We start from the raw sequence: 57,671 nt of genomic DNA, 5'->3' as shown, positions 1-57,671 counted from the left end.
GGCATACAGCCTTCAAAGTATTTTTCTTTTTCAAAGGAATTAAGCGGTGCTTCCTCCGCATTGACCAAAGCTTCATGGAAATCCATAAATTCTTGCTTGGTCATCGGCGCGTTGAGATAGGCCGCTTCGCCTTTGTCATAACGAGATTTGAGATAAACCTTGGTCATATCAATGGTATTGACATCGATGATTGGCGCTGCTGCGTCGTAGAAATAAAAACCGTCGCCTCCATTGAGCGCGTGGATTTTTTCGGCCAAAGTATCGCTAGTCAGCGGTCCTGTCGCAATGACTGTGATGGCATCCTCTGGAATTTCGGTGATTTCCTCGCGCATGACTTCAATCAGTGGATGATTGGATACTAGCTCAGTAACCATCTGCGAAAACCCTTCTCTATCAACCGCTAGAGCACCACCAGCCGGCACCCGAGTCGCCTCTGCTGACTTTAAAATAACCGAGTCCAGCCGTCGCATTTCTTCCTTGAGGAGGCCAACTGCATTGGTCAGCGCATCTCCTCTTAGAGAGTTAGAGCAGACCAATTCTGCAAAGTCCGCAGTTTTATGTTGAGGCGTTGATTTGACACCTCGCATTTCATAAAGTTTAACTGGAATTCCACGCTTGGCAATCTGGTAAGCTGCTTCGCTGCCAGCAAGACCAGCACCGATAACATTGATATAGGATGATGACATGATACTCTCCCTTGGATATTTCTAGATTTTCACTCTGACCATTATAACAAAAAGAAAGTAAAAAAGACAGACAGGAGGATTCCTGAAAGTCTCTCATTCTATCATTTTTTCCAAATAAGCAATCTTAGCAAAATCTTTACAATTGTTATTATCATTTCGGTAAGAATCTTGGGAAGAGGCACGGTAGATTGCTAAAAATTGCTCCGCAGTCGGCAGTAAAAACTCAATACCTTCAATTTCTTTTCGAGACAGCTCCGCTATTGACACACCTGAAAAGGACTCCAAGGTTTCCATGACCCCGAATTCAATAGACAAGCCTTCTTTTTGAAATTCGTGCTCGTGCAGATCGACTAAACGATAACCTAGACGCCCCATCATGGGCTCGATCTTGTCCATATCGTAAATACGACCTTCATCTAGCGCTTCCCAGCCACGTTCATCACCGTGAACGTGAATGTCGATATCACGCGCTTGCCAGTCCTGACCAGTAACCTGTTCCAGCCCCAAGGAGCCCATCAGCAATGGAATAATTCCTATCTTGTTCAGTTGAGACGCGATTTTAAGAAACTCTGCAAATTTATCTGTCATAGCCTGTTCCTTATTTTTTTAAATAGATTGAACAATACAACTTATTTCACTTTTTCTTCTTGATAGTCGCCATTACTGCAGACTACTTGCTTGCCGCCACCACGGACTTTCTTTTCAACTAGATAATGGTCACATTTTGGACAGTTACGCCCAACAGGCTTGTCCCAAGATGTGAAATCACAGTCTGGATAATGATCACAGCCATAAAAAATGCGATTTCGCTTAGTCTTACGCTCGATAACTTGCCCTTTCTGACACTGTGGGCAGGTCACGCCAATTTCCTTGACAATGGCCTGAGTGTGACGACAGTCTGGGAAATTGCTGCAGGCATAGAACTTGCCAAATCTTCCCAACTTGATGACCATGGGACTGCCACAGACCTCACAATCAAAGCCAGCCGGTTCATCCTTGATTTGGATTTTTTCCATTTCAGACTCAGCTTTAGCTACTTCCTTTTCAAAAGGCTTGTAAAACTCATCAATAACCTTCTGCCACTGTTCTTTTCCAACTTCTACATCATCCAGTTTTGCTTCCATTTCGGCTGTAAATTTCACATTTACGATGCCTGGGAAGAATTCGACAATCAATGAATTGACAATCTCACCTAATTCCGTCGGCTCAAAGCGCTTGGAAACCAGTTTAACATAGTAGCGTTTCTGAATGGTTTCAATAGTCGGTGCATAGGTAGACGGACGACCAACGCCATTTTCTTCCAAAGTTTTGATGAGAGTCGCTTCAGAATAACGAGCTGGCGGCTGCGTAAAGTGTTGTTCTGGATTGGTATTGACACGTTTGACGGTATCACCTTTTTCCATGTCCGGCAGCATTTTATTCTTGTCAGAGTCATTATAGATAGCCAGATAGCCATCAAACTTGACCTGACTGCCGTTAGCTGTAAATTGGACACCGTTTTGCTCTAATTTGACATTCATGGTGTCAAAGACCGCTGCTGTCATTTGGCTGGCTACAAAACGGTTCCAAATCAGCGTATAGAGCTTGAGCTGATCCTTGTCCAGATACTTTGCGATGCTTTCTGGTGTATTGAAGACGCTGGAAGGGCGAATGGCCTCATGGGCATCTTGGGCACCCGAAGCATTTTTCACCTTACTGCCATGTTTAGAATATTTAGCACCAAATTTATCCGTAATAAAGCTAGCCGCTTCATTCTGCGCTACTGGGCTGATCCGAGTCGAGTCGGTACGCATATACGTAATCAGACCTTGCACGCCAGAGCCGATATTAATACCTTCATAAAGCTGCTGAGCTACCATCATGGTCTTACGAGTCCTGAAATTAATCTTATTAGCGGCATCCTGCTGCATAGAGGAAGTCGTGTAGGGCAGCGGAGCATTGCGTCGACGCTCTTTCTTTTCAACACTGTCGACTGTAAAGTCATCTCCCTTAAGATGAGACAAGACTTCTTTGACATCCTCGTTGTTGGTCAGCTTCATCTTCTTACCATTCATGCCATAGAAGCTTGCCTGGAACTGACGAGTCCCTTTCTTGAAGGTTCCATCAATTGTCCAGTATTCTTCTGGTTTGAAGGCGTTGATTTCATTTTCACGGTCGATAATCAGCTTGAGAGCAACGGACTGCACCCGACCAGCTGATAGGCCTTTTTTGACTTTCTTCCAAAGAATAGGAGAAATAGAATAACCAACCAAGCGGTCCAGAACCCGACGAGCTTGCTGGGCATTTACCAAATCCATATCAATCTGACGCGGCTCTTTAAAAGCGTTCTTGACTGCATCTTTGGTGATTTCATTAAAGACGACGCGGTTTTTCTCTTTCTCATCCAGATTAAGAATGTGGGCCAAATGCCAAGAAATAGCTTCTCCTTCACGGTCCGGGTCACTTGCAAGAAAGACTTGCTTAGCTTTCTTAGCTTCTTTTTTCAAGTCATTAATCAACGGACCTTTACCACGAATATTAATATATTGCGGCTCGTAGTTGTTCTCAAAATCAATGGACATAGTGGACTTTTTCAGGTCACGAATATGCCCGACACTGGCCAGAACCTTATAATTTCTTCCCAGATATTTTTCTATTGTTTTTGCCTTGGCAGGCGACTCTACGATGACAAGATTTTTCTTGGTCGTAGACTTTTTCTTTGTTTTTGTTACCAAATTAGACACCTTCTATAAGAAATAAATCTCATAGAGTGTAAACTATTTTTTGATAGATGTCAACTCACAACATTCTCTATAGGAAAACTTGTTTTAGAATTGGAACTCAGATAGAACGTCAGAGCCTGATGTGATGCACTTTGCGCCCTCTTGAATCAAATGATGACAACCGTCAGATTTTCCATCTAAAATTGACCCCGGAATACCAAAGACATCCCGCCCCTCTTCCATTGCCCGCTCACAAGTAATCAGGCTGCCTGAGCGCATCTTGGCTTCTGCCACGATGACGCCTCGACAAAGACCTGCGATGATGCGATTTCGCTCTGGAAAATGGAATTTCAATGGCTGTTCACTCGGACCATACTCCGTCAGCAATAGATGATTTTTGCCAATATAAGCCTGCAGTTTTTGATTGGCCTTGGGATAGAAGACATCTAGTCCCGTCCCAATGACAGCAATAGTTTGGCCACCATTTTGCAGGGCAGCCATGTGGGCCACGGTATCAATCCCACGAGCCAAACCGCTGACGATAACCAGCTCATTATTCAACTCCTTGATGATTTTCTGCACAGCAGCATTGCCCTGCTTACTGCTGTCTCGACTACCGACAATGGCTATCTTGGGCATTTCTAGCAAGTTTAGATTTCCTTGATAAAATAGCAAAGTCGGTGCATCGTAAATCTCGCATAGATCCCAAGGATACACATCATCCAAGATTGAAAAGGACGGAAAACGTTCAAATTCTTCTTTCAAGGCTGGTAAATCAAGTCGCTTGTATTTTTCCATAAAGAGTGCGGGATTGCGACACTCAGAGACGACGGCCTTGTCTCGCAAAGATAGCTCTCCCTCTTTATTTTCTGCATATCTCAAGATATTTAAGACCTGTTGATTGCTTAAGCCAGCTTTTTTCATTTTATAAATTTCAAAATTATTCATTTTTATCACCTCACTTTCTTATTCGTAAAAAAGTTCAAAAAAAGAACTGCAATACAGTTCCTTGTTTCTTATTCGATTAATGCTTGAGAAAATGGTTGAGTTCTTCTATTCTTCATGAACAGGAATTTCCTTAATAATCTTAGCAGGATTGCCGGCTAGGACTACATTATCGCCGAATGATTTAGTCACCACTGAACCAGCTCCAACTACGACATTATCTCCCAGCGTCACGCCTGGCAGAATGGTTACACCACCACCAGCCCAGAAATTGTCACCAATCTTAATCGGCGCCCCGTATTCAATACCGGAATTTCGTTCCACTGGATCAAGCGGATGCAGCGGTGTCAAAAACTGGCAATTGGGCCCCAGCATGGCATTCTTTCCAATGGTAATAGGACAGACATCCAGCATGGTCAAATTCCAGTTGGAATAAAAATTCTCCCCCAAGTGAATGTTAACTCCATAATCACAGACCAAATCTGGATGCAACCACAGATTCTCCCCTGTACTGCCAAACCACTCCTTGGCGATAGCGCTACGTTTTTCAACATCTCGTTCTTGGTTAAAACGATACTGAAACTCTCGCGAGCGAGCAGCCAACGCTCTCAATTCAGGATCTTGAGGGCTGTAGTTCTCTCCTGCAATCATTTTTTGGTATTCGCTAGTCATACTTGTCTCCTCGTAACGATTAGGATTTCTTATGAATTTGTCATGGATTTGATCGGTTCAAAGCTTCTGCGGTGAATCGGTGTGACACCGCATTTTTCCAGTCCTTCCAGATGTAGCTTGGTGCCATAGCCGGCATTTTGGGCAAAGTCATAGCCTGGATAAACCTGATCAAAATCTGCCATCATCTTGTCCCTCGTCACCTTGGCTACGATAGAAGCCGCAGCGATGGACAGAGAATTAGCATCACCCTTAATAATGGACTGCTGGGGCAAGGGTAAGTCTAACTTCATCGCGTCAATCAAAAGGTAATCCGGATTTATCTTGAGCTGAGCTACCGCTTCTGTCATAGCTAGCTTGGTCGCTTCATAGATATTGATTCGGTCAATCGTTTGATTGTCCATAATGCCCAAGCCAACGGACAAAGCCTGATCTAGCACTGCTTGATAAATTTCCTCATGTTTTTTCTTCGGAATCTTTTTACTGTCATTCAGCCCTTTTATTTTGCAGTTAGGAGGCAGAATGACTGCTGCTGCAACCACTGGACCAGCTAAGGGACCTCGTCCAACTTCATCAATGCCAGCAATCGCCTGAAATCCTTGACTATAGAGTTCTTTTTCATAGCGCAGCATGTACTCTAGGCGTAAGTCTTCATCTAGCTCTGCTTGGATTTCTTTTTGGCGCTTGAGTAAGAGTTTTTGAACACCGCTTCGCTCATCCTGCTTCAATTCTTGAAAAAGCGGATCCTGCAAGTCAGAAACTTGAGCCAGTTGCTCTTGGATTTCCTTAATCGTGGCCATCCAATTCCTCCAATGTATCCAGTGTATAGCGACCTAAGCGCCCATCACGCACTTCCTTGACAAAGAGACTGTAAAAACGATCGTAGTCCTCTCTGAAGCCCAATTTCTGGGTCATATCCATAATCATATCTGGCGCTTCCAGCTCTAAATCCAGCTGCTTAAAGCGCTCCTGCAGTGCCTTGGGACAATGCTCTTTGAAATAATTGAGTCCGAAAATCGTGACCTCATCCATGGGCAGCAAATTGTCCTTGATAGCTCCCGTCAAAGCGAGTTTCAAAGCCACCATATCATCTTCAAATTTTGGCCAAAGAATACCCGGTGTATCTAGAATTTCCAAATCCTTATTGGACTTGAGCCACTGCTGACCTTTGGTGACCCCTGGTTTATTGCCGACTATCGCGATTTTCTTACCAGCCAGTCGGTTCATAAGCGTTGACTTTCCAGCATTGGGAATCCCGATAATCATGGTCCGCAGAGTCTCGATTTGAATTCCTCTTTCTCGCTGGCGAGCGAGCTTATCAGCCATCAATTTCTTAGCTGCTTCGGTCACTTTTTTGACTGCAGATTGCTCCTTAGAGTTAATGGCCAAGGTTTTGATTCCCTGACTTTCAAAATAGGCCTGCCATTCCTTGGTTAAGTTTGGATCCGCTAAGTCGGCCTTATTTAAAATCAATAATTTGGGCTTATCCCCAACAATTTTGGTCAACATAGGATTTTGACTGGACAAGGGCAACCTCGCATCCACCAAAATCGTCACAAAATCTACAAATTTAATACTTTCTTGAACCTGTCTCCGAGCCTTGGACATGTGCCCAGGAAACCATTGAATCGTTGCCATTAAAAACCTCTTTCTTACAATCTTCTAGTATCTCATTATACCAAAAAAATAGAGAATAAAATAGTAAAATCGCTCCCTCAAACTGACAGAAGCGATTCTCTATTCTTATAAAAATGACGGTTTGCGATCCTGTTTATCGGTGAATGGAACTCGCGGTTCACGAATCCTAGTCACATAATCAACAAATTCCTCGCCAGTCTGATCAAACTCAGCAACTGCGAAAAATTGATCGTGGTAAAAGAAAAATTTATAGTGGTTTTCAAAAGCTTCTTTGAGCCATTTGTCTTTGGCAACAATTGAGCGCATCGGATAATCATCTACTGCAGCAACCCACAGAGGTTTCCGATGAGCATGAGTCAGCACCAAATCAGCCATATGAATCATGGTTTCCTCGCCCTGTTTCAGTAAGATGATGCTGTGACCGTTACTGTGACCGCCTGTATGAACCATTTGAATTTCTGGAATGACGTTCAGATATTCAGTAAAAGTTTCAACCTGATCTTGGATTGGCTCCCAATTTTCCTTCAGATAAGTTCCCCTTGTCCGACTATTAGGATTTCGCATTTCGTACCATTCTATCTCATTTACAAAAATCTTTGCATTTGGGAATTTTGAAACAAGCTGATTGTTTTCATCTAGTCTAGTCAAACCGCCAGAGTGATCATGGTGCATGTGCGTCATTAAAATATGGGAAATATCTTCTGTTTTTAATCCCAAGAGAGCCAAGCTTTCTTCAACACGGCTCTCAGAAAGAATACCGAGATTGCGACGTTGTTTATCAGAAAGCTTAGCCGTATCAAAACTCGCATCAATTAAATAATTCTGCCCCTTGTATTGAATCAAAATCGGATCTGTTAGTTCAGCCATCATATTTTCTTCTGTTGTTGGATAATAACGTGACCAAACAACCTTTGGTACCGGGCCAAACAAGGTGCCTGCATCTGTGAGCTTATCCGCTCCACGCAACCAAGTCAGCTTCATTTCCCCAAACTGATACTCTTGTAATTTGAGTTCTGTCATCTTTTACTCCTTTAACCATCTTTCTGCGATTTCTTTTCTGATCGAATTTCCTGACCGTCCATAATTCTCAATAATTTCAGCATCTTTAAAATAGCGTTTGATATTCACATGATCAAATTTTTGTAAAGGCCCGATAAGACGGAGAATTTCATCTGTAACCTCTAGCGCTACCTTAGTCATATATAGCTTTATCCGTGCAACAAACTTGGAATCTTCTTCTATTTGATTAGGATAGGATGAGAAATAAGCATCTGCAGCACAAATTTTATTGTACAGATCTGCAAACTTGTACTGATGCAACTCAACATCCATCAGTCGCTTGCCGAATCCTCTTTTTACACGTGCAAACTCAAGACCCTTATGAAAAGCACCTTCGGCAACTCCTAAAGCAACCGCACTCAAGCCAAGTTGCATATTCTTTATGATATCATTAAATTGCTCATTTCCAGCCAAGACTCCGCCTAATAAAGCAGTTTCCGGCAGGTGTACATTATCTAAGGTAACAGAACTTAGTGGAAGTCCTAGTAAACCTTGCTTTTCTATCTGCTCACCAATGAGCACACCCGAAGCACTCGTCTCCACAATGAAGAAGCCGTAAGAATCAGGCTTTCCATCCTCCCTTACTTTGGCTAAGACCAAGAGAATGTCCGCAATGCTGCTATTTGACACTTTGGCTTTTTCTCCCGAAAGCTGCCAACCTGTCTCTGTCTTGATCGCATAGGTCTCCAAATCTGCCAAACTATTTAGATGTTTAGACTCAGAAAATCCAAGACCTGCTTTACAAGTTCCCTTTACCAACTTGTCCAGATAACGCTCTTTCTGTTGCCCCGTACCAAACTTCAAAATCGGATAAACACCATAACAACCTTGGGTCAGCAATATAGTTGAAAGAGCTGGAAACTCATTCGAAATGATTCGAATAGAGCTGATAAAATCAGAAGACAAAGCCTGATCGTCTTCTGACAAAATCGGTGAAAAAATAGCCAAATCCGTCGTCATTACTTCCCAAATCTCCTGAGGAAAGTCGACTGACTCATCATGATTTTTCATGTAGTCTCTAATAGCTGTATTTACATATGAACTCAATGCTGCTGTTTTAATACTGGACTTCATCATCAATTCTCCCTCTATGGATGTGGCTCAGAAAGAGGCTGATAATAACCTTTTAAAAGCTCTTCATATACGTATGCTTCTACCTCATTATAGTTTGCTTTATAAGGCCGACAGAACCAAATATTGAAAGGCACCGGATCCTTAAAGCGCACAACCCTGAATTTATTCTTATCGACAAAATACTCCAAAGGACGAGGTAAAAGTGCAATCATATCGTTTTGATAAGTTGACTCTATCAAGAAATCCCATGTCGATGATAAATAGGCAAAATTTGCTTTTATCTTTTTACTCTTTAATTTTTCAGTGATTAAATCGTAGGTTGTAAATGATTTATTAAAGGTTGCTAAACCGTACTGAGCGATATCTTTCCATTTCAACAATTCTTTGTTTGCCAAGGGATGATTCTTATCCATATAGGCCACGTATTCATCAACTTGAATGATATACTGTTCATATTTTTTGGATCCAGATTGGTAGGTTCGATTAATACTGCAAAATTCAGATCCCCTGCAACCAGCTTTTGACGTAATTCATTACTTCCATCCTCAGTAACTTGAATGTTGACTTGCGGATTGTCCTGTAAAAACTTTGGTAAAATACTAGAAAAATATACACGTAAAATCAATGACGGAATGCCCAAGTTAAAGGTACCTTTTTGTTTAAGAGCTTCCATATGAATCATTGATTGCATCTCTTCATGCCGGTTGACAATCTCTGTGGCAAAACGATAAATCTTACCACCAGCTTCCGTCAGACTCTCTAATCTTCCATTTCTGCGATTGAAGAGCTGGACTCCTTCCGTTGATTCAAAATTTGTGACAAACTGACTCAAGGCTGACTGGCTGATATGAATTTTTTTAGCTGCGATAGAAAGATTGCATCCACATTCGACGATATTGATAAAGTAAGTCATTTGAATTATATCCACTTTTCGTCTCCCATCTTTCAAATTTCACGAGGTAATTTGCCATAAATAAAACAACAACTGGCCCTCGAAACCATGATGACCAGTTGCTAGTATTCTGATTAAAAACTAATCATCGCTCAAGTTGTTATAAACACATAGTAACACACTTTCAGAGAAAGAGGAGATTAATTGCTTACTAACCTTATTAGATTGACATCGTTTTCAAGTCTTCTGAAACAATTACTTCTCCTGCTGTCTTTTCAAGAACTTCCTCTAGGGTAACGCCGGGAGCAAGCTCTTTCAAGAGGAACTTACCATCTTGGAAACCAAAGACAGCCAACTCTGTAATGACTAAATCAAGAACTCCTTTGGCAGAAAGTGGCAAAGTACACTCTGGCAGAAGTTTAGATTGGCCATCAGCAGTAGTATGCTGGATTGCACCGATAACACGTTTTGCTCCAACCAACAAGTCCATCGCTCCACCCATTCCTGGGGCAAACTTACCTGGAATAATCCAGTTGGCGATACTACCATCTTGACTTACTTCCAAAGCTCCTAGCACGGTCGCATCAACGTGTCCACCACGGATGATCGCGAAGGAAGTCTGCAAGTCAAACAATGCTGCTCCAGGTAAGAGAGTGATTGGCGCTCCACCAGAGTTTGCTAGGTTTGGATTGTAAGTATCTTTCGTTGGTGTTTCACCAAAGCGAAGCGCTCCATTTTCGGCCTGAAGAATAACGTTTACTCCCTCAGGAATATAGTCAGCAGATGCGTTTGGAATACCAAATCCTAGATTGACAACATCTCCATCTTTAAATTCTTGTGCAACACGTCTTGCAATAATTTCTTTTGCTTTCATATTAGTTCACCCCCGCCAATTTTTTAGTCTCTGTCCAAAGATCACCCATCATCTTATGGTGTTCTTCTGGAGTCAAGCTTTGGACGACATAGTCAACAAGGATGCCCGGAATATAAATATCGTTCGGATGAATTTCGCCAGCTTCAACAATTTCATTCGCTTCAACAATGACAATATCTGCTGCGAGTGCTAATTGCAAGGAAATGTTTTTCGTAGTGCCATCGATATACAAGTTGCCGTATTTGTCAGCTTTAGTCGCTTTGATTAAGGCAACATCAATTTTAAGTGGATCATAGACCAAGTATTCACGGCCATTACGCTCTACTTTTTCATAATCTTTTTCTAAGATTGTTCCGACTCCTGTCGGGGTCAAGACAGCTCCTAAGCCAGCTCCAGCTGCATGGAGACGCTCGACAACAGTTCCCATCGGTGTAAATTCGACTTCCATCTTCTTTTCAAAATACTCACGTTGAGCTGCTGCAGATGTTCCTACGTGGGCTGCAATATATTTTTTCACTTGGTGATTTTCACAAAGTCGTCCAACCCCAACTTCTTTACCAGGATGAGATGTTACCACCGATACCAAAGTCAAGTCTTGCTGGTTTTGTTTTACTAATTCTTCAATCAATTCAAAAGGTTCACCGACTCCGAGGAATCCAGAAATTCCAACAATATCACCAGATTTGACTTTAGAAATAGCTTCTGATAATGATACAACTGATTTCATGCTGATACCTCCTCTTTTACTTACGATTGAAAACAGCTTTGCGTTTTTCAACAAAAGCACGCATTCCTTCTAGTTTGTCTTCTGTAGAGAAAAGCAAGGCTTCTGCTTCTGTTTCCAGACGGATTGCATTTTTAAGAGGAAGTTCCGCACCAACTTGAATGACATGTTTTGCTTTTTCAACAGCTAACGGTGCATTCTTCATGATGGCTGCGGCTAATTCTTCAGCTGAAGACAACAATTCTTCAGCAGGAACCAGTTTGTTAAGAATACCTAAGTCATAGGCTTCTTGACCTTTCACTGTACGAGCAGTGAAGATAAGTTCTTTGGCACGGCTAGTTCCAATCAAGCGAGACATCCGTTGAGTACCAGCAAATCCTGGAATAATACCCAAGCCAACTTCTGGGAAGCCAACCACTGTTTTTTCAAATCCAATACGGATATCTGTTGAAAGTGCTAGCTCCATACCACCACCGAGTGCATAACCATTGATGACTGCAATCGTTGGTTGGCGTAAATCTGAAAGGCGAGTAAATGTATCATTTGCAAATGTCATGTATTCAAAGGCTTGAATAGGTGACATCAAATCCATTTCCTTGATGTCTGCTCCGGCGACGAATGCTTTTTCTCCTGCTCCAGTTACGATGACAACGCGAATTTCTTCGCTTTTCTCAACTTGATCAAGAACTTCATTCAAATCAGCCAAAACTTGAGAACTCAAGGCGTTCAAAGCTTCAGGACGGTTGATAGTGATATATCCAATCCCATTTTTAACTTCTAATAAAACAGTTTTACTCATTTTTATGCTCCTACTTATAAAATTGAATGACTAAGTATGGTGTCAACAAATACTTAAACCACAAATGTAAGAGCTTACATTCTTATGATATACCATTTCTCACACTTCGTCTACTTAATCATCATTTATGAATCAATAAGCTAGGCTTATAGTTTTGATATTCAAATTAATTTTTTGAAAAATAAAACAAGCCCTATCAAGGCTTGCTTGCAAAAAAACAGCTCATCGATAGGACTTGTTTATATAGTAGAAGCAAATGGAAAACTTCAAAAATGAACTAGATTCTAGCGTTCTACGATGACCGCTGTACCCATACCGCCACCGATACAAAGGGTAGCAAGACCACGTTTAACATCACGTTTTTGCATTTCGTGCAAAAGTGTTACCAAAATACGGCAGCCTGAAGCACCGATTGGGTGACCAAGAGCAATCGCACCACCATTTACATTGACTTTTTCAGGATCAAGATTCAGTTCTTTACCAACGGCACATGCTTGCGCTGCAAATGCTTCATTGGATTCAACCAAATCTAAATCTTCCACTGTAAATCCGCCTTTTTCAAGGGCTTTGCGAGATGCGTAAATCGGGCCACAACCCATAATTTTTGGATCTAGTCCAGCGCTTGCGTAAGATTTGATCGTTGCCAAAACTGGAACGCCCAATTCTTTAGCCTTATCAGCACTCATAACAACCACTGCTGCTGCACCGTCGTTGATACCTGAAGCATTACCAGCAGTTACGGTACCATCCTTCTTGAACACTGGACGCAATTTTCCCAATCCTTCAAGAGAAGCATCTTTTCTTGGGAATTCATCTGTATCAAATACGATAGGATCGCCTTTACGTTGCGGAATTTCAACAGGAACAATTTCTTCTTTGAAACGACCAGCTTCGATCGCTGCAACTGCACGTTTTTGAGATTGCACAGCAAAGTTATCTTGGTCTTCACGTGTAATGCCATATTGTTCAGCAACGTTTTCAGCTGTAATTCCCATATGGAAGGATTCAAAGGCATCTGTCAAGCCATCACGAAGCATAGTGTCTACTACTTGGGAGTCTCCCATACGGGCGCCCCAACGTTGGTTTGGAAGGACATAAGGAGCTTGGCTCATGTTTTCAGCCCCACCGGCTACAACGATATCAGCATCTCCACACAATACAGCTTGAGCCGCCAATTGAACTGCTTTCAAACCAGAGCCACAAACTTTGTTAATAGTGAAAGCTGGAGAAGTTACTGGGACACCTGCGTTGACACTCATTTGACGAGCTACGTTTTGACCAAGACCTGCACCCAGAACATTCCCCATGATAACTTCATCAACTTGTTCTGGTTTCAAATTTGCTCGTTCAATAGCACTTTTAATAACTAAACTACCTAGATCAACAGCCGAAACATTTTTTAAAGTTCCACCAAAAGAACCTAAAGGTGTGCGGACTGCTGCTACAATAACTGCTTCTTTCATTTCTTGCTCCTTATATCTTAATATTTAAAGAATCCTTCTTTAGTCTTGCGACCAAGCTTACCAGCTTCAACCATCTTCTTCAGAAGTGGAGCAGGACGATACTTAGGATCTCCAAATCCATTGTTTAACACTCCCATGATAGCCAAGCAGACATCAAGACCGATCAAGTCAGCCAATGCCAATGGGCCAATTGGGTGATTAGCACCTAGTTTCATTGCTTCGTCAATTTCTTCCGCTGAAGCAACACCTTCACCTAAGATGAAAATAGCCTCATTGATCATTGGAATCAAGACGCGGTTCACAACAAAACCATAAGAATCTTTCACATCTACAGCTGTTTTACCGATTTTTTCAGTCAATTCACGAACAGCTTTGACAACTTCATCTGACGTTTGAAGCGCACGGATAACTTCAACCAATTTCATAACTGGTGCTGGGTTGAAGAAGTGCATACCAATAACACGTTCTTGATGAACTGTCGCAGCTGCAATATCAGTAATAGATAGAGATGAAGTGTTTGAAGCCAAAATAGTTTGAGGGTCAGTCAACTCATCCAACTGTTTAAAAATGCTCAATTTGATGTCGCGATTTTCAGTAGCCGCTTCAATAACCAATTGAACATGTTTAGCATCTTCATAAGATGTAGAAGGAATCAGATTTGCCAAAATGCTGTTTTTATCTTCTTCTGACAAACGACCTTTTTCAACAGAACGAGATAATTGCTTAGTAATACCATCCAGCCCTCTTTGAACAAACTCTTCCTTGATGTCATTGAGATAAACTGTGAAACCTGATTGAGCAAAGACTTGTGCAATACCGCTTCCCATTTGACCTGATCCGATAATCATAACTTTTGAAATACTCATTTTTTTCTCCTATTTACTATCAAAATATAAACTTCAAAAAGAAAGAATCGGAACGATTACTAGCAAATGCTGAGCAATCGTTCCAAATTCATTATTATACAAATGCTCCAATACCAGTAATTTCACGGCCTACGATCAAAGCATTCACTTCATGAGAACCTTCATAGGTGTAGATTGCTTCAGCATCTGCAAAGAAGCGAGCTACATCAGTTTCAAGAGTGATTCCGTTACCACCACACGTTTCACGTGCAAGTGCAACTGTTTCACGCATTACCAATGAGTTGTGCATCTTAGCAAGTGCAGAGTTCAACATCAATTCATTACCTGCTTCTTGCATTTCAGCAATACGAGCTGAGTATGAAAGTACTGCCACTGCGTTAGCTTGCATTCTAGCCAATTTTTCTTGTACGATTTGGAATGCAGCAATTGGACGTTTGAATTGTTGACGATCTTTAGCATACTTAAGAGCTGCTACGTATGAGCCACAAGTGATAGCAGTTGCAATGTGAGCAACGTCAGCACGAGTGAATGTCAAGATGCGAGCTACATCGCCAAATCCATTGATGTTTACCAAACGGTCTGAATCTGGAACCTCAACGTTCTTCATAGTAATGTGTCCATTACGTACGCAACGAAGAGCTGTTTTGTGAGGGATTGGTTCTGCATGATATCCAGGAGCGCCTTTACGAACGATGAAACATTTTACTTTTCCATCTTCAACGTCGCGAGCAAATACTGGAACCACATCAGCTGTATCTGATCCACCGATCCAACGTTTTTCTCCGTTCAAGATCCATTTATCGCCAACACGCTCAGCTGTTGTTGCAAGACCTCCAGCAATGTCAGAACCTGACAACGGTTCAGTCAAAGCGAAACATCCTTGCCAGTCAAATGCAGCTAATTTAGGAAGGAATTCTTTTTGTTGACGCTCGTCACCACCAAGCAAGACTGTATTGTAGCAAAGTCCACCATGAACTGTGAAGAAAGTCGCTATAGACGCATCGAAACGGCCTAATTCCAAATACAAGAATGCGATGTAAAGTTCTGATGGTTTGTAGTTGCCTTCGCGACCTTCGAACAATTTAGGGTTGTTCATGATTTGAGCGCCTTTAGCAACTGCATAGAATTCTTCAAATGGGAAATCAGGCGCTTCCCAATATTCATTAATGACTGGACGAAGATGTTTTTCAATCAAACGACGAGTTTCTTGTAATACTTCCGCTTCTCCCAATGTCAAGCCATCGGCATAGTGGAAAAGATCCTCAGGGTATAGTTCACGTAAAATTTCTTCTTTAGTTGCCATTTTATTGACTCCTTTTGTCTAGTTTTTATTTATATAAGAGCGCTTTCATTTTTGTAGCTCAGTATTTGTTGACGCTTTCATTTTATATCTAATATGTTATGATGTCTACTTAAGAAAGATTAAGAAGAGCATAAGTCCAGATTATACATATTGATTTTACTGGCTTTGAAAGGTCTTTTTCTAATAAAAACTAGGAAAAAATCTTTGAATACGGTTACAAATTTTGAAGAGAAATCTACTTTGAACTGAATTTTTATATTGAGTTTTGAAAAAGAAAAAGCCCATCTGGGCCTTTCAGCATTGTTATCGGATTTGCTCAAAATGCAAATGGACAGCGATATGGTCACCGTAACCACTACGCTCCAAATCACGCTGCAAGCGGTAGGAAATATAATGCTCAGCAATAGTGATATAGCCTGCTCCCAAGAGACGGTTTTCAACCATAGACTGAATCATACTGATAGTGGCACGCTCAACCTTGGCTTCTTCCAGATCTAATGCGACTTTTTTTGTGACCAAGGCTAGATTTTGACGGAGGTCGTCTGTCAAGACATAAACAGTTTGAGCTGCTTTTAATACCGCTTGATAGATTTTATCTGGGTCAAAGTCAACGACTTCCCCACTGCGTTTAATAACTTTCATAAGATACTCCTTTATTTATATATTTCTGATATAGTGTAAATCTCTGACTTGACTGCTATCAATCCAATTTTCAGTGGCAGACTCGAAGACAAAACCCTCTTTTTCATAAAATGGAAGACCGATAGCATTTCCTTCAGTTACTGTAACGGCTTGTTCTCTTGCCTGATATTGTGACTTTTGATAGCTTGTCAAGGTCTCCAGTAACTCATGACCGACTCCCAAACGTTGAGCCTGCGGCAAGACGTAGAGAACATAAACATTGGCTCTACCGTCCTCGCTCATTCCACCACCAATACAACCAAGCACTTGCCCATTTACTGCTGCCAGCCAATAGCCATTCCACTCAGGAGAAAGTTCAGTCAAGTCCTTATATAAACGTTCCTTGCTATAGAAAATGTCAAACACTCGCTCTATGTAAGAAGAGGAATAAATATCTTTATAGGTAGTCAGCCAAGTTTCTCTACATATTTTTTGGATGAGTTGCCAATCAGCCTTGCTTGCCTTACGAACCTGCATTATCATCACCTCTCAAGCGATAACTTATACTATCATTATACAATTTTTTCTTGTTTTTTTCAAAAAGAATGAAACATTTAGAAAAAGACTGCAGAGATGAGCCGAGCCTCTATCCTTAGAATGTTGTCTAACGTTTGAGGCGCCATTCAACTGCAATCCTTTTGAAATATTTTTTAGAGAACTATAAATATTAGTTCTTTTAGATCAAGCTAATAATACATATACTATATATCACTTTGCTCTAATACAATGTCTTGTTTCTTGTAACGATATTGCATTCTCCAATGATTTTCAGACACTTCTTCTAATTTCAGAGTTTTGTTAATCTTATTAAAAGGCAATTTCTCTTCCTCAACTTTCTTTAGGAGCTCAACTAATAAATCACCCCCAGCGTTTAGAGAAATCAAACTATCATCCTCACTATCGTATTGAAGCAAAACTTTCTTCGTTGGTTTGTGGATGACATTATAAAGATTAAAAGCCCTTTTAATGTCAAAATTCTTCTCTTTGTCTGCTATCATTGACACAGTATGTAACTCTAATCGACCAATTTTAAACGCTCCAAAAAGACTGACAACAATCCCTAATCCAGCAAGTGTTTCCCAGATGAGAGAGAAAAGTTTTAAATCCCAATCTGTTATAAGGTTAAGAAGTAGGTAAAGAGCCCCCAAACCAAACCCTAACAAAATTAGACCTGCGCCATAAAAACTTGCCTTATCACCAGTTCGAATAATTGGCTTGTCGTAAACTCTCTTCCCCTCAAGCTTTTCCAGACTGCGCCTTGCCTTATACTCCTCGATTCGTTGACTATGCTTTTCTGACATATTATTTCATCACACCTTACTTATCTATATAAGCTCTAAACCAAAATTGCCGATCAATAATCTGGTCTCAAGACACCTTTAACAGTCTCTTTCGTCGCTTCATAGTCGCCATCAACCACGACCTTGATAATTCGCTTAGCATCTTCCTCAGGAGCTGGAACAAGCGGTAAGCGGGTTGGACCAGCTGCAAATCCCATGTAATTAAGCACAGCTTTGACTGGAGCTGGGCTTGGGTAAGAGAAAAGCGCATTGACCTTAGGGATAAATTTCCGTTGGATAGCTGCTGCTTTTTTGATGTCATTGTGCTCAATAGCATCCAACATTTCAAACATTTCATCACCGTTTGTGTGAGAAGCAACAGAAATAACACCATCAGCCCCCAGATTCATAGCATGAAAGGCATCACCATCCTCACCAGTGTAAATCAGGAACTCCTCTGGACGATGTTCAATCAGATAGGCCATATTAGCCAGACTGGTACATTCCTTCACGCCGATAATATTTGGGTGTTCTGCCAGTCTCAGCATGGTCTCAGGCGTCATCTCAACTACTACCCGTCCTGGGATATTATAGATAATGATCGGCAGGTTTGAAGCATCCGCAATGGCTTTAAAATGCTGATACATGCCTTCTTGAGACGGTTTATTGTAATAGGGAACAATGGCCAAACCAGCCGCAAAACCACCAAATGCATCTACTTCTTTGACAAATTCGATGGAGTCGCGCGTTTCATTAGTACCAACACCAGCTATCAAAGGAACGCGACCCTTGACAACTTTTTGAACAGCTGCAAATAATTCCAACTCTTCATCGTGGGTCAGGGTTGGACTCTCTGCAGTTGTCCCAGCCAGCAAAATCCCATCCGTATGGTGAGCCAAAAGATGCTCAATCAAGTCTGGAATGGCTTCAAAATTGATGGAGCCATCTTCATGAAAAGGCGTAATGAAAGCTGTGATGATTTTACAATTCTTTAAATCTGCGTATGCCATAAACTTACCTCTCTTTGTATGAAAAGAGGATTGAATGACAGAAATTCAATCCTCGACCTGTCACGTATTTTCAGACAGTTTATTTTAATTCAAAAACAACTTCTTCCGTCGGACGGACCAAACCACGCTCATGAAGAGTTTCAGCAATTTGGACAGAATTCCAAGCAGCACCTTTGAGAAGGTTGTCTGAAACGACCCACATATGGATTCCTTTTTCTGCATCCAAGTCTTTACGAATACGACCTACAAAAGTATCGCGTGAACCAACTGCATTGATGGCTTGCGGATAGACTTGGTGAGCTACATCATCCTCAAGAACTGCACCTGGAAAGGCTGCAATAGCTGCTTTCACTTCTTCAATTGGTGCTACTTCTTTTGTTTCGATGTAAACAGACTCAGAGTGAGCTGACAAGACGGGAATACGCACACATGTTGCAGATACTGCAATGCTGTCATCTTCCATGATTTTCTTAGTTTCCTTAGTCATCTTCATCTCTTCGTATGTGTAATCATTGTCAGTGAAGACATCGATTTGTGGAAGAGCATTAAAAGCGATAGGATAGTGTTTCTTGTCACCACCTGAAGGCAAGATTTCCGCATGCAAATCACGAGGATTCACACCATCATTCAAAACTTCGCGAAGCTCACGTTGCGTTTCAAGAATAGCTCCCATACCGGCACCAGAAACCGCTTGATAGGTAGAAACAATGATACGATCCAAGCCCCATTGCTGACGGACTGGCTCCAAGGCCACCATCATTTGGATTGTTGAACAGTTAGGGCAGGCGATAATCCCTTTATGCTGATCTAGTGCATGAGCGTTGACTTCTGGAACAACTAGAGGCACATCAGGATTTTGGCGGAAATATGAGGTATTGTCCACTACGACTGCACCAGCTTTAACTGCATACGGAGCATATTTTGCTGAAGTAGAGCCACCAGCTGAGAAAAGAGCGATATCTACACCTTCAAAGGCAGTTTCTGTTGTTTCTTCGATAGTGACATCTTGTCCCTTGAACTGAAGAACCTTACCAGCTGAACGAGCAGAAGCCAAATAACGAATCTTGTCAATTGGAAGTGTTGATTCTTCCAGCATTTTAATCATTTGAGCGCCAACAGCACCAGTGGCACCAACTACAGCAACTGTATATCCCATACAATCCACCTCTGAATTTTCTAAAAATTTTGTATATTCTAGTATTATACTATTTTTAAGGAAAAATGCAAATATTTCTAAAGGATTATGTCCTTATTTTGTTGAAATATGCAGCTCTCACAATGCTGACCTCCTCAATATCAATGTCTTCTAAGCTCGGCTGCGACTAAGAATATTGCCTCTCTAAGCGAACTACCAAGGTTTACAGTTTTGTCCATGAGAACCAAACTGTATCCACTGCTCTAAGACTTGACTTCGTCAAGAGCAATAGCACTCACGACGTCGACCGTCTCAGTATCAATGTCTCTAGGATCAGCTTCGACCAATGGTCTCGCCAATCTAAGAGACATAGAAAAATCCCCAATCCGTAGACTGGGGATAGGGGCACTTTCGTGTGATCAGCAGGTTCACACAACTGATCAAGGTCCGCTCCTGCGTTACGACCTCCCATGCTTCAATTTGCAGAAAATCTGCATATCGACTCATCGCACCTATCTATCATAAGCTATAGCGTAGAAAATGTCAAGCTATAAAGATTAGTAAAACCATCACAGATACTTACTTCCCTCTCGAATACTAAGTGCAGCCATTTCTGTCTGATGCCGTTCGATAAAAGCTCTGACCCAGTCTGGATTGGTTTTGGAATAATCTCTCAGCGCCCAGCCGATGGCCTTGTTAATAAAGAATTCTGTTCGGCCTAGATTATTCACTAAAATTTTCTCCAAGAGCTCTGTGTCTGTTTTCTCTTTTCGCAGCAACTGATGGTCAATAGCCAGGCGCCGTAGCCAGATATCCTCGTCACGACTCCAAGTTAAAATAATCTCTTTTGTTTCTGGGAATCGAGCAATAATTGATCCAACCAAACGATCTAAAAAGTCAATAGTATCCCACCAAGATTTTGTCTGGGCTAACTTTTTCAAATGTGGCAAATCAGATGGGGTCAAGAGCTTCTTGCGAATTTCCAGATAATCTAGCGCGGCATACTGTAGTTCTCGATAAGGATTATTCCAAGCTTCATTTATAAAATTCCAGTCAATAACAGAGTCAGTCTGCTGTTTGAAAAAAGCCTTTGCGAGTTTCCTCCTAGCTGGAGTCTTAACTCCTAGAAACTCAAATTTATTTTTCATATAGGCTTTCATAGCCGCCGCATCGTCAGGGTTAGCTACAGCTTTCAGATTTTCAAGTAATTCCTCTACATCCATAGCTTACTCCAGCAATTCACGGTCGTAAATAGTGTAGTCACAGCGATAAATCACGAGGCGCTTGCCGTCAATCAGCAACTCAGAGGTTTTGGGAGCATCGGATTTATCTAGAGAAACACGGTCGCCAGCATAGGCAGCCAACGGAGTCCCGTTTTGAGAGCGAATCAGAATGACCTTCTTCTTGCCGTTAAAGTCGTTTTTGAAAGCAGAAATCATACGATTTAAAACAGGGACTGCATGACTATTCTCCTCAACATCTGCAGTCTTTTGATATTGAGCAAAGACATCTTTCAAGCCCTTTTCTTCTGCAATCAAGGAAGAGCCCACATGGTCAATCTCATACTTACCCAAGGTTATTTTGAGCACAGAAGAATCTTCCTTGGAATTTCCTTCCGCATCAACTGAATCAAACTCCTCGTTACGCGAGATGGATAGGGACTTGCCCGACATCTTGTCGATGAGTTGAGAATTTTCATCGTAGGTCCGAACTGTCATCTCTAAACCAATCCATTCCTCTTTGGCATTTTTGAACCAATTTTCAACGGCCTGACAACCGGTCAAGGTCAAAAGACCAATACTCAAAAGAGCTATTAATAGGTATTTCTTTTTCATCATTTATGCTCCATATTTTTTTCGTATAAGGAAATTTCTTTTGCAATTTGCGATTTGGCTGCTTTTCCCGTCAATAATAACTTGAGAGGCCTCATCACTTGCAGTCCTAGGCCACCCATTGTATAGTAAGACAAGCGATAGTAAAAATAATTTACAAATTCAATGATGGCAAACAACCAAAGTAAAACTCCAATAATGATATTACTGCTACTACTCACTCTAAAAGACCAGATCCAAATCGGTATATATGCAAGCAGCATCATAAAATCCAGCGCTTTTAACCCTTTATAAAGAGGTGCAAGCAGTTGAGTTTTCAGGGCCTTCTTCTTTTGGATTCGTCTTAAACAGTTAAGCCAATAGAGGGAACCTTGAACCAATATCAGATTAAGAATTAACAGTGGAAAATAAAGGACGGCGCTGGATGTAGCAAATCGAGTCTCTGGTTTCGTATACAGAACATACACGATACAGAACAACACGACACTTATCGATTCCCCTGAGGCCAAAGAAATTAATTCCTGTTTGAGATTTCTTTTTTTCAATGTTCATCCTCCTATGAGCAAAAACTAGGTGATGGGAATATGGCTTTATTATATCAAAATATCTGGAATTTAAGTCTAAAAAAGAGAGGTCAGACTCTGTTCAACCCAACCTCTTCTTATATATTAAATTCAATTAGAACAGACCAATCGCTGTACCATCGGCTGCCACATCCATATTGAGTGCTGCAGGACGTTTTGGTAGGCCTGGCATGGTCATGACATCTCCTGTCAAAGCCACGATAAAGCCTGCCCCAAGTTTTGGTACCAATTCACGAATGGTAATTTCAAAGTTTTCTGGCGCACCCAAAGCAGCAGGATTGTCTGAAAAACTATACTGTGTTTTGGCCATACAGATTGGCAGCTTGTCCCAGCCATTCTTGACAATTTCCCGAATCTGAGTCTGTGCTTTTTTCTCAAAGTTTACTTTTGAACCGCGATAGATTTCAGTGACAATTTTCTCGATCTTCTCTTCGATAGTTGAGTCATTGTCATAGAGACGAGTGTAGTGTGCTGGACTTTCGTCAATGGTTTTGACAACAGTCTCAGCTAGAGCCACACCGCCTTCAGCACCATCAGCCCAGACACTAGCAAGCTCAACAGGTACCCCGATTTCTGCACAGAGTTCCTTAAGCGTAGCAATTTCAGCTTCTGTATCAGAGACAAATTCATTGATAGCTACGACTGCTGGAATACCGAACTTACGGATATTTTCAACGTGACGTTTGAGATTGTCAAAACCAGCTCTGACCGCTTCTACATTTTCTTCTGTAAGGGCATCCTTAGCCACGCCACCATTCATCTTGAGCGCACGCAAGGTTGCCACAATCACGACTGCATCTGGAGAAGTTGGTAAGTTCGGAGTCTTGATATCGAGGAATTTCTCAGCACCAAGGTCAGCACCAAACCCTGCTTCAGTTACTGTATAATCAGCCAAGCGCAGCGCTGTGCTAGTCGCCAAAACAGAGTTACAACCATGAGCGATATTGGCAAAAGGTCCACCATGAACAAAGGCTGGTGTTCCATAAATGGTCTGTACCAGATTTGGCTTAATTGCATCTTTCAAGACTAATGCCAAGGCTCCTTCTACCTCAAGGTCACGGACATAGACAGGTGTACGATCATAGCGATAGCCAATAACGATATTGGCCAAACGCCTTTTCAAATCTTCAATATCCGTAGCCAAGCAAAGAATCGCCATAATTTCAGAAGCGACTGTGATATCAAAACCATCTTCGCGTGGAATACCGTTAACTGGACTTCCTAATCCAATCGTTACATGGCGAAGGGCCCGGTCATTCAGGTCAACCACCCGTTTCCAGATAATGCGACGTTGATCGATTCCCAGAGCATTTCCCTGATGAAGATGATTGTCAATGAGAGCAGACAAGGCATTATTAGCAGTCGTAATGGCGTGCATGTCACCAGTAAAATGTAAGTTAATATCTTCCATCGGTAGGACTTGCGCGTGACCGCCACCAGCTGCTCCTCCTTTGATCCCCATCACTGGTCCCAAGGACGGTTCGCGAATGGCAATCATCGTTTTCTTGCCAATTTTGTTGAGTGCATCAGCTAATCCAATGGTAATGGTAGACTTACCTTCTCCTGCTGGCGTTGGATTGATTGCTGTTACCAAGATCAGCTTGCCGACAGGATTTTTCGCTACTTCACGAATTTTGTCAAAACTGAGTTTGGCCTTGTACTTTCCGTACAGCTCCAAGTCGTCATAATCAATGCCAATCTTTTTTACCACATCCACAATGGGCTGTAATTCAACACTCTGAGCAATTTCGATATCTGTTTTCATTAAGGAACTCCTCTAATTTGATAAAACTATTATAACAAATATGATACAAAACTGCACATTTGAACTCCAATAACAACATAATGTTCGGTAATTACTTTAAATATTTTTGCATGATGCATCTTTTCTAGTAAAAAAATAAGTTTGGCTAAATTGAGTATTAAGTTAATTTTATTTTACTAAATTCATTTTTTCTTGTAGAATAAAGCTATGAACATATTGATTACTTCTGGCGGAACGAGTGAAAAAATCGACCAAGTTCGCTCGATCACCAATCATTCGACAGGTCAACTTGGAAAAATGATAGCTGAGCATTGTTTAGCCAATGGTGCCTATGTGACACTGCTAACCACGTCGAAAGCTGTTAAACCTGCACCGCATGAAAAACTAACGATTAAGATTATCGAAGATACAGAGCAGCTCCTGACAGCCATGAAAGAGCTGGTACCATCTCATGATGTGCTTATTCATTCAATGGCTGTTTCTGACTACAAACCAGTGTATATGGCAGGATTTGAGGAGGTTCTTGCCAGTTCAGATTTGACAGAGTTTCTGGAAAAGAGCAATTCTGAAAGTAAGATTTCATCTGCTGATGATTATCAGGTTCTTTTCCTCAAGAAAAATCCTAAAATCATCGGTAAAGTCAAGGAATGGAATCCCAATATTCGATTGATCGGCTTTAAGCTCTTAGTAGGCGTTTCTAAAGAAGACTTACTTGCCGCTGCTAAAGCAAGCCTTGAAAAAAATCAAGCAGAACTAATTGTAGCCAATGATTTAACGGAGATTTCAAGCGGGCAACACCACGCCTACCTCCTTGGTGCAAATACTGTCACTGAAGCTTTCTCCAAGGAAGAAATTGCTGAACAATTGTTAAGCCATATCCAGAAAGGAGACAGTTCATGACCCATGTTACTCTCGCTGTCACGGGCAGTATTTCGGCCTATAAAGCAGCAGATATTACGAGCCAGTTGGGGAAACTAGGCTACAGTGTGTCTGTTCTCATGACGGAAGCTGCCAGTCACTTTATCACCCCTCTGACCTTACAGGTTTTATCAAAGAATCCTGTTTCCCTTGACCTTATGTACGAGCCGAGGCCAGACAAGGTCAACCATATTGAGATCGGCAAAGAAACAAATCTTTTCTTAGTCGCTCCCGCAACGGCTAATACCATCGCCAAACTGGCTAATGGTCTAGCGGATAATATGGTAACCGCTACAGCCCTTGCTCTCCCGTCTCATGTCAAAAAAGCCATCGCACCAGCCATGAATACCAAGATGCATGAAAATCCCCTAACTCAGCACAATTTGGAAAGATTAAAAAAATTTGGCTGGGAGATTATCGAACCGCGTGAAGCTGTTCTAGCTTGCGGAGATCATGGGACTGGCGCTCTAGCTGATGTCAATATTATTATAGAAAAAGTAAAGGAAATTATAAATGAGAAAACAATCTAGTATCGCGCAAATTGCTATCTTTTTTGCTATTATGTTAGTGCTCCATCTGCTGAGCTCTGTTATTTTCAACCTACTACCGGTTCCGATTAAACCGACCATTATTCATATTCCAGTCATTATCGCTAGTATTATCTACGGACCGCGAATTGGAGCTGTTCTTGGAGCTCTGATGGGGGTAATCAGTGTGGTGACCAACACCGTTGTCCTACTGCCAACTAGCTACCTCTTCAGTCCTTTTGTAGAAAACGGTAGTATCAATTCATTGATGATCGCTATGGTTCCACGTATTCTAATCGGAATCACTCCGTATTTTGTCTACAAATGGATGAAAAACAAGCCAGGTTTAGTTTTAGCTGGTGCCGTGGGCTCAATGACTAACACCATTTTCGTTCTCGGAGGAATTTTCATTCTATTTTCATCTGTTTACAATGGAGACATCAGAGCCATGCTTGCACTGGTTTTATCAGCCAATTCAATCTCAGAAATGATTATATCCGCTCTCCTTACAGTTGCAATCGTTCCAGCACTTGAAAAACTAAAAAAATAATCACTTAAGTGATTATTTTTTTACTCTATTTTTATTCACTTTTTCAAAGGATTTCATTATTTTTTAGGTCAGTACTTTCAAAAAATATGAAAATATGTTACAATGAAAGCGATTAAACAAACAAGAAAATCTTGCGGCTTATCCTTAAAGACGCGGTGATTTTCTATCTTAAATATAAAGGAGACTCCATCTATGACCTATCAAGAAAACTTCAAAAAATGGCTTGACTTCGCTGAACTTCCTGACTACCTTCGGAAAGAGTTAGAAGGTATGGACGAAAAAACTAAGGAAGATGCCTTTTACACCAATCTTGAGTTTGGTACTGCTGGTATGCGTGGTTTAATTGGCGCTGGTACCAACCGTATTAATATTTATGTTGTCCGTCAGGCAACTGAGGGTTTGGCTCGCTTGATTGAAGAAAAAGGAGATGAGTTCAAAAAACGCGGTGTTGCGATTGCTTATGACTCTCGTCATTTTTCACCAGAATTTGCCTTTGAATCTGCTGCAGTCTTGGCTAAACATGGCATCAAGTCCTATGTCTTTGAAAGTCTGCGCCCAACTCCAGAACTTTCATTTGCGGTACGTCATTTAGGAACCTTTGCTGGTATCATGATTACAGCCAGCCACAACCCTGCTCCATTTAACGGCTACAAGGTATATGGTGAAGACGGCGGACAAATGCCTCCGCATGATGCCGATGCATTGACAGACTACATCCGTGCGATTGAAAATCCTTTTGCTATCGAGGTTGCTGATGTGGAAGCTGAAAAAGCTTCTGGCTTGATTGAAGTGATTGGCGATGCTGTTGATGCTGAATACCTCAAGGAAGTTAAGGATGTCAATATCAATCAAAAACTAATTGATGAATACGGCAAGGACATGAAGATTGTCTATACTCCACTGCACGGTACTGGTGAAATGCTGGCTCGTCGTGCTTTGGCTCAAGCTGGATTTGATTCTGTTGAAGTCGTTGAAGCTCAGGCTGTAGCTGATCCAGACTTCTCTACTGTTAAGTCTCCAAACCCTGAAAGCCAAGCAGCCTTTGCCTTAGCTGAAGAATTAGGCCGCAAGGTTGGTGCAGATGTCTTGGTTGCAACTGACCCAGATGCTGACCGTGTCGGTGTTGAAGTTCTTCAAAAAGACGGCAGCTACCTCAACCTTTCAGGTAACCAAATCGGGGCTATCATGGCTAAATACATCTTGGAAGCTCATAAGAGTGCTGGAACTCTGCCAGCTAACGCAGCTCTCTGCAAGTCTATCGTTTCTACTGACTTGGTGACTAAGATTGCTGAAAGTTATGGCGCAACCATGTTCAATGTCTTGACTGGTTTCAAATTTATCGCTGAAAAGATTCAAGAATTTGAAGAAAAACACAACCACACTTACATGATGGGGTTTGAAGAAAGCTTTGGTTACTTGATCAAACCATTCGTACGTGATAAAGATGCAATCCAAGCTGTTTTGGTCGTGGCTGAGCTTGCTGCCTACTATCGCTCACGTGGCTTGACTCTGGCTGACGGTATTGAAGAAATCTACAAAGAGTACGGTTACTTTGCTGAAAAGACTATCTCTGTAACCTTGTCTGGTGTTGACGGTGCTGAGCAAATCAAGGCTATCATGGCTAAATTCCGTGACAATGGTCCGAAAGAATGGAACCAAACAGCTATTACTGTCGTAGAAGACTTTAAGGCTCAAACTGCTACTGCTGCAGATGGTACTGTTACAGCTCTTACGACTCCTCCAAGCGATGTGCTGAAATACACCTTGGCTGATGGTTCATGGATTGCTGTCCGTCCATCCGGAACAGAACCAAAAATCAAGTTCTACATTGCCGTTGTGGGTGAAAGCAACGAAGATTCACAAGCTAAGATTGCAAATATCGAAGCGGAAATCAATGCTTTTGTAAAATAAAGACCTATAAAAGATGAGACCAAGCAATCTCATCTTTTTTTCGTATCAAATCTAAGCAATTTTAAGAACTTTATGGCATACTAGTTTTATCAAAAGAAATGAGGATTATTTATGGAACAATTTGCTCAAAATATTAAAGACTTGGAAGTCACAACTGTTGACCGAGCTCGTCAAGCGATTGCTGACAAAGAGACAGCAACTTTCTTCGTTGGTCGTAAAACTTGCCCTTACTGTCGTAAATTCGCAGCTACTCTTGCTGGCGTTGTCGCTGATACCAAGGCGCATATTTTCTTTATCAATAGCGAAGAAGCCAGCGAATTAGAGAAACTGCAAGCCTTCCGCTCTGAATACAGCATTCCGACAGTCCCTGGTTTTGTTCATGTTCAAGACGGCCAAGTCTCTGTTCGTTGTGATTCTTCTATGACTGCAGATGAAATTAAAGCTTTTGCTGGGATTTAAGCACGAATATCCATCTAAAGGCTAGTTTATTAGCCTCTCTCCTTACAGAGCGAGAAGGACTATAAGTTATTTTAAAAGCGAAAAAGACAAACTATATTGTTTGTCTTTTATTTTTCTTTCAAAGTATATATCGGAAAGCCGTGTTCTACTATTCTATCATCTAGTTTAAAATAATTTTTAAACCAATGTTTATATTTTTTAAATAAAGCTTCAATACAGATATACAGGATGATTAGTAAAAAGATAAATAGAAAAGCATGCCAATCTTGAAATTTCGAGGAACTCTCAATGAACATAGCCCAGTATGCACATGAGAAGAGCAAAAGAACTACTAAAATTAAATTCACATATAAAATATAGCTCACAAAGAAAAGAAATTGATGTTTCTTTGATCTTTTACTGTAATAGACTTTATAGTTTTCGGTATGTCTTTCGAAGACAGGCAAGTGAAAGGAATAGCGTCCGCTCCCGAACTTAGCTAACTCAGGTAAGGCATGATAGCCACACCAATGGAAGCATTTATAGATGAACTCGCGAGTCAAAAAATAAATATTTAAACCTATAAAAATTAGAATAATGATGAAGTCAGTTCTCGCAGTTGGGGAAAATATCCACTGAAAATAAAGAAGGCAATGTAAGAAATTCAAAGCTCCTAATATAAAATAAATGACACCAGCAAGTCTGCTACGGCGTCCAATAAAAGTTTTATCTGGAGGACTAGGGGTATGGGACATATTTCAATGATTTCCTATTCTTCGTAAATTTAATCAAGTTCAACAGACTATTTAACTTTAGTTTCCATATTTTACGTTCCCAAAAGCCTCCCACATCTTCTGCTGAGGTTTGGCAAAAGGGTACTTGGCAAATTCTTCTGGATGTAGCCACAAGACCTCTCCCTCAGCTGCGTGCTGACTATCTTTAACTCGGCCATAAGCCAGCTGGATATGCCACTTGCGATGACTGAATACATGTTGCACCTTTGGAAAGGACTGCTGCTGCCAATCGACAGTCAAATCATAATCCTGCTCAAAGCTTTCTTGAGGAGACAGATCCAGACTGGGCTGATTTTCAGCCACTTCAAATAGAGAGATCTGATTTTCAATTTGAAATTCCTCGACTTCAATCAATGGAAAATGCCAAAAACCAGATAACAAGCCAGCAGCCTCATTTTTTTCAAGCAAGAATTGTCCTTGCTCATTTTCGATAATCAAGCCTTGAAGATAGACCGGAACTGGCTTCTTTTTAGGTGCTTTAATGGGATATTTATCCATGGTTCCGTGCAAATAAGCTGCACTGAACTCTTTTACTGGACTATCTTCTGGATGAGGATTAACAGGAGATTCGATATCTGACCCCAGATCCATCAGTGCTTGATTGAAATCTCCGGGTCTATCTGGATCAATCAGAATCTCCATCATAGCCTGAAAGACCTTACGATTGCTTGGTTGCCCAATATCTAAATCAACTTCAAACAAGCGACTCAGCACCCGCATGACATTGCCATCCACCGCAGGCTCGGGTAAATTAAAAGCGATACTGGAAATTGCACCCGCAGTATAGGGGCCAATCCCTTTCAAACTAGAAATTTCTTCGTAAGTGTTTGGAAATGTCCCTTCAAAGTCAGTCATAATCTGCTGAGCAGCAACTTGCATATTGCGTACTCGAGAATAATAACCCAAACCTTCCCAAGCCTTCAGCAGACGCTCTTCAGGGGCATTCGCCAGACTTTCAACAGTTGGAAACCAGTCCAAGAATCGTTTGTAGTATGGAATAACTGTATCCACCCTGGTTTGCTGGAGCATGATTTCAGATACCCAGATGTGATAAGGATTTTTACTTCTCCGCCAAGGTAGATTTCGCTTGTTTTCATCATACCAGTTGAGGAGTTTCTCACGAAAAGAAATGATCTTCTCCTCCGGCCACATGACGATACCGTATTTTTTCAAATCTAACATATATCTAGTATAACATAGAAGCTTATAGCTGTCCTTTTCTCAGTACTAAAAAGCCTCTTCCCATGGGAAAGAGGACTAAATCTTATTGATAAATTGCTTGTTCTGCAGTGATGAGAGTAAGATTATAAACATCATCTGAGCTACATCCACGAGAAAGGTCATTAACTGGCTTGTTCAAACCTTGTAAAACAGGTCCTACAGCTGAGAAACCACCAAGACGTTCTGCAATCTTGTAACCAATATTTCCAGCTTCGATACTTGGGAAGATAAATACTGTTGCTTGTCCAGCCACTTTACTTCCTGGAGCTTTCAAAGCTGCTGTTTCAGGGTGGAAGGCAGCGTCAAATTGCAATTCTCCATCAATTTCAAGGTCTGGGCGTAGTTCACGTGCACGTTTAGTAGCTGCTACTACTTTATCAACGTTTTCACCGATACCAGATCCTTTACTTGAGTAACTCAACATTGCAATTTTTGGTTCAATACCAAACATTTTTGCAGTAATTGCTGAGTTGATAGCAATTTCAGCTAAGTCATCTGCATCTGGATTAATGTTGATCGCACAGTCTCCGAAAAGATAACGTTCTGAACCACGAGTCATCAAGAAGGCACCTGAAGTACGAGTAACATTCGGACGAGTTTTAATGATTTGAAGTGCTGGGCGAACAGTTGCAGCAGTTGAGTGAAGTGCACCTGAAACCATACCGTCAACCAAGCCCATATAAACTAGCATAACACCAAAGTAGTTAACGTCTTCACTCAAGAGTCTAGTAGCTTCTTCTTCTGTTATCTTACCGTTACGACGTTCAACGAGCGCAGCAACCATTTCGTCAAACTTAGCGTAGTGGTCAGGGTCGATAACTTCGTAACCTTCAGTGATCCCTTCGATTTCAAGGTAGATTTTAATTTTTTCAGGTTTACCAAGCAATACTGGGATGACATCTGTTTCTTTAACCAAACGTTTTGTCGCTTGAAGGATACGAGGTTCTTTCCCTTCAGGGAGAACGATGCGTACATTTTTACCAACCAGGTTGGCTTTGAGACTTTCAAAAACTTCCATGAGTTTCTCCTTTAAAATTTTAAGTATTTTTTATTAACAATGTAATAGTATTCTGGAAATCAATCGGCAACTGGGATTCCAATTGAAGCTGCTTTTCCAAAAATGGATTATAAAAAGATAAAGAGTGACAATGCAAGGCCTGACGGTTAATTCCCGCTTCCAAAGTCCCGCCATAGAGATCATCTCCAAGGAGTGGGAAGCCAAGATGGGCAAAGTGCACACGAATTTGATGGGTTCGTCCAGTGTGCAGACGAATATCTACCAAATAGATATTGCCAAACTGCTCCACAACCTTGTAGCTGGTATGAGCATACTTGCCATCCTTTGTCACACATCTGGTGATGATGCTATCAGGATCGCGCCCAATTGGTGCAATAATATCACCCTCTGATTTAAGCTCACAGCTCCCCTGAACGAGCGCGTAATAGCGCTTTTCAATCATTTTTTTCTGCAGTTGCTTATCCAGTCTTGCATGAGCATAGCCATGTTTTGCAAAGAGCATGAGTCCACTAGTATCGCGATCCAATCTCGTCACAATGTGAACCTGCTGATTTTCATAATCTTGCCGAATATAGTAAGCCTTAACAAAGTTTGCCATCGTATTCGAATGGTTGACACTAGGGATACTAGCTACTCCGGCAGGTTTATCTAAAACTAGAAAGTGCTCATCTTCATACACGATCGACAGATCACGATCCACTGCTTCTAGGCTTTCAAATCCCTTCTCAGAAGGGATATCTACTGTCACCTTATCGCCAATATCCAGCAAATAAATAGCGTTTTGAGGCTGATTATTGACAAGAATATTTCCACCTGCAAACTTCACTTTGGCCAAAAGGGCTTTTGAAATTTCATGCTTTTTCAAAAATGTTTTGACTTTGACATGCTCATCCGCAATAAATTCAAATCTCATTCTTGGCACTCCTCGATAAAGGAGTCTCTCACGCGATTCCAAAAGCTGGTATGGCTAGGCGAAGCTACAAAGTTAATCTTATGATTATCGATTTGGTACTCGATACGGACAATATTTTTATAAGAAAACGTTTGATTATCGACCGCTATGGTATAGTAATCATTGCGTGTCGGCAGCAGCTCAATCTTATCTTTTTTAGGAACGATAACTGAGGAACCTAAAGTACGATAAACACGATTGTTGAGGCTAGCAATCTCTGTCATCTGCAAGGCTTCAATCGTTGGATGTAGAACAGCTCCTCCCAATGATTTATTGTAGGCTGTGCTTCCAGTAGGCGTTGAGACAGAAATCCCATCGCCTCTAAAACGCTCAAAATGGACATTATTGATGACCACATCAACTACCATGGTTCTGTCGGAACGTTTAATCGTTGCTTCATTGAGCGCACGAATCGTCCGAGTTTCCCCGTTTTCAAAGGTCAGCTTGACATTTAAAATCGGATAAGAGACCTTGGCACCTGTGTCCAATTTCAGATTTTCCACTAATTTGTCGATTTCAAAGTCTCGATAGTCCGTATAAAAACCCAAATGTCCTGTATGGACACCAACAAAGCGCACCTTATCCAGCTGCTCTTCATATTTGTGAAAGGCTGATAGTAGCATCCCATCACCACCGACAGAAATCACGATATCTGGATTTTTGGGTGTCAGGATAAAGCCTGCTTTCCGCAATTTTTGCATCAGAGTTTGAAAAACTTCCTCACTCTGCCTTTTGCGATTGCGGATTATCGCTATTTTTTTACCTGTATTCTTCATCTGTATCGTCACTATTTCCAACACCGTCATTTAGCTTGCGGTGCAGAGGATCAAAGAGTGCTTGTGCTTCTTGGATGGCATCGCGAATGGCTCCCATCTCTTCATCTAGCTGATAGGCGAGATTAGCTGTTGTCTCCAAGCGCCGTTTGATTTCCTCTGGAAATTCTCCTTTATACTTATAGTTTAAAGAGTGCTCAATCGTTGCCCAAAAGTTCATGGACAAGGTACGAATCTGAATTTCTGCTAAGATAACTTTGTTTCCGTTAATCGTATCTACCGGATATTCAACGATGGCATGGTAGCTACGATAACCACTGGCTTTTTTGTTTTTAATGTAATCACGTTCCTGGACGATACGCATGTCTGTCCGATTTCGCAAAACTTCTAAAACTTCATCCACATCGTCTACAAATTGAACCATGACACGCAAACCAGCAATATCCTGCATCTCTTGGGCTAAGTTTTCCTCGGTAATCCCCCGAAGTTCCATTTTCTCCTTGATGCTTTCAATATGCTTTACGCGACCTGTTACAAACTCAATTGGTGAATGGCGTTGCTGTTTGCGATACTGTTTGCGAATGCCACGAAGCTTGATTTTCAACTCACCAACTGCCTGAATATATGGATCCAGAAAATCTTCCCAATCTATTGTCATATACATACCTTGTCATCTATTCGTTTTTTGTATAAAATAAACACAGTTGTTATTATAACATAAAATCGCTTTCAGATAAAGAAAAGGATTTAAAAATGAACCATTTAGAAATAGAATACAAAACAATGTTAACAGAAGACGAACACAAACGACTTCTGACCTTCTTTGATCATGTCCAGCCAATTTTCCAAGTCAACTATTATATTGATTCGGCTGACTTTGCTCTCCGTGAAGCTCGTATGGCTCTGCGAGTCCGAACCACTCCTGACGCTGCTGAGTTCACTCTGAAAATTCCTCAAAAACTCGGAAATTTCGAGTATAACCAAGCCTTGTCCAAAGATGAATTTAAGAAAATTACAGAAAATTTGCAATTTCCTCAGGGAGAAATCCTAGACAAACTCCAAGAGAAAAAAATCCCCGTTGACAAACTGACAATACTCGGAACCCTTGAAAATATTCGCTATGAAAAACAAGATGCAATCGGCCTTTTTGCCTTAGACGAAAGTCGTTACTTTGGTAAAAAAGATTTCGAACTAGAATTAGAAATCAATGATATTGAAGAGGGGGAGCAAAAGTTCAAAGACTTTTTAAACGAAAATCAAATCCAATATAAGCCTGGTAAAAGTAAGATTGCCAGATTTGCCGAAAACTTGTAAAAATGCTGAAATAATCTCATTTTTTTGGTAAAATAATATTTATAAATCTAAAGAGACAAAAAGAGGATGGTCATTCTAATGTCAGACAAAAAAAATATGAAGCTTTTCTCCCTCAATTCCAATCACTCAATTGCTGAGAAGATTGCTGAAGCTGCCGGAGTACCTTTAGGCAAGCTTTCTTCCCGCCAATTTTCTGATGGCGAGATTCAGATTAACATTGAGGAGAGTGTTCGTGGCTATGATATCTATATCATCCAGTCTACCAGCTTCCCAGTCAACAATCACTTGATGGAGTTATTGATTATGGTTGATGCTTGTAAACGAGCAAGTGCCAATACCGTAACTGTGGTTATGCCTTATTTTGGTTATGCTCGCCAAGATCGGACAGCTGCTCCTCGCGAGCCAATCACTGCAAAACTCGTTGCCAATATGCTGGTTGGAGCTGGCGTAGACAGAGTTATCTCACTTGACCTTCACGCTGTCCAAGTACAAGGCTTCTTTGATATTCCTGTCGATAATCTCTTCACTATTCCATTGTTTGCTGAGCATTATTGCAATATGGGATTAACTGGCGAGGATGTTGTCGTCGTTAGCCCGAAAAATTCTGGCGTGAAACGCGCTCGTAGCTTGGCAGAATATCTCGATGCTCCAATCGCCATCATCGACTACGGTGAAGATGAAGCAGGACGCTCTGAAGGCTATATCATCGGTGAAGTTGAAGGTAAAAAAGCGATTTTGATTGACGATATCTTGAATACCGGTCGTACCTTCTCAGAAGCTGCTAAAATCGTTGAACGTGAAGGAGCTGTCGAAATCTATGCTGTCTCAAGCCATGGTTTATTTGCAGATGAAGCTGCAGACTTACTAGACAGTGTTCCTATCCGAGAAATCTTGGTGACTGACTCTGTTGATACCAAAGAAAAGACTCCGAAGAATGTTCACTACATCACAGCCAGCGAGTTGATTGGCGATGCTATCGTGCGTATTCAAGAAAGAAAACCAGTCAGCCCACTTTTTGCTTTTCAAAAGAAATAAGGGATAAATTTGTGATTTATTTAGATAATGCTGCTACGACTGCCTTATCGCCTGCTGCGATTAAGTCCATGACTCAGGCAATGACAGTCTTCGGCAATCCATCCAGTACCCACAGCCACGGTCGAGAAGCTAAAAAACTGCTCCGACAAGCTCGCGAAGATATTGCTAAAGTTCTACACACACAGAGCAAAAATATCCTCTTCACCTCAGGTGCTACTGAAAGTAATAACACTGCAATCAAGGGATATGCCCTACGCCATCAGAATCAAGGCAAGCATATTATCACTACGGCCATTGAACACCATGCTGTTTTAGAGCCTGTTGAATACTTGGTGGAGAACTTCGGTTTTGAAGCGACTATCATTCAGCCAGTGGATGGGCAAATCCGAACTGAAGATATCAAGAATGCTCTCAGACCAGATACTATCCTTGTCTCAGTAATGGCTGTCAATAATGAAACAGGCTATATTTTGCCGATTCAAGAAATTGGTGAATTACTAAAGGATCATCCTGCTGCTTTTCACGTTGACGCAGTCCAAGCGGTCGGAAAGCTCCCTGTCTATCCTGAAGAATGGGGAATCAATTTCCTGAGTGCATCAGCCCACAAATTCCACGGTCCAAAAGGAGTTGGATTTCTCTATGCTGACCAGATGGATTTTGATAATTTCATGCATGGCGGCGATCAAGAAAACAAACATCGAGCGGGTACAGAAAACCTCGTTTCTATTGTCGGGATGGCAACTGCCCTTTCTGAAAATGTTGCCCACTTAGAGGAAAATCTTGAGCATGCCCAGCAGTTAAAAGATACTTTACTGGACAACCTAACGGATATAGACTACTACTTAAACGAAAGTCAGCCTAGCCTGCCTTATGTTGTCAATATTGGATTTCCAAGCCAAAAGAATGATCTTATCTTGCTTCAAATGGACCTTAATGGCTTTTCAATCTCGACCGGCTCTGCTTGTACAGCTGGTGCTGTTCAGCCCAGCCATGTCCTTCAAGCCTTATATGGCTCTAACTCTGAGCGCCTAAAAGAATCCATTCGCATCAGTGTATCAGATCAAACTAGCATCCAAGAAATCAAACTATTCAGCCAAAAACTAAAAGAAATACTAGGAGGATAAGATGGCTTTTCAAACTTCTGTTAGCTTAGCAAACTGCGACTTCACCTACTCACTCCATCCAAATGTTAAGAAATTTACCTTACGGGACAATACATTTGCTGAAACAAAAGTTGGTAATTACGAGCTTTCTCGTTTACTCGAAGCTGTTCCCAATAGTGGCGATGGATTCTTGCTTAAGATTATCATCAATAAAGATCTAAGCGGAGTTAAAATCAATATTACGGACAAGTCTGGTTTAAGATTGGTTAATATCTTCAAATCAGAAAAACACCATATTATTCAGCAAAAATTCTATTTCTTGATGGATAGTTTAGTTGAAAGAGATATTTTTGAAAAAACACCCCAATAAGCGAAATTCTAAGAATTTTGCTTATTTCTATTATTTTATCTATATTTATTAGTATAATAATATTTTGTTCATCAAATTAGTTGATTTTTTCACAAGCTTTCTATAGAATAGAAGATAGAAAGGTCGTGATTTTGTGAAAACTGAAAAAAGCAATTCTATTCCACGTGCTACTGCTAAGCGGCTCTCCCTCTACTACCGAATTTTCAAGCGATTTAATGCAGAAAATATTGAAAAGGCCAATTCAAAACAAATCGCAGAGGCGATTGGAATCGACTCTGCGACTGTTCGGCGTGACTTTTCTTACTTCGGTGAGTTAGGTCGTAGAGGTTTTGGCTACGATGTCAAGAAACTAATGAATTTCTTTGCCAATCTTCTCAATGACAACTCGATTACAAATGTCATGATTGTTGGTGTCGGAAATATGGGCCGTGCTCTTTTACACTACCGCTTTCATGAACGGAATAAAATGAAGATTGTAATGGCCTTTGATACAGATGATTATTCTGACGTCGGAACCACCACAAATGATGGAATTCCTATTTATGGAATTTCTCAAATAAAAGAAAAGGTCCAAGAAGGAAACGTAAAGACAGCCATTCTGACAGTGCCGAGCGTTAAGGCACAAGAAGTCGCATCCGTCTTGGTTGATGCTGGTATCAAGGGAATTCTTTGCTTCTCCCCAGTGCACCTATCTGTCCCCAAAGATGTGGTTGTACAATATGTGGACCTAACCAGCGAACTCCAAACCTTACTCTACTTCATGAGAAAAGATGATGAGTAAGGTAAGAAAGGAAACAAACACTTTATGAAAAAACCGATTATCGGTATAACAGGAAACCAAAGGGATATTCCTAACGATCAATTTATTCATATTAGTTATACTTCAACTGGCTTTATCGAGGGAGTCAATAAAGTTGGAGGAATCCCAATTATCTTACCAATTGGTGATGAAGCCTTAGCTCACACCTATATCACTATGATCGATAAACTGATCCTTACCGGTGGACAAAATGTCCACCCTCATTTCTACGGCGAGGAACAGACTATCGAAAGCGATGATTATCTGCTTCAAAGGGATCTATTTGAACTGGCTCTCATCCGAGAAGCACGGAAGCAAAACAAGCCTATTTTTGGTGTCTGTCGCGGTACTCAGCTTTACAATGTTGCTATGGGTGGCACACTTCACCAAGACATCGAGAATCACTGGCAAGATAGCACTGCTCAATACACCACACAGACTATGGTCACTAAAAATGGCTCCATCCTCCATGAATTATACGGACCTACTTGCCAAATCAACTCATTCCATCACCAAAGTATCAAGGATCTAGCGAAAAATCTAGAAGTTATAGCCTACGATCCTCGTGACAAGGTCATTGAGGCTGTTACCTCAACTGATGGAAGTCCATTTCTTGGTGTGCAGTGGCATCCAGAATTTCTATTTCCCACAAGAACAGGTGATTTAGCCTTGTTTGATTATGTGGTCCACAAACTTTAGATCAAATCTGTTTTTTCACGATAACTATAATAATTATTTTTTGAAACAATTAAATGATCTAAAAGAACCAACCCCATTAGTTCACAAGCTTCTTTCATGTGTTTGGTAACCTCGTCGTCATTCTTACTTGGGAAAGTCACTCCAGAAGGATGATTGTGCACAAGTATAATAGATGTTGCCAAGTGTTTGAGCGCATAATGCAAAATCTCACGTGGTTCAGCAATACTTCTAGTTACCGTTCCTACAAAGATTGTCTGCTGATGGATGATCTGGTTTTGACTGTTGAGATAAATAGCAACCAAACATTCCTGCTTTTTATCTCCCAATTCGACCTGCATTTTGCGAGCTAGTTTTTGACTTCCAAGAATTTGCTCCCTCTCCAGCACTTCAGCTTTGTTGATACGACAGCCAAGCTCAATGATGGCCTGCAACTCAACAGCCTTTACAGGTCCAATACCTGAAATTGTCTGCAATTCTTGCAAAGTCAGATATTTCAAATCATTCAAACTAGAAATCGATGATAAAATCCTTTGAGAAACTTGAAAGACAGTTTCTTTTTTGCTGCCTGTTCGTAAAAATATAGATAGCAATTCCTGATTACTGAGTTTATCCGCTCCTTCTCTTATCAGCCGTTCACGCGGCATCATGCTTATGTCATCCTGCAATGAAATACGATACATATCAACCTCCTTACCTATTAATTCGAGATTAAATAAAAAAAGAACCTAAATAAATGAACTACATACCAAACGTTTGATAATATATTTATCAATTGAGGTAGCTCACTTATTTAGGTTATTTTATTCTTAATTACTAAAGCTTGAAAAAGCAACAATTTTCTATACAAAATTATTAAAAGAAACTCAATAATGAAATAGAATAAAATACTTGACAATATATATATATATATAATATAGATACTAATCAAAAGGAGAATTTTTATGAAGCAAAATGATGCTTATTCTGTAGTTATACAGACAATCAATGCGGCTAGCCAACTTCCAGTCGTGAAGGTAGATAGAGAAGAATTCCTTCGGAATCAATTTAAAGATAGTAGATATCTTGATAGTATTTTGGAACATGGGCCTCAAATAGTTTTCACACCAGAGGCATTAAGAAAAAGGGCTGAAAAAATAATCAAAGATAGCACCGCTAAAACCTCTTTCACTTCTTTTGTTGCTGGATTACCTTCAAATCCAGTTACTGCTGTAGTTGCTGGGGGAGCAGATATTGTTCAATATATGGGCTTTGCTCTAAATTTAGCTCAACAAATTGCTTATTTATTTGGAGAAGACGACTTATATAAAGGAAACTATAAGGAATTACCTGAAGAAGTACAAATACGAATCATCTCTTACCTTGGAATAATGTTCGGTGCAAGTGGAGCAACTGCCTTGATTGCAAATGTTTCTAAGACAGCGGGAAAGAATCTTGGGAAAATGGTAGCTAAACAAGCATTAACTAAAACGGCTTGGTATCCTCTTGTGAAAAAAGTCGGAACAATTATTGGCGTAAACATTACAAAAAAATCAGTTGGTTCTATAATTACAAAGACAGTTCCAATTCTAGGAGGATTAGCTTCAGGAGGAATTACTTACTTTACATTTAAGCCGATGGGAACAAGACTTGCTGACACATTTGAAAAAATGTTAAAGGGAGAATATAAACTAGATCTTGGTATTGAAGATGAGTTAAATCCAGAATTCAAAGATAGCTTAAATGACAGCGAAATAATTGACGCTGAGTTTTCTGAAATTAAAGAGTAGATGTTCATTTTGAATTATAATCAATTACAAGCTAAGACCGTAGAAACGGTCTTTTTAATATAAATTGCTTAAATTTTAAAATTAAGTTTGATATCATACTCAAAATAATCAAGAATGGCTGAAGTCCATTCTCTACATACAGTCAATTTAAGTTGACAAGAAGATGAGATTTGAATACTCTCTTGAATTTATTAATGTTCTCATTCAATTTTCTATATACTTCTTTCTTAAACCCACGTTTTAAAATCTCAACCCAGACTTGCTCAATAGGGTTCATTCAGGTATCTAAGGTGGAATGGAGGTAAATTCTATATTTTCAGAGATATTCAAGGTTTGGATATCCACAATTCCATAATAATAGCGAAACTCACGAATATGCTGACCGGCTACATGAGAACGATAGCCCCTTGGATACGAGCATGAACCAATTTTACTAACACAATCGAAACCCGTCTCATCTTGATATATAAGACAGTTAGTTTGATAATTTTCCTTTGATAATTTTCCCATGAATAAAGTGCTTACTCGCTCTCTCCTTAAATTTTGTCTTTCAAGTATTATTATAGCTATCTTCAACCAAAAAACGAAGTAACTCTTGTTACTTCGTTTTGACAATATTTGCATCATAGCTGCATTTGATTATAAGATCGACTGAAAGCATCTAAAATATCGTTTGGTGCCTTGTCATAGTCAATCGTACTTTCAAGCGTACCTTTAACAATAGTTCGACTGGTTGCTGCTGCATCCTCACATGTGACTAAAGTGATCTCAGCAACTCCTTCTGTGTCATTGATGACATCCACGCGCTCTGGTGCGACACTTTCTATACTAGAAATCGTATAGGTATAGATCTTATCCTTATCCGTGATATAGATTTTCATCCCTATTTTGGCACGGTCTAGCGGTGAAAAGAGCATGTCACTGGCTCCAGTAATTCCAAAGACGTGATGGCTAGCTAAGGCGTAATTCCCTTGTCCCATTTGTTGATCTTCTTTCATAGTGCCAGCACCATAGTAAAGGCCAACATTATCCAAACCTTTGAAAATTGGCAGATTCATCGAAACTTCAGGAATTGAAATGCCACCGATAACTGGTAATTTTTGGGCCTGCCACTGAGCATTGATGACCGCTTCTGTCGAAAGAGATTGGACTTCACTAAACTCAAAACTCGACTCGACTGCCTTATTCTGCTTGATTTCTTCCTTAGAGACCTTGCTAACCTGGTATTGATTCGTGTGCCAAACCATGATCATATTTCGGATAGACGAGTTGAAAATCAGAGCTAGAGCAACTAGAAATAAAAGGAAAACCGCACAGTTAATGATGAAATTTCTTAGCTTGAATTTTTTCTTAGATTTCTTCACATTCATCCTCCTCTTATTCTACTTCTTCCTCATCGTCTTTTGCGTCAGGCGCAACCGTTGTAAAGGTAACAATCTGAGCATTTTGGTCCAGACGCATAACCTTCACTCCCATAGTTGAGCGGCCTGTCTGAGAAATATTAGCCACACTGGTACGGATAATGACACCTGTATTGGTGATAATCATCAAATCTTCTTCGCCAGTGACGGTCATCAGACCAGCGAGAGGTCCGTTCTTATCAGTGATATTGGCTGTTTTTATCCCTTTACCACCACGGCCCTTGGTTGGATACTCACTGGCAAGAGTTCGCTTACCATAGCCTTTTTCGGTAATGACAAGCACTTCGTCACCCTCAGAAATCACACCAGCTCCAACGACCTGGTCGCCGTCACGCAGATTAACCCCACGAACACCTGTCGCACTACGGCTCATGCTCCGGACAGCTGTCTCATTGAAACGGACCGAATAACCAAACTTAGTACCAATGATAACATCCGCAGCACCGTCCGTCAGAAAGACATTGATAAGCTCGTCTTCATCTTTCAAATTCAGGGCCTTGAGACCGTTCTGACGGATATTAGCAAATTCTGTCACGCTGGTTCGTTTAACCACACCTAGACGGGTTGTAAAGAAGAGATAGGAATGATCGCTACTGTCTTGCTGGACATTAATAATGGTCTGAATGGTCTCTCCTTCATCCAGTTTCAAGAGATTGACCACTGGCAAGCCCTTAGCTGTACGGCCATACTCAGGGATTTCATATCCTTTGAGACGATAAACTCGGCCTTTGTTAGTAAAGAAGAGCAGTCTATCGTGGGTACTTGTTGAAACCAGCTCTTTGACGAAGTCATCATCTTTGACACCAGTTCCTTGAACACCTCGGCCACCACGTTTCTGAGCAGTGAATTCTGCCTGATTCAGACGTTTAATATAGCCTTTATTAGACAAGGTAATCAAAACATCCGCTTCCTCGATCAAATCTTCATCTTCAAGAGAAAGAACTTCTCCCACCATCAGCTCAGTTCGGCGGTCATCAGCAAATTTACGTTTGACCTCGTCTAACTCTTCCTTGATAATAGCGACAACGCGCTCTGGCTTAGCCAAGATATCAGCCAAGTCCGCAATCAAGGCAATCAGCTCGTCATACTCTGACTGAATCTTATCGCGTTCCAAACCAGTCAGACGACGCAGACGCATGTCGAGGATAGCCTGACTCTGGCGCTCAGACAGCTCAAATTTAGCCATCAATTCAGCCTGTGCTTCTGCATCTGTCTCGCTATTACGGATGATGCGAATCACTTCATCAATATGATCCAGCGCAATCAGCAAACCAGCTAAGATGTGTGCTCGCGCTTCCGCCTTTTCTTTATCAAAGGCAGTTCGTCGAGTCACCACTTCCTTTTGGTGCTCAATGTAGGCCAACAAAATCTCACGCAGAGACAGAATCTTCGGCACACCATTTTGAATGGCCAGCATATTGAAGCTGAAATTGGTCTGCATCTGAGTCAGCTTGAAAAGGTTATTTAGAATGACATGAGCAGAGGCATCACGACGAACCTCAATGACAAAACGGACCCCTTCACGGTTGGACTCATCACGAACAGCTGTGATACCATCAATACGTTTTTCCTGCACCAGACGAACGATGTGCTCATGGACCTTAGTCTTATTCACCATGTAAGGGAACTCGGTTACGACAATTCGCTCTCGGCCATTTTTCATCTCTTCGATTTCAGTGCGCGAACGAAGAACAATCGAACCCTTCCCCGTTTCATAAGCCCGGTGAATACCAGACTTGCCCATCACCAGTGCTCCTGTCGGGAAATCTGGACCAGGCAGGACTTCCATGATGTCCCGAGTCGTTACTTCTGGATTATCCATGACAAGCTTAACGGCATCAATAGACTCACCAAGATTATGTGGAGGAATATTAGTCGCCATCCCAACTGCAATCCCTGTCGCTCCATTTACGAGCAAGTTAGGGAAGCGAGCAGGAAGAACCATCGGCTCTCTCTCGCTGGCATCATAGTTGTCAATATAATCAACAGTATTTTTGTTAATATCACGAAGCATCTCTAAAGCAATCTTACTCATACGTGCTTCTGTATAACGCTGGGCAGCAGCCCCGTCTCCGTCCATCGAACCGAAGTTTCCATGGCCGTCTACCAGCATGTAGCGATAGCTCCACCATTGAGCCATCCGCACCATCGCTTCATAAATAGAGGAGTCACCATGCGGGTGATACTTACCCATGACATCCCCTGTGATACGAGCTGATTTCTTGTGAGGCTTATCAGGCGTAACGCCTAGCTCATTCATGCCATAAAGAATCCGGCGATGAACCGGCTTAAGACCATCGCGAACATCTGGAAGAGCCCGAGCCACGATAACACTCATTGCATAATCGATGAAACTGGTCTTCATTTCGCTGGTCAAATTGACATCTACTAAGTTTCTATCTTGCATTAAAAAATGCCTCATTTCAATATTAAATCACTATCTCATTATACCACATTTTAGCTATATTTTCAGTATTTAAAACCGAATATAAAAACGTTTACATAGCCTTTTAGGGGTCAAAATACCACGGTGAGCCGTGACAAACTGTATCAAAAGTGGTAGAATGTAATTGTATGGGGAAAACCCCAAAAATAATAAGGAGATGTTTAGAAATGACTGCTACTAAACAACATAAAAAAGTCATCCTTGTTGGTGACGGTGCCGTAGGTTCATCTTACGCTTTCGCGCTTGTTAACCAAGGAATTGCACAAGAGCTTGGAATTATCGAAATTCCACAATTACACGAAAAAGCTGTAGGTGATGCGCTTGACCTTAGCCACGCCCTTGCCTTCACTTCACCTAAAAAGATCTACGCAGCTCAATACTCTGACTGTGCGGACGCTGACCTTGTTGTTATCACTGCGGGTGCACCTCAAAAACCAGGTGAAACTCGTCTTGACCTCGTTGGTAAAAACCTTGCCATCAACAAATCAATCGTAACACAAGTTGTTGAATCAGGTTTCGATGGTATCTTCCTTGTTGCTGCTAACCCAGTTGACGTTTTGACTTACTCAACTTGGAAATTCTCTGGTTTCCCTAAAGAACGCGTTATCGGTTCAGGTACTTCACTTGACTCAGCTCGTTTCCGTCAAGCACTTGCTGAAAAATTGGATGTTGATGCTCGTTCAGTTCACGCCTACATCATGGGTGAGCATGGCGATTCAGAATTTGCTGTTTGGTCACATGCAAACATCGCAGGTGTAAACCTTGAAGAATTCCTTAAAGATACTCAAAATGTTCAAGAGTCTGAATTAATCGAATTGTTCGAAGGTGTTCGTGATGCTGCTTACACAATCATCAACAAGAAAGGCGCTACATACTACGGTATCGCTGTAGCCCTTGCTCGTATTACAAAAGCTATCCTTGACGATGAAAATGCCGTACTTCCACTTTCAGTCTTCCAAGAAGGCCAATACGGTGTGAAAGATGTCTTCATCGGTCAACCAGCAGTTGTTGGTGCACACGGTATCGTTCGTCCAGTGAATATCCCATTGAACGATGCAGAAACTCAAAAAATGCAAGCATCTGCTAAAGAATTGCAAGCAATTATTGATGAAGCATGGAAGAATCCAGAATTCCAAGAAGCATCTAAAAACTAATCAGAAAAAACATCTCCTGATAAAAGGGGATGTCTTTTTGTTTTATGTGGATCTGTCAGCAAAAATATCAAGCAAATAAGGAACAATCAGCTCTCCCTCTAAGTCCTCCAAAGAAAAAAGCCAAATAAAGTCTGTATGCTCTTCTGGATCCAATAGGATATCACGCTGCTCTATAATCCTAGCCTCATAAACCAAGCGTGTAAAAACAGTATTTTTACTTGTGTCAAACTGACTATCTTCATGAATAATCTTATCAATTCGAATCTTTTGATTAACCTCTTCCATAGCCTCGCGTAGAGCTGCTTCTCTGGGTAGTTCGTTCTCTTCTACGCTTCCGCCAGGAATATCCCAATAGCATGGATAAACATTAGGAAGGCCGCGCTTTATTTTTGAGCGTTTGATAAGTAAATACTGCCCATTCTTCTCAATCAAGGTATGAGCGATTAACTTCACTGCCATAGCAGTCTCCTCTCTCTTAGACAACAAAAAAGGACTCTCACGAGTCCAAGCTTCAGTCATCCACCCTGAGAGAATCGAACTCCCATCTCAAGAACCGGAATCTTACGTGATATCCATTACACTAAGGGTGGCAACTTATTCATTATAACTAATTTTTCATAAAAAAACAAGCCTAAATGGCTCCTTTTACGAAATTTCTAATCTAGATCAAATCAAAAAGATTAACTCTCAAAGAAAGTTAATCTTTTTAATCCCTTATTTCTTTTCAATATGATCCGCTAGTTCTTCTTGGGCTTTTTTGTTAGATTCCAACGTTTTTTCTTGCCATTTCTTCTTAGCTTCTTCATATTCTTTGGTCGTTACAATTTCACTTCTGAGTTTTGTGTATTTAAAGTTGAAGCCAGATCCCTTGATTCCAACGAGTGAATAGGCACGACTGAAAGGTTTGGACTTACTTACAGAAGGACTACCGCCTCCTGAAATGGTCGGCATGATAATCCCACTATCAAGCAACCAAGCTTGTGCATCCGCATATTTTTCATAGCGAACTTTCACATCTGTCGTTTCAGCATTTGCTTCTTCCAACATCTTAGTATAAGTGTCCAAGCCCAGCTCTTTCATCTTGTCCATATCTTGGCCTGGCTCAAAGCCAAAGTTTTGCAAGCTAGCGCCATTATTTACATTTAGAGTATCTAAGTAGGTAGATGGGTCTTGATAGTCAGCTGACCAGCCCCCTGTATAGAAGTCATAGTCCTTTTGAGCTGCAGTATTTGCAAAATAGGTGATGTTGTTCAAATCATCCACACTAATCTTCTGAAGGTCAATCACTACATTTTCTGCACCCAAGGTTGATTCAATTGATTGTTTTACTGAACTTGCCCATTGGATACTCACCTTGTCAGCCTGGTCTACAGGAAGGTCCAAATGAATTGGGAATTGAACTCCCTTAGACTCTAAAGCTTCCTTGGCTTTAGCGAATCTTGCCTTAGCTTTTTCTGGATTATAATAAGCATCTTGAGCATCTGTCAGATCGATATTCGCCCATTCTGTACCATAATTCACTAATTTAGAGGCAACGACTTGGCCAAATGTTTGATCGCCAATTTGAACAAATGTTGGTGGAACAAGCGTATTTCTCAACAGCTTGGTAGCTCCATCTTTACCATTACTTTGCGCACCATAAGAACTCCGGTCAAGGGCAAAATTGACGGCCTGACGGAAGTCCTTATTTAAAACCGCTTCTTTTGTTCCATTCTTTTGATCATTACTTGTTTTGGAAGTGTGATTGTATGATTGACGGTTGAAGTTGAAATTAAAGTAATATGAGGTCGCATCCTGTGGGCTATAAAGTATATTGTCCGCATATTTCTTCTTAACTGCCGCAAATCCTGAAGTATTCGGATAGAGACGGGCACCACTATAAGCACCATCACTGAAGTTGCGAATTAAAGATTCTTGGTCTGATCCATCATAGTAGGTTAATTTAACATGTTCTAGACTGACCTTGTCTTTATCGTAATAATTTGGATTCTTAACGAATTCCATAGACGATTTAGAGGTCAAAGATTTCAAAAGGAAAGGACCGTTGTAAAGAATACTTGATGGATCAACAGAACCAAAATCTTTTCCTTTAGACTTCAAAAATTCTTCATTGACAGGGAACAAGATATTATTCGTCGTTTTAGAGTTCCAATAAGGCTCTGGGCGTGTCAGCGTGTATTGAACCGTATAATCATCTACTGCCTTCACTCCGACTTTTGAAAAGTCTTTTTCGTCGCCTTTGACATAGGCATCCAAGCCACTAATCGAGTCCTGAATCAGGTAAAGGGCTTCAGACTTTTGGTCAGCAACATATTTAAGTCCAGTCACAAAGTCTTGAGCTTTCACACTTGCAACTTCTTCGCCATCAACATTGAACCACTTAGCATCCTTACGAAGCTTATATGTGTAAGTCAGGCCATCTTGAGAAACTGTCCATGATTCTGCAAGAGAAGGAACTAGATTTCCATATTCATCATTTTCCAAAAGACCATCCACAAGGTTTGTAATAACGTCTGATGTAGTTGCACGGTTAGTGGTCAGGTAGTTCAAGCTATCTGGATCGCTGGCATAAACATAAGAATATGTGGTTGTGCTGGATGAAGATTTGCCACAAGCTGACAAGAATACTCCTGCACTGAGTACCACTCCAGTAGCTAAAAGCATTTTTGATACTTTCATAAATACACCTCCAAAAATTGAGAGAAAAGTCTAAGAATAAGAGGATCGGAAATAAAGATAAGCCCTTATTTTATTTAGTATTCTCTTAGTTAAATTTCTATGTTATATTTTATAACATAAGCTATTATACCAGAATTTTAATAAAAAGTAAATAGAGGAATCAGAGAGTCATTATGGAAAATTTCTGAAAACTGCCTCCACCCAATCCAATTGACAAATATACAGATTAAGCATATAATAAACTCAATGTAAACAAACGAGGAAATTACAGTGAATTCTAATTATATTACCCGCCTAAAGCGCTCTGAAGGTCAGTTAAGAGGCATTCAAAAAATGATTGAAGAGGACAGGGAATGTTCAGATATTCTCACACAGTTATTAGCCGTCCGCTCCAGCGTTGACCGTGTTATTGAGATGGTTATTACTGAGAATTTAACGGATTGCCTAGAAAATCCATCTGATGATCCGAAAAAGCAAAGGGAAAGAATAGAGAAAGCTATTCATTTTCTGGTAAATCGAAAATAAGAAGAACAGAAAAAAAGAGGCTGGGACAAAAGTCCTAGCCTCTCAATTGTCTTTGGATTGTCGAGCAAGACGCAGTGGTTGAGTGGGCTCTACTAGGCTGATTTCATCAGCTTTTACAGCCCTACTCAACTGTGCGGAGGTGGGACGACGAAATCGAATTCTAACGAATTACCGATTTCTGTCCCACTCTCTTTTTATCTTTTATTCCATCTCTCCAGACCAAGCGTTCATGCCACCTGATACGTTGGTCACATCAAAGCCCTGCATGGCAAGAAATTGGCAAGCAGTCGCTGAACGTGCACCTCCTTGGCAAATGACATAGTATTTGTAGTCAGGATCCAGCCTTTTATAGCCAGTTTCCAACTCACTAAGCGGAAGATTTCCAGCATTTGGGATATGACCCGCTTGAAATTCATGTCTTTCGCGCACATCTACGATGGCCAATTTTTCAGATTGATACTGCTTTTCTAAATCAGCTGCTGATATAGTTTTCATTTTTCTACTCCTTCTGGTTTTACCATTTTGTACAAAGCATAAGCTCCGTCTAGATTTTTCACTGCAAATCCTGCTTGTTTTAAGATTCGCTCGGCAATATAGCTGCGCAGACCACTGTGACAGCTCACGATATATTCTGCTCCCTTATCCAGCTCAGCCAAGCGTTCTCTGAGTTCATTCAGCGGAATATGGACTGTTTTATCTGCCTTCAGGCGTCCTTGCTTAAACTCATTGAGCGTCCGAACATCTAAAAAGACTTTCCCGCTTGCCAACTCGTCTTCCAGCTGGTGCCATTGGATATTTTCACTCAAGCCTTCCGCTAGATTCATAGCTGCATAGCCCAGCATATTGACCGGATCCTTGGCTGAGCCAAAAGGTGGTGCATAGGTGAACTCCAGCTCTGGCAAATCAAAAATCGTGAGATTGCCCTTGATAGCTGTCGCCAAAATATCAATCCGCTTGTCAACGCCTTTTTTACCCACACCTTGAGCACCATAGATTTTTCCAGTTTTTGGCTCAAAGAGCAATTTCAAGGTCAAGTCAGTCGCACCTGGATAGTAGCCTGCATGATCCTTACCGCTGACATGAATCGCTTGATAAGGCAGCTGATTTTGCTGAAGGAAACGCTCGTTCAGGCCTGTGGAAGCGGCTGTCATATCAAAGATACGCACAATAGCCGTACCAATGCTTCCCTTATTCTTCCGCTCCAAGCCAGCAATAACATCTGCTACCTGACGACCTTGTCGATTAGCAGGCGAAGCTAGGGCAATCAGGGCATCTTCACCAGTGATTTCCTGCTTGACAAGGATAGCATCGCCGACTGCAAAAATATCTTTCTGGCTTGTTTCATAATGCTCGTCGACCAAGATGCCCCCACGAAGACCAGTTTCAATCCCTGCTGCCTTAGCCAAGCTATTTTCAGGCTGGACCCCGACAGAGAGAATGGTCACATCTGAAGCCAATTTTTGACCATCTTCCAAGACGATTATTTTGCCCTTTTCTTCGAAGCGAGTCGCTGACTGGGAAGTGATGACTTTCACTCCCTTATCGGCTAATTCCGCTTGGACAAAAGCTGCCATCTCCTCATCTAATGGTGGCAAGACATGCGGTGCTTTTTCTACGATTGTCACATTCAGGCCACGCTTGCGCAGATTTTCAGCCGTTTCCAGACCGATAAATCCAGCACCTACGACAACAGCCTCTTGTGGCTCTTTATCCAAGGCTAACATGATCTGATCCAAGTCTGGAACATTGCGCAAAGTGAATACATTATTTGCTTCTGAAAGTCCTTCAATCTCAGGAATAAAAGGCTTCGCCCCCGGTGAAAGAATCAGCTTGTCATACTGCTCTGTGAACTCTGAACCGTCATGAGCCACCGTCACCGTATGATCTTCAGGCGAAATTTTCACCACCTCATGAAAAGGTCGCACATCCAAGTTAAAACGCGCCTTGAGACTTTCAGGTGTTTGAACCAAGAGAGCATCTCGCTCAGCAATTTCACCAGAAATATAATAAGGCAGACCGCAGTTCGCAAAAGATACAAAAGGACCTTTTTCAAAAATCACAATTTCAGCATCTTCCATCATCCGTCTTAAACGTGTTGCCGCAGACATACCGCCTGCAACTCCACCAACGATAATAATTTTCATTGTTTAACCCCTTCTACTTAATGGTTTTCCCTGTCCAAGCGCTCATACCACCGCGGACATTGACAACATCATAGCCCTTTTTCTTCAGCTTTTTCGCTGCCATCTTGCTCCGCACGCCTGAATGGCAAATAACGTAAATCGTCTCCTTTTTAGCTGGAGCAAATTGACCAATTTGGCTCAAAGGAATATTCTGGGCCTCTTTGATATGTCCTCTACGAAATTCGGATGGTGTCCGTACATCAATTAGTTGGATATTGGACTTCAATCGCTTCTCCAACTCATCCGTTGAAATACTATCTATTTTTGTAAAAAAATGAAACATATTTTTTCTCCTTTATACCCCTATAGGGTATATTAAAACACTAAGAAGAGAAAATGTCAAGGAAACGATTTCAAAACTAAATAAATCAGCAGATTTTGCCGATTTATTTTTTTAAATTTAAAATTGGAATTTTTCTTTTATCTGCTTCTTTTTCGGACTTTGTCTTGATTACCCAGTCTTCAATAAAATTTAAACATTCATAAGCACTACTTTTTTTGAAGACTTTAAGCCATGCAGCGTCTTTACAAATTGTATTATAGTCAATAAAGAAATAAATCAAGTCTAGCTTATACTTTTCCATAAGTTCCATTGCTTCACTTGTTAGTTTTACGTTTTGGAGTTCATTATCAATTTTAACACGCAGTTGAAAATACTCTTCATCCGTTAAATTATCATGATATGTGGAAATTATAGAAGATATCTCGTTGTCTTTAATTTGGGGAAATTTTACAGGCAAAGGCAGATTTTTATCTTGCACTGAAAAATAAAGCATTTCAGCAAAAAACGTAAAATATGATAAAAAAACAGAACCGAAATCCAAGAAACTAATGTCTCCCTCACCTTTAGGAGATAGTATCACTCTGTATGAAATCGTATCCAATTCAACAAAGTCTCTTCCTTCATTTCTACGTTTTAATTCTTCTAAAACAGGTAGAAAGATATTGTATTTTAACTTTTTCTTATTAAATTCTTTATCCAACTCATGATAATATTCTGAAGTAGTGTCAATCAAACGACTATTCATATCTTCAGCAAGAAAATTATCTTTAAAAAATTGTTCCTGAACTTCATTATCCAAATCATATAAATAGTTGGCGGAGTAAAATTCTTGGAAAATATTATGAACAAAATAGTAAGATTGTCCCTCTTTATGTATGATACATAAACAAGTTATCAAATCAGCAAGCAAATCTTCAGCTCGTGTTGAAGATTTGCCTTCATCATTTAATACCCTATCTAGCAAAGAAAGAATCTCACTTTCTGTAAACTCTGATTTCTTTCCATTATTTTCAAAATAAGTGAGAAAACATAGATGAGAAATCACTCGCATCATAGTAGACTCAGGCAAGTCGGTTTTAAACTCTCTAGTTAGAGCAACTAATTTTGAATGATCATGTTCTTTATAGAGAAGTCGGTAAGAATCTTTGATAAATGTAGCTTTTTCAGTCGGAAAACTTGCATTTCTTTCAAACATTTGTAGCATCAAAAAAAGCAATATAGGATTTTCTGCAAATGATTGATATTCATCATATAAATGTACTTCCAAACTATTGATAAATCGTTCAAACACCTCTTCTTTTAGCTGTGCTATAGGCAATTTACTGATACGACTTATTAATGCTATCGCTTCGTCTTTACTTAAGCCATTCGTTTGGTAGGGATGAAATAAAGAGGCATTATTTATATGATTAAAAGGTAATTTTCGGCTAGTCACAAGGATTGGATTATTAGAATATTTAGTGGCTAATTCTTCTATCTCCGTCGCTGCTTGCTCCATATTATTTGAAGATATTTCATCAAAAGCATCCAAAAGAAAAATAAAACGCCCTTTTTTTGCCATATATTCAAAATACTTAAACTCTAAATCAAACCCTAATACTTTAGCTTCTTCATATATAAAATTTAAAAATTCCCTTCTTTTATTCGAATCAAAATTATATTTCCTCAATTCAATATAAATGGGAATTCTTTGATTATTATCACTCGTAGCTTTTTCAATCTCCTTAAGAAAAAAGTACTTCAGCATGGTTGATTTACCAATGCCACCATATCCATAAATCCAAGCATTATCTGATTCTTTTAAAATATTATCTAGATCAGCAGTATAACATCTCACATCACTTGTTTCTGATTTTAAATAAGTGGGCTGAAAAATAGAAAGCAAATCGATATTATTTGTACCGCTTAGCACAAATGGAATATTCTTCACTCTCTTAAACGAACCCTCAAAATAGGATGTAAAACTTTTATTAAATCTAGTTTCAAATTTTTCCCAATTATCTACACCAAAATCCACTAATTCATCTTTTAATTGAATCAACGTATTATTTAACAAAGCTGAAATAGCTAAACCTAAAAATTCCATATTGCCCTCCTTAGAATATCCTTATAACAACTCTATTATACAAAAAAAACATTGCAGCTAGCAACAATTTATTTTAAAATTATTTCACAAAAGGAAACGATTTTAATTTTTCTCAAAAATAAAAATCCCAATCTTGAGACAGGGATTTTTATCAATAATGAATTATTTCGCAATTGGGTAAACTGATACTTGTTTCTTATCGCGACCTTTACGTTCAAAGCGTACTACACCTTCAACTTTTGCGAACAATGTATCGTCTCCACCACGGCCAACGTTAACACCTGGGTAGATGTGTGTACCGCGTTGACGGTAAAGGATAGATCCTCCAGTTACAGTTTGTCCGTCAGCCGCTTTAGCTCCAAGACGTTTTGCTTGTGAATCACGTCCGTTTGACGTTGAACCTCCACCTTTTTTGTGGGCGAAAAGTTGCAAGCTTGCAAGATTCATTTTTAACATAGTGTTTTTCCTCCGTGTTAGTTTTCTGTGATAACTCTGGTTTGGACGAACTCAGAAGAGTTCTCCGATAAGTTTGCCATTCCCAAGAAAAATGATTCAAAGAAAAGTTGAGTCATTTCTCTCTGATGCGGCGGAATATCCATAGGGATTTCTACTCGTAAATATCCGCCTTCTTCTTCGTTTAATTCTAGGATTGGTTCATAGCCTGCAAATTTTTCAATTGAATTGATGAAATTTATGGCAAGCGTAGAAACCGATGCACACACGACATCAAAGCCGTATTCGCCACTTCCGGCGTGTCCAGTAATTTCCGCACTCCTCAGCTCGCCATCTTCGGCTTTCTCAAAGACTGCCTGTATCATGTGTTCTCCTGTAAATTAAGCGTTGATTGCGTTGATGACAACTTTAGTGTAAGGTTGACGGTGACCTTGTTTGCGGTGGCTACCTTTTTTAGGTTTGTACTTGAAAGTAACGACTTTCTTTTGTTTTCCTTGTTTTTCAACAGTTCCAACTACAGTAGCTCCAGAAACAAGTGGAGTTCCGACAACAGTTTTATCACCACCAACAAGAACAACTTCGTTAAAAGTCACTTCTTGACCAGCTTCAACATCCAATTTTTCAACGTAGATAGCTTGACCAACTTCAACTTTAACTTGTTTTCCGCCAGTTTTAATGATTGCGTATGTGCTCATTATGCACCTCCTATGATTTTTTTGGGTTTCCCCATATTTTTGTGAAGACTCGCCTAGCATCGTGGGACGAACCACTTTATACTCACTATGTGAGCAACGATGTTCGAGCGGTTGCACAGGCCGTGCATAGTCAACATTCTTAGTATAGCACTTCTACTAACCTTTTGCAAGTAATTTCATTTAATGAAAACGGATTTTCCACTAAATATACTCATTCTGTACTTCCATTTATTTAAAATATACAATCTGCCCTTCTTGATTGACATACACCTCAATAGCTTTCGGAGGCTTCAAATGTTTTTTTGCTGATCTGGCAAGACTTTTATTACTATCTGAAACATTGACCTCTCGCTCTTTTCCATCAACGTTAATAGTAAAGGTAATACGAGAATAGGTAGACTTACTTCCTCCAGTCTCGGTATCAACACCAGTCACTAAAGCCGTTTTTAGCTCGGTTATCTGATTAGTAAAATAATGATAGCGCCAAATACCATTGGTCATTCGATAGCCTTCATAAGCAGGAAAGATAAAAAACATAAGAAGAATGCCAATTATTGTGACAAAAATAGCTCTGCCCGTACTTTTTTGGCTTTGACGTATGGTGTTCCATTTATTTCTCATGGCCTTCTTGACAGAGCCAGCTTCCTTAATATCTTTATGATATCCCCAAAATAAGAGAGCATACAAGCTTAGGAAAATCTGGAAATGAACTAAGAGACCAATAAAATAAGTCCAACTGGGAATTCCAAACAGCAAAGCATTATCTTGGCCATCTTTCCAAGACAATGCTCGCATGAGCCCACTCAAGAAATAATCCCACTCGTTCATAAATATCCCCTTTTATCTTCAGCATCAATGGAAATAGCTTCCAGATTCTTTTAGCAAAAAGATACTCCGTAAACTCTTATAACAAGTCCTCAATCAGCTCGTCAACTTCATCAGTCTCTGCCTGTGGTTTGATTTCTGTAATCATGATGCCTGCAACAGCGCGTTCTACCAAGCCTTCAACATCTAAGCGAGCTTCGTACTGCTCAGCATTCTTGATTTTTGGATTGGTTTTAGGCCGGTCAGGCGCAAAAATAGTACAGCAATCTTCAAATGGCTGGATAGAGATTTGGAAAGTATCGATTTTTTCCGCAATCTCAATGATTTCCAGCTTGTCCATCGTCACGACAGGACGGATAACAGGTGTATTGGTCACGGCATTGATAGCCTGCATACTCTCGATAGTTTGACTGGCCACCTGACCTAGACTTTCTCCATTGATAATGACTTGACCGCCCCGCTCCTCCCGAATCCGGTCTGTAATACGCATCATAAAACGACGAGCCAGTGTCATGAGATAGGCTTCTGGAGCCTTGGCCTTGATTTCCTCTTGAATCTCTGTAAAAGGCACTTCGATAAACTGGATATTGCCACCAAACTTGGTCAGTTTTCTTGTCAAATCTTGAGCTTTTTTCAGAGCACCTGGGCTAGTGTAAGGCGGACTGGCAAAGTGAACCGCCTCGATATCCACACCGCGCTTGAGAGCCAGATAGCCAGCCACCGGTGAGTCAATCCCACCAGACAGCATAAGCATGCCTTTTCCTGAAGTACCGACTGGCAATCCCCCAGCACCACGAATGGTCTCATAAGAGATATAAGCTGCTTCTTCACGAATCTCAACGCGCAGATCAATATCTGGCGCTTTCATCTTGACCTGAACATTGGGAATGGCCTCAAAAACAGCATCTCCCAGTGTCTGGTTCAGCTCGCGGCTATCCAATTCAAAGCTGTGATCACTGCGTTTGCTGGTAATCTTAAAGGTCATGCCCTCTTGATAGACTTCCTTCATAATAGTTTGGACAGTTTCAATTAGGGCTGGCACAGATTTTTCAATTTTGTAAGACGGCGAAAAATTCTGAATCCCAAAAATCTGCTTGAGTGACTCAGCGACAGGCTGATAGTCTGTTCCATGCAGATAGACATGGGTCCGGTCACGATCAGCCTTGACATGGACCTCCGGATAGACTGACAAAACAGCCTGAATATTACGTTTGAGTTTGTTGATAAAGCGCATGCGGTTCTTGCCCTTGGTAGAAAGCTCACCATAGCGCACCATAATTTCTGAATATTGCATTGTTTACCTTACTTTTCTGGTTTTTTCGTAAATAATTTTAAAGGTTGTCAAAAACTGCTCCATCTGGCTCATATCGTTGTCAAGATCCAAACTGATACGGACAGCAGTTTGAGCGATAGACTTTTCGACCCCCATAGCAATCAGCGTACCTGCTGGCTTACCAGCCTTAGAAGAGCAAGCGCTGGTCGTCGAGATATAGATCTCATAGTCTTCAAATGCATGGACGACGACTTCACCTCGTACTCCCTTGATACCAAAGGTCAGGATATGAGGCGCAAAATCTTCCAAGCCTGAGAAGACCACCACGTCGGGATACTTCTGCAGCTCTTCAAGGATAATCGCCTTCATCTTTGCTGTTCGTTTGGCAAATACTTCTTGCTGTTCCATGGATAAACGTAGGGCCTTGGCCGTGGCTGCAATGCCGGCTAAGTTTTCCGTCGTTGATCGCTTGTCTGACTCCTGGCCGCCACCAGTTAAGAGAGGGCTGATTTTCTTACCAGACTTGATATAGACAAATCCTACACCACGAAGGCCGTGAAATTTATGACTGGAAAATGTTGCAAAATCCACGCGATCCGTCAGATAAGCAGCTGTCGGAATCTTCGTAACAGCCTGGACAGCATCCACGTGAAAGGAAATAGTCGGCTTGTCTGCTAGCAGTTCGGATATTTTCTGAATGGGCTGAATACTGCCGATTTCATTATTGACAGCCATGATGGAGATTAGAGTGGTGTCTGGTCGAATCAACTCCGCTAGCTTGTCTACCTCAACAAAACCTGCCTTATCTACTGGCGCAAAATCGACTTCAAATCCCCGACTCTGCAACCAGAGGGCTGATTCTTTAACCGCTGGATGCTCGATGTTAGATACAATGATGTGTTTGCCAAAAGGAATCTTTTCAAAAGCAACTCCCTTAAGCACCCAGTTGTCCCCTTCTGTTCCTCCAGACGTAAAAAAAATCTCCGACGAAGACTTACCTAAAAGCTCTGCTATTTGCCGGCGAGAAGCTTCTAAGAGACGGGTGGCCTGACTACCTAAACTGTGCAGACTGGATGGATTGCCCCAGATTTTAGAAGCCACTTCTGTATAGGTAGCCAGCGCCTCTGGATAGGGCTTGGTTGTCGCTGAATTATCTAAATAAATCATCTTTTTCCTCTGTATTTATCAGTAAAAATCAATACTCCTATTGTAACACGAAACGAGCCTAGGAACAAGAAAAGGGCGCAGTTCCTACCTGATAAATTTAGGAACCGGCCCTGAAGACGATTACTGCGCCTCGCCAATCATATCTAATTTTTTTAAATAATCCTCAATTAGGAAAGCTGTCTCTTCAATTGATTTATCCGTAATATTGATGACCTCCGTCTGATATTTTCTAAAGACTTCTTTGGAATAGTCTAATTCCTGATAAATCTTCTCCAAATCTGTGTAACTGGTCGAGTGGGACAGTCCCAGCGA

59 protein-coding genes, 1 tRNA gene, 1 pseudogene and 1 other annotated feature (2 of these 62 running past the window's edge) are annotated in these 57,671 nt (G+C 40.8%); of the genes and pseudogenes, 14 read left to right on the top strand and 47 right to left on the bottom strand.

What is annotated here, in order from left to right:
- From trmFO to O3644_RS02410, 25 genes and pseudogenes are all read right to left on the bottom strand, one after another.
- Positions 1-686, bottom strand: the 5' portion of a protein-coding gene (gene trmFO, locus O3644_RS02530) for a methylenetetrahydrofolate--tRNA-(uracil(54)-C(5))-methyltransferase (FADH(2)-oxidizing) TrmFO (protein WP_371594975.1). The gene continues 649 nt to the left of window position 1, outside the view; only the first 686 of its 1,335 coding nucleotides appear in the window; it begins with the start codon at positions 684-686; the stop codon falls past the left edge of the window.
- 93 nt (positions 687-779) lie between these two features.
- On the bottom strand, positions 780-1,274 hold the full coding sequence (locus tag O3644_RS02525; protein ID WP_371594974.1) for a phosphoribosylanthranilate isomerase: 495 nt from the start codon (positions 1,272-1,274) through the stop codon (positions 780-782).
- Between the two features lie 41 nt (positions 1,275-1,315).
- Entirely contained in the window at positions 1,316-3,409 is a 2,094-nt protein-coding gene (topA, locus tag O3644_RS02520; RefSeq protein WP_371594973.1) for a type I DNA topoisomerase, read from the bottom strand.
- A gap of 84 nt (positions 3,410-3,493) precedes the next feature.
- Positions 3,494-4,336 carry a DNA-processing protein DprA gene (gene dprA / locus O3644_RS02515; protein WP_371594972.1) on the bottom strand — a complete coding sequence of 281 codons (843 nt, stop codon included), beginning with the start codon at positions 4,334-4,336 and terminating at the stop codon, positions 3,494-3,496.
- 105 nt (positions 4,337-4,441) lie between these two features.
- Positions 4,442-5,005, bottom strand: coding sequence for a sugar O-acetyltransferase (locus tag O3644_RS02510; RefSeq protein WP_371594971.1), 564 nt, complete (start codon positions 5,003-5,005; stop codon positions 4,442-4,444).
- 29 nt (positions 5,006-5,034) lie between these two features.
- Entirely contained in the window at positions 5,035-5,802 is a 768-nt protein-coding gene (locus tag O3644_RS02505; protein WP_371594970.1) for a ribonuclease HII, read from the bottom strand.
- Entirely contained in the window at positions 5,789-6,640 is an 852-nt protein-coding gene (ylqF, locus tag O3644_RS02500) for a ribosome biogenesis GTPase YlqF (protein WP_371594969.1), read from the bottom strand. Before ylqF ends, O3644_RS02505 begins: the two co-directional genes overlap by 14 nt.
- A 105-nt stretch (positions 6,641-6,745) precedes the next feature.
- The gene (locus O3644_RS02495) at positions 6,746-7,660 is read right to left on the bottom strand and encodes an MBL fold metallo-hydrolase (RefSeq protein ID WP_371594968.1); all 915 of its coding nucleotides are present in this window, start codon (positions 7,658-7,660) and stop codon (positions 6,746-6,748) included.
- 3 nt (positions 7,661-7,663) lie between these two features.
- Positions 7,664-8,776 carry an acyl-CoA dehydrogenase family protein gene (locus O3644_RS02490; RefSeq protein ID WP_371594967.1) on the bottom strand — a complete coding sequence of 371 codons (1,113 nt, stop codon included), beginning with the start codon at positions 8,774-8,776 and terminating at the stop codon, positions 7,664-7,666.
- 11 nt (positions 8,777-8,787) lie between these two features.
- Positions 8,788-9,701 (bottom strand): annotated as a pseudogene (locus tag O3644_RS02485) (LysR family transcriptional regulator).
- Between the two features lie 184 nt (positions 9,702-9,885).
- Positions 9,886-10,539, bottom strand: a complete 654-nt coding sequence (locus tag O3644_RS02480; protein WP_005590348.1) for a 3-oxoacid CoA-transferase subunit B — start codon at positions 10,537-10,539, stop codon at positions 9,886-9,888.
- A gap of 1 nt (position 10,540) precedes the next feature.
- Positions 10,541-11,266, bottom strand: coding sequence for a CoA transferase subunit A (locus O3644_RS02475; protein ID WP_048764400.1), 726 nt, complete (start codon positions 11,264-11,266; stop codon positions 10,541-10,543).
- Between the two features lie 16 nt (positions 11,267-11,282).
- On the bottom strand, positions 11,283-12,062 hold the full coding sequence (locus tag O3644_RS02470; RefSeq protein WP_005590351.1) for an enoyl-CoA hydratase/isomerase family protein: 780 nt from the start codon (positions 12,060-12,062) through the stop codon (positions 11,283-11,285).
- 284 nt (positions 12,063-12,346) lie between these two features.
- Entirely contained in the window at positions 12,347-13,525 is a 1,179-nt protein-coding gene (locus tag O3644_RS02465) for an acetyl-CoA C-acetyltransferase (RefSeq protein ID WP_048764398.1), read from the bottom strand.
- A 17-nt stretch (positions 13,526-13,542) separates the two neighbouring features.
- Positions 13,543-14,391, bottom strand: coding sequence for a 3-hydroxybutyryl-CoA dehydrogenase (locus tag O3644_RS02460; protein ID WP_048764395.1), 849 nt, complete (start codon positions 14,389-14,391; stop codon positions 13,543-13,545).
- Between the two features lie 94 nt (positions 14,392-14,485).
- A complete protein-coding gene (locus O3644_RS02455; protein WP_005590354.1) occupies positions 14,486-15,694 on the bottom strand; it encodes an acyl-CoA dehydrogenase family protein in 1,209 nt (402 codons plus the stop codon).
- Between the two features lie 303 nt (positions 15,695-15,997).
- Complete coding sequence (locus O3644_RS02450) at positions 15,998-16,336, bottom strand: ATP cone domain-containing protein (protein WP_005590355.1); 339 nt, start codon at positions 16,334-16,336, stop codon at positions 15,998-16,000.
- Between the two features lie 15 nt (positions 16,337-16,351).
- The gene (locus tag O3644_RS02445; protein WP_048764393.1) at positions 16,352-16,852 is read right to left on the bottom strand and encodes a GNAT family N-acetyltransferase; all 501 of its coding nucleotides are present in this window, start codon (positions 16,850-16,852) and stop codon (positions 16,352-16,354) included.
- Positions 16,853-17,076: 224 nt separating this feature from the next.
- The gene (locus tag O3644_RS02440; protein WP_048764390.1) at positions 17,077-17,676 is read right to left on the bottom strand and encodes a hypothetical protein; all 600 of its coding nucleotides are present in this window, start codon (positions 17,674-17,676) and stop codon (positions 17,077-17,079) included.
- A 53-nt stretch (positions 17,677-17,729) separates the two neighbouring features.
- Positions 17,730-18,665, bottom strand: coding sequence for a 4-hydroxy-tetrahydrodipicolinate synthase (gene dapA, locus O3644_RS02435; protein WP_005590358.1), 936 nt, complete (start codon positions 18,663-18,665; stop codon positions 17,730-17,732).
- Between the two features lie 79 nt (positions 18,666-18,744).
- Positions 18,745-19,821, bottom strand: a complete 1,077-nt coding sequence (locus O3644_RS02430) for an aspartate-semialdehyde dehydrogenase (protein WP_048764386.1) — start codon at positions 19,819-19,821, stop codon at positions 18,745-18,747.
- Positions 19,822-20,369: 548 nt separating this feature from the next.
- Positions 20,370-21,023: a DNA alkylation repair protein gene (locus O3644_RS02425; RefSeq protein WP_148888994.1), complete on the bottom strand. Its 654-nt coding sequence runs from the start codon at positions 21,021-21,023 to the stop codon at positions 20,370-20,372.
- A 3-nt stretch (positions 21,024-21,026) separates the two neighbouring features.
- Positions 21,027-21,638 (bottom strand): DUF5052 family protein, encoded by a 612-nt coding sequence (locus tag O3644_RS02420; protein WP_371594966.1) that lies wholly within the window; start codon positions 21,636-21,638, stop codon positions 21,027-21,029.
- On the bottom strand, positions 21,635-22,177 hold the full coding sequence (locus tag O3644_RS02415) for a hypothetical protein (protein WP_371594965.1): 543 nt from the start codon (positions 22,175-22,177) through the stop codon (positions 21,635-21,637). Before O3644_RS02415 ends, O3644_RS02420 begins: the two co-directional genes overlap by 4 nt.
- Before the next feature lie 133 nt (positions 22,178-22,310).
- Positions 22,311-23,981 carry a formate--tetrahydrofolate ligase gene (locus O3644_RS02410; RefSeq protein ID WP_371594964.1) on the bottom strand — a complete coding sequence of 557 codons (1,671 nt, stop codon included), beginning with the start codon at positions 23,979-23,981 and terminating at the stop codon, positions 22,311-22,313.
- A 207-nt stretch (positions 23,982-24,188) separates the two neighbouring features.
- On the opposite strand from O3644_RS02410, the gene O3644_RS02405 reads away from it, so the two are divergent.
- The 5 genes from O3644_RS02405 (at position 24,189) to O3644_RS02385 (ending at position 28,346) form a co-directional block, all read left to right on the top strand.
- The gene (locus O3644_RS02405) at positions 24,189-24,881 is read left to right on the top strand and encodes a phosphopantothenate--cysteine ligase (RefSeq protein WP_048764376.1); all 693 of its coding nucleotides are present in this window, start codon (positions 24,189-24,191) and stop codon (positions 24,879-24,881) included.
- Positions 24,878-25,429, top strand: coding sequence for a phosphopantothenoylcysteine decarboxylase (gene coaC, locus O3644_RS02400; RefSeq protein ID WP_048764374.1), 552 nt, complete (start codon positions 24,878-24,880; stop codon positions 25,427-25,429). The genes O3644_RS02405 and coaC overlap by 4 nt, the downstream gene beginning before the upstream one ends.
- Positions 25,413-25,976: an ECF transporter S component gene (locus O3644_RS02395; RefSeq protein ID WP_125381963.1), complete on the top strand. Its 564-nt coding sequence runs from the start codon at positions 25,413-25,415 to the stop codon at positions 25,974-25,976. Before coaC ends, O3644_RS02395 begins: the two co-directional genes overlap by 17 nt.
- Before the next feature lie 192 nt (positions 25,977-26,168).
- Positions 26,169-27,887 carry a phospho-sugar mutase gene (locus O3644_RS02390; protein WP_371594963.1) on the top strand — a complete coding sequence of 573 codons (1,719 nt, stop codon included), beginning with the start codon at positions 26,169-26,171 and terminating at the stop codon, positions 27,885-27,887.
- A gap of 111 nt (positions 27,888-27,998) precedes the next feature.
- On the top strand, positions 27,999-28,346 hold the full coding sequence (locus tag O3644_RS02385; RefSeq protein ID WP_062005312.1) for a PedC/BrcD family bacteriocin maturation disulfide isomerase: 348 nt from the start codon (positions 27,999-28,001) through the stop codon (positions 28,344-28,346).
- Positions 28,347-29,137: 791 nt separating this feature from the next.
- On the opposite strand, the gene mutY is transcribed toward O3644_RS02385, so the two are convergent.
- The 5 genes from mutY to O3644_RS02360 all read right to left on the bottom strand — a co-directional run bounded on the left by mutY (position 29,138) and on the right by O3644_RS02360 (position 33,741).
- On the bottom strand, positions 29,138-30,301 hold the full coding sequence (mutY, locus tag O3644_RS02380; RefSeq protein WP_048764366.1) for an A/G-specific adenine glycosylase: 1,164 nt from the start codon (positions 30,299-30,301) through the stop codon (positions 29,138-29,140).
- Positions 30,302-30,383: 82 nt separating this feature from the next.
- Positions 30,384-31,358, bottom strand: coding sequence for a phosphate acetyltransferase (gene pta, locus O3644_RS02375; RefSeq protein ID WP_048764364.1), 975 nt, complete (start codon positions 31,356-31,358; stop codon positions 30,384-30,386).
- 19 nt (positions 31,359-31,377) lie between these two features.
- Positions 31,378-32,271, bottom strand: a complete 894-nt coding sequence (locus O3644_RS02370) for an RluA family pseudouridine synthase (RefSeq protein WP_371594962.1) — start codon at positions 32,269-32,271, stop codon at positions 31,378-31,380.
- Positions 32,268-33,086: an NAD kinase gene (locus O3644_RS02365; protein ID WP_371594961.1), complete on the bottom strand. Its 819-nt coding sequence runs from the start codon at positions 33,084-33,086 to the stop codon at positions 32,268-32,270. The genes O3644_RS02370 and O3644_RS02365 overlap by 4 nt, the downstream gene beginning before the upstream one ends.
- Positions 33,070-33,741, bottom strand: a complete 672-nt coding sequence (locus tag O3644_RS02360) for a GTP pyrophosphokinase family protein (protein ID WP_371594984.1) — start codon at positions 33,739-33,741, stop codon at positions 33,070-33,072. Before O3644_RS02360 ends, O3644_RS02365 begins: the two co-directional genes overlap by 17 nt.
- Positions 33,742-33,836: 95 nt before the next feature.
- On the opposite strand from O3644_RS02360, the gene O3644_RS02355 reads away from it, so the two are divergent.
- The 6 genes from O3644_RS02355 to O3644_RS02330 all read left to right on the top strand — a co-directional run bounded on the left by O3644_RS02355 (position 33,837) and on the right by O3644_RS02330 (position 38,403).
- The gene (locus tag O3644_RS02355) at positions 33,837-34,397 is read left to right on the top strand and encodes a CYTH domain-containing protein (RefSeq protein WP_371594960.1); all 561 of its coding nucleotides are present in this window, start codon (positions 33,837-33,839) and stop codon (positions 34,395-34,397) included.
- Between the two features lie 78 nt (positions 34,398-34,475).
- Positions 34,476-35,432, top strand: a complete 957-nt coding sequence (locus O3644_RS02350) for a ribose-phosphate diphosphokinase (RefSeq protein WP_081105361.1) — start codon at positions 34,476-34,478, stop codon at positions 35,430-35,432.
- Between the two features lie 11 nt (positions 35,433-35,443).
- The gene (locus O3644_RS02345; protein WP_371594959.1) at positions 35,444-36,556 is read left to right on the top strand and encodes a cysteine desulfurase family protein; all 1,113 of its coding nucleotides are present in this window, start codon (positions 35,444-35,446) and stop codon (positions 36,554-36,556) included.
- 1 nt (position 36,557) lies between these two features.
- Positions 36,558-36,905: a DUF1831 domain-containing protein gene (locus tag O3644_RS02340; RefSeq protein WP_125371928.1), complete on the top strand. Its 348-nt coding sequence runs from the start codon at positions 36,558-36,560 to the stop codon at positions 36,903-36,905.
- Positions 36,906-37,038: 133 nt separating this feature from the next.
- On the top strand, positions 37,039-37,686 hold the full coding sequence (locus O3644_RS02335) for a redox-sensing transcriptional repressor Rex (protein ID WP_005590387.1): 648 nt from the start codon (positions 37,039-37,041) through the stop codon (positions 37,684-37,686).
- Between the two features lie 24 nt (positions 37,687-37,710).
- Entirely contained in the window at positions 37,711-38,403 is a 693-nt protein-coding gene (locus O3644_RS02330; protein ID WP_045497467.1) for a gamma-glutamyl-gamma-aminobutyrate hydrolase family protein, read from the top strand.
- Here O3644_RS02330 and radC read toward each other — a convergent pair.
- Positions 38,400-39,083, bottom strand: a complete 684-nt coding sequence (gene radC, locus O3644_RS02325; protein ID WP_371594958.1) for a DNA repair protein RadC — start codon at positions 39,081-39,083, stop codon at positions 38,400-38,402. The genes O3644_RS02330 and radC overlap by 4 nt on opposite strands.
- A 261-nt stretch (positions 39,084-39,344) precedes the next feature.
- Here radC and O3644_RS02320 point away from each other — a divergent pair, with 261 nt between their 5' ends.
- Positions 39,345-40,169 carry a hypothetical protein gene (locus O3644_RS02320; protein ID WP_048764345.1) on the top strand — a complete coding sequence of 275 codons (825 nt, stop codon included), beginning with the start codon at positions 39,345-39,347 and terminating at the stop codon, positions 40,167-40,169.
- A gap of 623 nt (positions 40,170-40,792) precedes the next feature.
- On the opposite strand, the gene O3644_RS02315 is transcribed toward O3644_RS02320, so the two are convergent.
- Together O3644_RS02315 and gyrA are read right to left on the bottom strand one after the other, a co-directional pair.
- Positions 40,793-41,539: a class A sortase gene (locus O3644_RS02315; RefSeq protein ID WP_048764342.1), complete on the bottom strand. Its 747-nt coding sequence runs from the start codon at positions 41,537-41,539 to the stop codon at positions 40,793-40,795.
- A gap of 7 nt (positions 41,540-41,546) precedes the next feature.
- Positions 41,547-43,997: a DNA gyrase subunit A gene (gene gyrA / locus O3644_RS02310; protein WP_048764340.1), complete on the bottom strand. Its 2,451-nt coding sequence runs from the start codon at positions 43,995-43,997 to the stop codon at positions 41,547-41,549.
- Positions 43,998-44,203: 206 nt separating this feature from the next.
- Here gyrA and O3644_RS02305 point away from each other — a divergent pair, with 206 nt between their 5' ends.
- Positions 44,204-45,190: an L-lactate dehydrogenase gene (locus tag O3644_RS02305; RefSeq protein WP_005591942.1), complete on the top strand. Its 987-nt coding sequence runs from the start codon at positions 44,204-44,206 to the stop codon at positions 45,188-45,190.
- A 42-nt stretch (positions 45,191-45,232) separates the two neighbouring features.
- On the opposite strand, the gene O3644_RS02300 is transcribed toward O3644_RS02305, so the two are convergent.
- The 3 genes from O3644_RS02300 to O3644_RS02290 all read right to left on the bottom strand — a co-directional run bounded on the left by O3644_RS02300 (position 45,233) and on the right by O3644_RS02290 (position 47,869).
- Complete coding sequence (locus O3644_RS02300; protein WP_048764449.1) at positions 45,233-45,649, bottom strand: NUDIX hydrolase; 417 nt, start codon at positions 45,647-45,649, stop codon at positions 45,233-45,235.
- 59 nt (positions 45,650-45,708) lie between these two features.
- Positions 45,709-45,780 (bottom strand) — tRNA-Arg (locus O3644_RS02295).
- 124 nt (positions 45,781-45,904) lie between these two features.
- A complete protein-coding gene (locus tag O3644_RS02290; protein ID WP_048764338.1) occupies positions 45,905-47,869 on the bottom strand; it encodes a peptide ABC transporter substrate-binding protein in 1,965 nt (654 codons plus the stop codon).
- Positions 47,870-48,139: 270 nt separating this feature from the next.
- Here O3644_RS02290 and O3644_RS02285 point away from each other — a divergent pair, with 270 nt between their 5' ends.
- Entirely contained in the window at positions 48,140-48,394 is a 255-nt protein-coding gene (locus tag O3644_RS02285) for a metal-sensitive transcriptional regulator (RefSeq protein ID WP_015605027.1), read from the top strand.
- Positions 48,395-48,595: 201 nt separating this feature from the next.
- On the opposite strand, the gene O3644_RS02280 is transcribed toward O3644_RS02285, so the two are convergent.
- The 11 genes from O3644_RS02280 to O3644_RS02230 all read right to left on the bottom strand — a co-directional run.
- Positions 48,596-48,889 carry a rhodanese-like domain-containing protein gene (locus O3644_RS02280; RefSeq protein ID WP_048763137.1) on the bottom strand — a complete coding sequence of 98 codons (294 nt, stop codon included), beginning with the start codon at positions 48,887-48,889 and terminating at the stop codon, positions 48,596-48,598.
- Positions 48,886-50,538, bottom strand: a complete 1,653-nt coding sequence (locus O3644_RS02275) for an FAD-dependent oxidoreductase (RefSeq protein WP_048763140.1) — start codon at positions 50,536-50,538, stop codon at positions 48,886-48,888. Before O3644_RS02275 ends, O3644_RS02280 begins: the two co-directional genes overlap by 4 nt.
- Before the next feature lie 13 nt (positions 50,539-50,551).
- Positions 50,552-50,860 carry a rhodanese-like domain-containing protein gene (locus tag O3644_RS02270; RefSeq protein ID WP_045497485.1) on the bottom strand — a complete coding sequence of 103 codons (309 nt, stop codon included), beginning with the start codon at positions 50,858-50,860 and terminating at the stop codon, positions 50,552-50,554.
- A gap of 103 nt (positions 50,861-50,963) precedes the next feature.
- Positions 50,964-52,946 carry an NACHT domain-containing NTPase gene (locus O3644_RS02265; RefSeq protein WP_048763143.1) on the bottom strand — a complete coding sequence of 661 codons (1,983 nt, stop codon included), beginning with the start codon at positions 52,944-52,946 and terminating at the stop codon, positions 50,964-50,966.
- Positions 52,947-53,108: 162 nt separating this feature from the next.
- On the bottom strand, positions 53,109-53,402 hold the full coding sequence (rpmA, locus tag O3644_RS02260) for a 50S ribosomal protein L27 (RefSeq protein WP_005590406.1): 294 nt from the start codon (positions 53,400-53,402) through the stop codon (positions 53,109-53,111).
- 17 nt (positions 53,403-53,419) lie between these two features.
- The gene (locus O3644_RS02255) at positions 53,420-53,764 is read right to left on the bottom strand and encodes a ribosomal-processing cysteine protease Prp (RefSeq protein ID WP_005590407.1); all 345 of its coding nucleotides are present in this window, start codon (positions 53,762-53,764) and stop codon (positions 53,420-53,422) included.
- A gap of 15 nt (positions 53,765-53,779) precedes the next feature.
- A complete protein-coding gene (gene rplU, locus O3644_RS02250) occupies positions 53,780-54,094 on the bottom strand; it encodes a 50S ribosomal protein L21 (protein ID WP_005591928.1) in 315 nt (104 codons plus the stop codon).
- Between the two features lie 35 nt (positions 54,095-54,129).
- Positions 54,130-54,217, bottom strand: a sequence feature (ribosomal protein L21 leader region).
- A gap of 105 nt (positions 54,218-54,322) precedes the next feature.
- Positions 54,323-54,922: a hypothetical protein gene (locus O3644_RS02245; RefSeq protein ID WP_125405339.1), complete on the bottom strand. Its 600-nt coding sequence runs from the start codon at positions 54,920-54,922 to the stop codon at positions 54,323-54,325.
- Between the two features lie 76 nt (positions 54,923-54,998).
- Positions 54,999-56,213: a tRNA uracil 4-sulfurtransferase ThiI gene (gene thiI / locus O3644_RS02240; RefSeq protein ID WP_371594957.1), complete on the bottom strand. Its 1,215-nt coding sequence runs from the start codon at positions 56,211-56,213 to the stop codon at positions 54,999-55,001.
- A gap of 3 nt (positions 56,214-56,216) precedes the next feature.
- Positions 56,217-57,359 (bottom strand): cysteine desulfurase family protein, encoded by a 1,143-nt coding sequence (locus O3644_RS02235; RefSeq protein ID WP_371594956.1) that lies wholly within the window; start codon positions 57,357-57,359, stop codon positions 56,217-56,219.
- Positions 57,360-57,479: 120 nt separating this feature from the next.
- Positions 57,480-57,671, bottom strand: partial view of a pyruvate, water dikinase regulatory protein gene (locus O3644_RS02230; protein ID WP_371594955.1) — the 3' portion only. 639 nt of this gene lie beyond the right edge of the window; 192 of the gene's 831 nt are visible here — the last part of the coding sequence; the start codon falls outside the window, past its right edge; its stop codon occupies positions 57,480-57,482.

It is taken from the genome of Streptococcus sp. 27098_8_113, assembly GCF_041432545.1.
In the GTDB taxonomy this organism is placed as follows: Bacteria; Bacillota; Bacilli; order Lactobacillales; family Streptococcaceae; genus Streptococcus.
The sequence above is the reverse complement of the archived record's forward strand: the minus strand, read 5'-3'. Positions and strand labels throughout refer to the sequence as shown.

Excerpts from the sequence above, each read along its gene's own strand:
- radC (WP_371594958.1), bottom strand. The coding sequence starts at position 39,083 with ATGTATCGTATTTCATTGCAGGATGACATAAGCATGATGCCGCGTGAA.
- dprA (WP_371594972.1), bottom strand. The coding sequence starts at position 4,336 with ATGAATAATTTTGAAATTTATAAAATGAAAAAAGCTGGCTTAAGCAAT.
- O3644_RS02505 (WP_371594970.1), bottom strand. The coding sequence starts at position 5,802 with ATGGCCACGATTAAGGAAATCCAAGAGCAACTGGCTCAAGTTTCTGAC.
- coaC (WP_048764374.1), top strand. The coding sequence starts at position 24,878 with ATGACCCATGTTACTCTCGCTGTCACGGGCAGTATTTCGGCCTATAAA.
- O3644_RS02495 (WP_371594968.1), bottom strand. The coding sequence starts at position 7,660 with ATGACAGAACTCAAATTACAAGAGTATCAGTTTGGGGAAATGAAGCTG.
- rpmA (WP_005590406.1), bottom strand. The coding sequence starts at position 53,402 with ATGTTAAAAATGAATCTTGCAAGCTTGCAACTTTTCGCCCACAAAAAA.
- O3644_RS02370 (WP_371594962.1), bottom strand. The coding sequence starts at position 32,271 with ATGAGATTTGAATTTATTGCGGATGAGCATGTCAAAGTCAAAACATTT.
- O3644_RS02405 (WP_048764376.1), top strand. The coding sequence starts at position 24,189 with ATGAACATATTGATTACTTCTGGCGGAACGAGTGAAAAAATCGACCAA.
- O3644_RS02470 (WP_005590351.1), bottom strand. The coding sequence starts at position 12,062 with ATGAGTAAAACTGTTTTATTAGAAGTTAAAAATGGGATTGGATATATC.
- O3644_RS02475 (WP_048764400.1), bottom strand. The coding sequence starts at position 11,266 with ATGAAATCAGTTGTATCATTATCAGAAGCTATTTCTAAAGTCAAATCT.
- mutY (WP_048764366.1), bottom strand. The coding sequence starts at position 30,301 with ATGTTAGATTTGAAAAAATACGGTATCGTCATGTGGCCGGAGGAGAAG.
- O3644_RS02460 (WP_048764395.1), bottom strand. The coding sequence starts at position 14,391 with ATGAGTATTTCAAAAGTTATGATTATCGGATCAGGTCAAATGGGAAGC.
- dapA (WP_005590358.1), bottom strand. The coding sequence starts at position 18,665 with ATGGCATACGCAGATTTAAAGAATTGTAAAATCATCACAGCTTTCATT.
- O3644_RS02445 (WP_048764393.1), bottom strand. The coding sequence starts at position 16,852 with ATGCAGGTTCGTAAGGCAAGCAAGGCTGATTGGCAACTCATCCAAAAA.
- pta (WP_048764364.1), bottom strand. The coding sequence starts at position 31,358 with ATGGAAGTTTTTGAAAGTCTCAAAGCCAACCTGGTTGGTAAAAATGTA.
- thiI (WP_371594957.1), bottom strand. The coding sequence starts at position 56,213 with ATGCAATATTCAGAAATTATGGTGCGCTATGGTGAGCTTTCTACCAAG.
- O3644_RS02525 (WP_371594974.1), bottom strand. The coding sequence starts at position 1,274 with ATGACAGATAAATTTGCAGAGTTTCTTAAAATCGCGTCTCAACTGAAC.
- rplU (WP_005591928.1), bottom strand. The coding sequence starts at position 54,094 with ATGAGCACATACGCAATCATTAAAACTGGCGGAAAACAAGTTAAAGTT.
- O3644_RS02300 (WP_048764449.1), bottom strand. The coding sequence starts at position 45,649 with ATGGCAGTGAAGTTAATCGCTCATACCTTGATTGAGAAGAATGGGCAG.
- O3644_RS02480 (WP_005590348.1), bottom strand. The coding sequence starts at position 10,539 with ATGAAAGCAAAAGAAATTATTGCAAGACGTGTTGCACAAGAATTTAAA.
- O3644_RS02365 (WP_371594961.1), bottom strand. The coding sequence starts at position 33,086 with ATGAAGAATACAGGTAAAAAAATAGCGATAATCCGCAATCGCAAAAGG.
- O3644_RS02355 (WP_371594960.1), top strand. The coding sequence starts at position 33,837 with ATGAACCATTTAGAAATAGAATACAAAACAATGTTAACAGAAGACGAA.
- O3644_RS02270 (WP_045497485.1), bottom strand. The coding sequence starts at position 50,860 with ATGTTTCATTTTTTTACAAAAATAGATAGTATTTCAACGGATGAGTTG.
- O3644_RS02450 (WP_005590355.1), bottom strand. The coding sequence starts at position 16,336 with ATGAAAGTTATTAAACGCAGTGGGGAAGTCGTTGACTTTGACCCAGAT.
- O3644_RS02255 (WP_005590407.1), bottom strand. The coding sequence starts at position 53,764 with ATGATACAGGCAGTCTTTGAGAAAGCCGAAGATGGCGAGCTGAGGAGT.
- O3644_RS02425 (WP_148888994.1), bottom strand. The coding sequence starts at position 21,023 with ATGGATGTAGAGGAATTACTTGAAAATCTGAAAGCTGTAGCTAACCCT.
- O3644_RS02320 (WP_048764345.1), top strand. The coding sequence starts at position 39,345 with ATGAAGCAAAATGATGCTTATTCTGTAGTTATACAGACAATCAATGCG.
- O3644_RS02350 (WP_081105361.1), top strand. The coding sequence starts at position 34,476 with ATGTCAGACAAAAAAAATATGAAGCTTTTCTCCCTCAATTCCAATCAC.
- O3644_RS02245 (WP_125405339.1), bottom strand. The coding sequence starts at position 54,922 with ATGAACGAGTGGGATTATTTCTTGAGTGGGCTCATGCGAGCATTGTCT.
- O3644_RS02235 (WP_371594956.1), bottom strand. The coding sequence starts at position 57,359 with ATGATTTATTTAGATAATTCAGCGACAACCAAGCCCTATCCAGAGGCG.
- O3644_RS02275 (WP_048763140.1), bottom strand. The coding sequence starts at position 50,538 with ATGAAAATTATTATCGTTGGTGGAGTTGCAGGCGGTATGTCTGCGGCA.
- O3644_RS02490 (WP_371594967.1), bottom strand. The coding sequence starts at position 8,776 with ATGATGAAGTCCAGTATTAAAACAGCAGCATTGAGTTCATATGTAAAT.
- O3644_RS02410 (WP_371594964.1), bottom strand. The coding sequence starts at position 23,981 with ATGAAAACAGATATCGAAATTGCTCAGAGTGTTGAATTACAGCCCATT.
- O3644_RS02305 (WP_005591942.1), top strand. The coding sequence starts at position 44,204 with ATGACTGCTACTAAACAACATAAAAAAGTCATCCTTGTTGGTGACGGT.
- O3644_RS02395 (WP_125381963.1), top strand. The coding sequence starts at position 25,413 with ATGAGAAAACAATCTAGTATCGCGCAAATTGCTATCTTTTTTGCTATT.
- O3644_RS02390 (WP_371594963.1), top strand. The coding sequence starts at position 26,169 with ATGACCTATCAAGAAAACTTCAAAAAATGGCTTGACTTCGCTGAACTT.
- O3644_RS02385 (WP_062005312.1), top strand. The coding sequence starts at position 27,999 with ATGGAACAATTTGCTCAAAATATTAAAGACTTGGAAGTCACAACTGTT.
- O3644_RS02440 (WP_048764390.1), bottom strand. The coding sequence starts at position 17,676 with ATGTCAGAAAAGCATAGTCAACGAATCGAGGAGTATAAGGCAAGGCGC.
- gyrA (WP_048764340.1), bottom strand. The coding sequence starts at position 43,997 with ATGCAAGATAGAAACTTAGTAGATGTCAATTTGACCAGCGAAATGAAG.
- ylqF (WP_371594969.1), bottom strand. The coding sequence starts at position 6,640 with ATGGCAACGATTCAATGGTTTCCTGGGCACATGTCCAAGGCTCGGAGA.
- O3644_RS02465 (WP_048764398.1), bottom strand. The coding sequence starts at position 13,525 with ATGAAAGAAGCAGTTATTGTAGCAGCAGTCCGCACACCTTTAGGTTCT.
- O3644_RS02340 (WP_125371928.1), top strand. The coding sequence starts at position 36,558 with ATGGCTTTTCAAACTTCTGTTAGCTTAGCAAACTGCGACTTCACCTAC.
- O3644_RS02360 (WP_371594984.1), bottom strand. The coding sequence starts at position 33,741 with ATGACAATAGATTGGGAAGATTTTCTGGATCCATATATTCAGGCAGTT.
- O3644_RS02265 (WP_048763143.1), bottom strand. The coding sequence starts at position 52,946 with ATGGAATTTTTAGGTTTAGCTATTTCAGCTTTGTTAAATAATACGTTG.
- O3644_RS02315 (WP_048764342.1), bottom strand. The coding sequence starts at position 41,539 with ATGAATGTGAAGAAATCTAAGAAAAAATTCAAGCTAAGAAATTTCATC.
- O3644_RS02430 (WP_048764386.1), bottom strand. The coding sequence starts at position 19,821 with ATGGGATATACAGTTGCTGTAGTTGGTGCCACTGGTGCTGTTGGCGCT.
- O3644_RS02290 (WP_048764338.1), bottom strand. The coding sequence starts at position 47,869 with ATGAAAGTATCAAAAATGCTTTTAGCTACTGGAGTGGTACTCAGTGCA.
- O3644_RS02420 (WP_371594966.1), bottom strand. The coding sequence starts at position 21,638 with ATGATGAAAAAGAAATACCTATTAATAGCTCTTTTGAGTATTGGTCTT.
- O3644_RS02455 (WP_005590354.1), bottom strand. The coding sequence starts at position 15,694 with ATGGCAACTAAAGAAGAAATTTTACGTGAACTATACCCTGAGGATCTT.
- O3644_RS02280 (WP_048763137.1), bottom strand. The coding sequence starts at position 48,889 with ATGAAAACTATATCAGCAGCTGATTTAGAAAAGCAGTATCAATCTGAA.
- O3644_RS02510 (WP_371594971.1), bottom strand. The coding sequence starts at position 5,005 with ATGACTAGCGAATACCAAAAAATGATTGCAGGAGAGAACTACAGCCCT.
- O3644_RS02330 (WP_045497467.1), top strand. The coding sequence starts at position 37,711 with ATGAAAAAACCGATTATCGGTATAACAGGAAACCAAAGGGATATTCCT.